We start from the raw sequence: 53,899 nt of genomic DNA, 5'->3' as shown, positions 1-53,899 counted from the left end.
GCTGCGGCGCTACGTACAGGACCGCACCGGGATGGTCGGCGCCGTCGCCCACGACCTGCGCACGCCGCTGACCCGCCTGCGCTTCCGCATCGAGAGCGTCCCCGACGAGCAGCAGCGGGCGAAGATGGAGGCCGACATCGAACAGATGGAGGCGATGATCTCCGCCACCCTGGCCTTCGTCCGCGACGCCGCGCGCCCGTCCGAGCGCACGCGCCTGGAGCTCTGTTCGCTGCTGGAGAGCCTCTGCGACGAAATGGCCGAGACCGGCGCCGACACCGACCTCGTCGAGCGCGGCGACAAAGTCGTGATCGTCGGCGACCCGATGGCGTTGCGCCGGCTGTTTTCAAATCTTCTGGAGAACGCTGTCAAATTTGGGGGTCGCGCTCGCGCAAAGGTGTCCCGCGACGGGGCCTATGCGGTGGTCGACATCGCCGACGACGGCCCCGGCATCCCGCAGTCCGATATCGAGCGGGTTTTCGAGCCTTTTTACCGCCGCGAGCCCTCGCGCAGTCGGCAAACAGGGGGCATCGGCCTCGGTCTGGCGGTCGTCCGATCCATCGCCCGCGGCCACGGCGGGGACGTGATTCTGCTCAATCGCAGCGCCGGCGGGCTCATCGCGCGGGTCCAACTGCCGCTTTAGTCCCAATCCGGCCAAGCTTTTAGCCGACAAAAGCGTGCGATGCGCACGCAACCTCTGCTGCGTTTCGATGGTTAGCCTGACCGCAACCTCCCGCGAGACGCCATGTCCAACCCGACGAACACCCCCGATCCCCCCTCGTTCGGCGGCGCCTCGCTCCAATCAGCCGATCTCGTCGCCCGATTAGGAGAGTGACCATGCCAAACGTAGAATCCGGAAAGCCACGGGCCCGTCGCGGCTTCGCCGCCATGAACCCTGAGCGTCGCCGCGAGATCGCCCGCAAGGGCGGAGCCTCGGTGCCGGGCGAAAAGCGCAGCTTCGCCAAGGACCGCGATCTCGCCGCCTCCGCCGGCCGCAAGGGCGGTGAGGCCAGCCGCGGCGGCGGTCGGTCGCGCGGTCGCGAAGGCTGAATGCGCGTGCGCTGGATCTGAAGTTCGCCCGGTCATCGCCGGATGCGGACTTCAGATCCAAGCCCGCTCGCCGTTTCTCTCAGGCGCTCGGCTCATCACGCCTGCAGCAGCACCACGGCGAAAGCCGGATGGGCGCTCGCCCACCGCCGCTCGAGCCGCCAGCCGGCGGCGTCCGCAAGGCGCGCGAAGCCCTCGAGCGTGAATTTGTAGGAATTCTCGGTGTGCAGGCTCTCGCCTGCAGCGAAGGCGAACCGTCGGCCGCCCACCACCACCTCCTGATCCCGCAGGCTCTCGAGATGCATCTCGATGCGGCTCTCAGCCGGGTTCCAGCGCGCCCGATGGACGAAGCCCTCGAGATCGAAGTCGCCGCCCAGTTCGCGGTTGATCCGCGCCAGCAGATTCTTGTCGAACGCCGCCGTGACGCCGAGCGCGTCGTCGTAGGCCGCGACCAGCTCCCGTTCCGGCTTCACCAGGTCGATGCCGACGAGGAAGCGCGCGCCCTCCCCCAGCAGCCGCCGCGCCCGGGTCAGGAAGCTTCGCGCCTCCTCCGGTGAGAAGTTGCCGATCGTCGAGCCCGGGAAGAAGCCCAGGATCGGCCGCCCGGCGACCTCTTCGGGCAGCCGGATCGCGGTGGTGAAGTCCTCCGCCAACGGCGCCACGGTGAGCTTCGGATAGTCGCGGGCGATCGCGCGCGCCGCAGCGTCCAGCGCCTCGCGGCTGATGTCGATCGGCGCATAGGCCCCGAACTGCGGAGCGGCGTCGAGCAGGATGCGGGTCTTGACGCTGGCGCCGCTGCCGAATTCGACCAGCGCCGTCTCCGGCTCGATCAGCGCGGCGATGTCGCCCGCCACGCCGCGCAGCAGGCCGATCTCGGTGCGGGTCGGATAGTACTCGGCCAGCTCGCAGATCGCCTCGAACAGCCGCGAGCCCTCGGCGTCATAGAAGTATTTCGGCGACAGCGCCTTCTGCGGCAGCGCCAGCCCGGCCAGCACGTCGTCGAGGAAACGGCTCGCCGAGGCGCCGCCGCCGTCCATCGCCAGGCGCACGCCGGAGAACATCCAGCGCTGGTGGGGGTAGAAGAAGTTGCGGTAGCTCGGCCGCACATGGCCGCGCGGGGTGACGCAGGCGCCGCCGCGCAGCACGAACTGGCCGACCATGAACTTGCCGTTGTACTCGCCGACCGCGCCGGCCGCCGGCCGGAAGCCGGGATAGGGCGAATAGGCGCTGCGGGTCCATTCCCAGGCGTCGCCGAACATCTGCCGCAGGCCCTCGCGGGCCGGCGCGGCGGCGGTGTCGAGCCGGCCTGCGCCCAGGAAACGCCCCTCGCGCGGCGCGCCGGCGGCGGCGTTCTCCCATTCCGCCTCGGTCGGCAACCGCGCGCCGACCCAGGCGGCGTAGGCCTCGGCCTCGTAATAGCTGACGTGGCTGACCGGCGCGGCCGGCTCCAGGGCGCGCAGGCCGTGCAGCGTCATGGTCATCCAGCCGGACGGCGCCTCCTCCCAATAGAGCGGCGCGCGCCAGCCTTCGGCCTGCACCCGCGCCCAGCCGTCGGACAGCCACAGCTCAGGACGCTCGTAGCCTCCGTCGGCCATGAAGGCCCGCCACTCGGCGTTCGTCACGAGCCGGTCGGCCAGCCGGTACGGCTCGAGCCAGAGCTTGTGCCGCGGCCCCTCGTTGTCGAACGCGAAGCCTTGGCCGGCGTGGCCTATCTCGACCAGGCCGCCGTCGAAGTCGACGAAGACCAGCTCCGCCGGCGGGCCCCGGTCCGGCGCGCCGCGCGGGGGCGCGTAGGCCGGCTGCAGCGGCGAGCTGGCGAACAGATGCAGGATGTCCATCAGGATCAGCTCTTGGTGCTGCTCCTCGTGCGCCAGGCCCAGCGCCAGCAGCGGCTCCAGATCCGGGTCGGGATGCTCCAGCAGCCGCGCCATGCCGGCGTCGACGTGAGCGCGGTAGGCCAGCACGTCATCCAGCGACGGGCGGGTCAGCAGACCGCGCGCCGGCCGCGGCTGCCGCGCGCCGAGCGTTTCGTAATAAGAATTGAACAGATAGCCGAACCGCGGATCGAACAGCCGGTAGCCGGCCAGCCGCGGGGCCAGCAGGAAGGTCTCGAAGAACCAGCTGGTGTGCGCCAGGTGCCATTTGGTCGGGCTGGCGTCGGGCATCGACTGGGCGAGTTGGTCCTCCGGCGTGAGACTGCGGGTCAGCGCCTCGCTGGCCCGGCGCACCTCGCGATAGCGGGCGAGCCAGTCGGAGGACGACGACGCGCCAAGCGCGGTTCCGCCCGCGGCGGTTTCATGCGGGTGCACCATGTATTGCTCCTGCCGCGCCACCGGCGCGACAAAGCGCTCCGGCCGCCCCACTCAAGGTTCAGCTGATCGACGCCAACGTCCAGGGGTGGCGGGAAGTTCCGGCTCTCGGCCGTCGTTCTGCCCGCTGTGGCCGGAACGGATGCCAGGGGATCGCGTTGATCGGGCGCCGAGAGGTTGAGTGTCACGGGGCCTCACCAGGGCAGACTCGAGGGCGCCATGACCGCGACGTCTAGTTGGCGGGACGAAGTCGTCGCACTGATTCCAGCGCTGCGCGCGTTCGCCTGGTCACTGAGTCACAACGGCTCCGACGCCGATGACCTGGTGCAGGACACGCTGATCAAGGCCTGGACCAATCGCGACAAGTTCGAGATGGGCACCAACCTGCGCGCCTGGCTCTTCACCATCCTGCGGAACACCTACTACACGAACGTGCTGCGCCGCCGTCGCGAGGTGCGCGACGAACAGGGCGAGTACGCCGGAGCGCTGAAGGCCGCTCCGACCCAGGACTGGAGCGTGGCGATGCGTTCGCTGCAGACCGCCCTGCAGCAACTGCCCGACGAGCACCGCGAAGCGCTGATCCTGGTCGGGGCCGCCGGCCTGTCCTACGAAGAGGCGGCGGAGATCTGCGGCTGTGCGCTCGGCACCATCAAGAGCCGCGTGAACCGCGCCCGCGCCCGGTTGCTGAAGATCATGGACGCCGAAGACGCCACCGACGTGATGGCGCTGGAGACCCTGACCGTCGCCGGACGCGCCTAGAGCCCTTCCCACTCGCGATGGATCACGCGAGTGGATGAGACGGGCTCTCACTCCAAGACGACGATCCTGTTACCCCGCTGACTTGCCTCAAGTCAGGCGGAACAGAGTCTAGGCCGCCTTCTTCGCCGCCGCCCGCTCGGCCTCGTCCAGTTGATCGATCACGAAGCGCAGGCTGTCGGGTAAGACACGCGTCTGCACCGCGCTGAACAGGCTGCGCAGGGCGTCGTCGAGCGCCTGCTCCTCGGGACGGGTCGTGCTGCTGCGGGCCATCATTGCTCCCGTGGTCCTTTCGCCTTTGCGCGATCCCAAGGCCGATCGCAAGCGCCGCCGCGACAGGTGCGACCCTGCGGAACGGGTCCGCAGGCCGGCCGTTGGAAAGCTTGAGAAGGAGGCGAGCATGCCCAGGTGGGACGACCCGCGCGGCCGCCACGACGCCGAACGCGGGCGCTGGCGGCGGGACCTGATGCGCGAGCGCGGCGGGCCGCCGGGCCGCGAGCGCCGATCGTTTGGCGACGACAATCCCGATCGCTTCGAGGTCCGCGGCGAGGATCTCTGGCGTCATGACCGGCACGCCGGCCCCTACGACCAGGACCGAATCGCCTATCGCCGCCGTTACGAGGACGCCGGCAGCGCCGGCTACGATCGGCCGGGGCGCTCACGCGAGGACGAAACCAGCGCGGTCCATGGCGGCGAGCCTTACGCCTACGCCGGCCAGGAGTACGGCCAGGAGGGCTTCCACGCCGATGGCGCCCCGAACTGGGGCGCAGGGTTGGACGGGGAACGCCGCGCCAACTTCGACTTCGACGATCCCGGCGTCGGCCAGAGCCAGGCCGGCTACGGCTCGAGCGCCCAGACCCAGGTCGATCCGGAGTTCGACCCCGACTACCTGCACTGGCGCGACGCGCAGCTGCGCGCCCACGACCGCGACTACCAGAACTGGCGTGACGAGCAGCAGCGGCAGTACGACGAGCAGTACCGCCAGTTCCGCAGCGAACGTCAGCGCAACTTCGGCCGCGCCTTTCACGAATGGCGCTCCCAGCGCGGCGAGCCGCCGGCCGGCGGCCAGGAGGGCGAAGACCGCTGAACTGCGCGGGCGTCAGGCCGCGTCCAGATCCTGCATGCGACCGCAGCTGTCCTGCACCCAGATGCGCACCGCGCGCCCTTGCGCGCGCGCCTTGCGGGCAAGGCGAAGCGCCGCATCCTCCGCGTCGACGCGGTAGGCGAAGCGGCCCCATCGTCCGTGTTGCGCCAGGATCCGCCAGCCGTCCGAGAAGTGAACGACGGCGAGGCAAAGCGGGCCGGAGGCAGACATTTCTCGCAGACCTTGCAGGTGCGCCCCTGCGGCGCGGCGGCAGCGAAACACCGAACATTTCATCGGGTTCCGAGACTTAGCGAATGTAAATCCGACCCGGGCTCCGGGGTCGGCCGGCAGTCACCCTAGGGTCGTTACGGAGGTGCTCGGACGGGCAAAGCGGGTAGCTTCGCCGGGCGTCGCCCACTGGAGAACGCCATGGCGGATCTGAGCCCCCTCCTGCTCGCCAGGATCCAGTTCGGCTTCACGATCGCGTTCCACATCATCTTCCCGGCCTTCACCATCGGTCTGGCCAGCTACCTGGCGGTGCTCGAAGGCGCGTGGCTGGCGACCCGGCGCGAGGCGTTCCGCAACCTCTACCTGTTCTGGATGAAGGTCTTCGCCCTGGCCTTCGGCATGGGCGTCGTCTCCGGCGTGGTGATGAGCTACCAGCTGGGCACCAACTGGAGCGTCTTCTCCGACCGCACCGGCAGCGTGCTGGGTCCGCTGCTCGGCTACGAGGTGCTCACCGCCTTCTTCCTGGAGGCCTCCTTCCTCGGCATCATGCTGTTCGGCTGGCGCAAGGTCGGCCCGACGCTGCACTTCGTGGCCACCCTGTTCGTGGCGGTCGGCACCCTGTTCTCGGCCTTCTGGATCCTGTCGGCGAACTCCTGGATGCAGACGCCGCAGGGCTACGCGATCGAGGACGGCCGCTTCATCGCGGTCGACTGGTTCGAGGTCATCTTCAATCCCTCCTTCCCCTCGCGCCTCGCGCACATGGTGACCGCGGCCTACCTGACCACCGCCATGGTCGTGCTGGGCGCGTCGGCGCTGCAGGCGTTGCGCGGCAATGACGGCGCGGAGTCGCGGATCATGCGGCGGATGGCGATTGGCCTGATCGCGGTGCTCGCGCCGCTGCAACTGCTGATCGGCCACGAGAGCGGCGCCGTCGCGCACGAGCACCAGCCGACCAAGGTCGCGGCGATGGAGGGCTGGTGGGAGACCGGCCGCCAATCGACGATCCTGCTGGGCTGGCCGAACGACGCCGCCGAGAAAACCTACGTGTGGCTCGAAACGCCCAAGGGCTGGGGCAGCTGGATCGTCGCCGGGGACGCGAAGGCCGAGCTCAAGGGCATGAAGGCCTGGCCGCGCGAAGAACGGCCGCCGACGCTGATCCCGTTCTGGGGGTTCCGGGTGATGGTCGGCATGGGCCTGCTGATGATCGCCGTCGGCCTGTGGGGCGCGGGCCTCTGGGCGCTGCGCCGGCTCGACCAGAACCGGCTGTTTCACCGCATCGCCCTGCTCTCCGGGCCCGCCGGCTTCGTCGCGGTGCTGGCCGGCTGGATGACCACCGAGGTCGGCCGCCAGCCCTATGTGGTGTTCGGCCTGCTGCGCACGGCCGACGCGGTGTCGCCGGTGCCCGCCGCGCCGGTCGCCGGCTCGCTGCTGGTCTTCATGGTCACCTACGCCATCGTGTTCAGCGCCGGCGCTGTCTACATCGGCCGGCTGCTGCTGCAAGGGCCCGGCCCGCACGAGGTCCCGCCCGAAGCGCCGGAACCGCCCGGCAATCCGCTCGCCATGGCCAACGAACCCGCCCCTGGCGCGCATACCGGAGCCAGGGAGCCGCGCCGATGAACCTCGACCTGCCGCTGATCTGGGGCGTGGTGATCGCCGTCGCCGTCCTGATGTACGTCCTGCTCGACGGCTTCGACCTGGGCGTCGGCGCGCTGTTCCCGTTCGCCAGCGACGAAGAGCGCGACGTGATGACCGCCTCCATCGCCCCGGTGTGGGACGGCAACGAGACCTGGCTGGTGCTCGGCGGCGGCGGGCTCTTCGCCGCCTTCCCGCTGGCCTATTCGATCCTGATGCCGGCCTTCTACATGCCGATCATCCTGATGCTGGCGGCGTTGATCTTCCGCGGCGTGGCGTTCGAGTTCCGCGCCCACGGCCGCCGCCGCGGCCGCAGCTTCTGGACCTGGGCCTTCTCGATCGGCTCGATCGTCGCGACCATCGCCCAGGGCTTCGTGCTGGGCGCCTTCGTGCAGGGGGTGACGGTCAGCGGGCGCAGCTTCGCCGGCGGGCCGCTCGACTGGCTGACGCCGTTTTCCGTCCTGACCTCGGCCTCGCTGACCCTCGGCTACATGCTGCTCGGCGCGACCTGGCTGATCGGCAAGACCGAAGGCGATCTCCACGACAAGACCCGGCGTTGGGCGCGCTGGCTGGCGGTCGCGGTGGCCATCGCCATGGCGCTGGTCAGCCTCGCCACCCTGTCGGCCAGCCCGGAGGTGACCGCGCGCTGGGGGGTGTCGATAGCCGCGGTGGATTGGGGCCGGCTGCTGCCGCTCACCCCCGCCCCGCTGCTGGGCGCCGCGGGCCTGGCCCTGGTGGTCTTCGCCGCCGGCCGCGCCCGGTCGCGGTTCGCCGCCTATCTCGGCGCGGCGGCGGCCTTCCTGTCGGGCTACGCCGGCCTCGCCATCTCGATTGCGCCCTACGCCGTGCCCTATGAGGTGACGCTATGGCAGGCCGCGGCGCATGATAACGCTCTGGCGCTGCTGCTGGTCGGCGTGGTGATCCTGCTGCCGATGATCCTGAGCTACACTGCCTACGTCTATTGGGTGTTCCGTGGCAAAGCTTCCGCCGATCACAGCTACTGAGGTCCCGCTCCCGCTCTGGCGGCGGCTGGCCTGGTTCGCCGGCCTGTGGCTCGCCGGCCTTTGCGTGACCGCCGCCGTCGCCTACGGCCTGCGCGCCCTGCTCTTCGGTTGACGTCCCGATGAGCGCCGGCAGGAATCCTCCCATGACGCCCACGCCGCCCCGACCCTGGCGCCCGCTGCTCGCCGTCGTCCTGGCCCCTCTGCTGCTGGCCGCGGCGTCGAATCCGCCGACGCCGACGGCGGCGCCCTGCTTCGAACCGCAGCTGGAGCGGCTCGCGGACGGCTACGCCCGGACCACCCTCGACGTGATGACCTACAACATCGAAGGGCTCGCCTTTCCGGCGCGGATGAACCGCGGCCCGCGGCTGGCCGCCATCGGCAAGCAGCTTGCCGCCCTGCGCCAGACCGGTGACGCGCCCGACATCGTCCTGTTCCAGGAGGTGTTCAGCGACGCGGCGCGGAATGCGGTGACGATCGCCGGCTACCCGCACACCATTCACGGCCCGGGCCGCGGCCACAAGCGCGCCCTGCCGGCCGCCAAGGCTGTGCGCGTGGGCGCCGGCCGGCGCTCGTTCAAGCGGGGCGAGATCGGCCTCAAGTTCACCAGCGGCGGCCTGGCCATCGCCAGCCGCTACCCGATCGAGATGCACAAGTCCGAGCCGTTCGCCTCGAAGAGCTGCGCCGGCTTCGACTGCCTGGCCAACAAGGGTGCGCTGTTCGCCCGGGTGATGCTGCCCGGCGTGCCGGATCCGATCGACATCTTCGACACCCACATGAACTCGCGCACAGCGTCGGGCGCGCCGCCGCGACGGACGCTGCCGATCCACCACGCTCAGGCGGGCGAGCTGGCCAGCTTCATCGACGCGGTGAACAACGTCGGAAACCCGACACTGCTGGGCGGCGATTTCAACATGCGCCGCTCCGAGGCGCGGTTCGACTTCCTCGAGCCGTTGCTGCCGCTGACCCTGGTCCGGCGGTTCTGCCAGACGCTGGGCTCCGGCTGCGACGTGCGCATGTCCTCCGACGGCGACGCCCCGTGGATGGACACCCAGGACCTGCAATTCTTCCGCTCGGGCACTCGGGTGCAGGTGCGGCCGATCCGCATCGAGGCGCTGTTCGACGGATCGACAGACAGCCCGCAGCTGTCGGACCACGATGCCGTGCGCGTCGTCTACGAGCTGACCTGGCCGTCGCCCGACACCACCCAAGCCAAGCTGTGCGGCAAGCGCGAGGAACCTCAGCAGTCGGCCCAGCGGGCCTCCGCCACCCACTCGAGCCTCTGAATCCAACGAACCTTTGATCGCGCGAGCCCGTGAAAGCGCCGCGCCTCGCCGACCAAGCACTTGCTTGCTTTCGATCCGCGATTTAGCGTTCGTCACCGCGGCGCAAGCGAGAACGCCGCGAATTCAGAACACGGGAGGAAGTGCGCCATGGCTCTGGGCGAGAATGTCGACGTCAATCGCGAGTTCACCGCCGCGCCGCGCGTGGCCGACGATGTGGTCGACGCCGACGTGCACGTGACGCCGCCGCCGACCTTCTGGGCGGAATACCTCTCGCCGCAGTTCCGTGACCGCGCGCCGAGCGTCGAGAGCGACGGCGAGTTCGACTACATCGTCTTCGAGGGCGAGCGCCGCCAGGTGAACCTGATGCAGTCGCAGGCGGGCCGCGACTTCGATCAGTTCAAGAACGCCGGCAAGCTTTCCGACATGCGGGTCGGCGGCTGGATGCCCCAGCAGCGCCTGGCCGATATGGACCGCGACGGCATCGACAAGGGAGTGATCTTCGGCGGCGGGCCGCTGCAGACCGGCGACCTCGACCTCTACATGGACAGTTTCGACGCCTTCAACCGCTGGCAGTCGGACTTCTGCGCCGACTCCGACGGACGGCTGTTCGGCGCCGCCTTCCTGCCGATGGTCGACGTCCAGCACACCATCTCGATGATGCGGGCGGCGAAGCAGCGCGGCGACGTGGCGGTCAACCTGCCGGCCTTCCCGCAGTCGATCCACAAGTTCACCAAGAAGGATTCGATCTGGCAGGCGATGACCGGCGACGTCACCGGCGAGCGCCAGTATCGCGATCCTGAATTCGATCCGCTGTGGGCCGCGGCGGTCGAACTCGACATGCCGATCACCTTCCACCTCGGCGCGCGGGTCTCGCGCTTCAAGGACAAGACCAACTTCCTGCCCGACGTGGTGATGGGCAAGCCGGCCATGCTCGAGATCCCGGCGATCATGATCTACGGCGGGGTGTTCGACCGCTTCCCCGAGTTGCGCATCGGCCTGATCGAGGCCGGCGTCGGCTGGATCCCCTGGGCCGCCAACTACATGGACCGCACCTGGTTCATGCAGCGCCACTGGACCGAGTGCGCGATCCAGCACGCCCCCAGCCACTACTTCGACCAGAACGTCTACGCCTCCTTCATCTCCGACCCGATCGGAGTGGAGCTGCGCCATCACCCCGGCGGCAAGAACATCATGTGGTCGTCGGACTACCCGCACTCGGAGACCACCTTCCCGCACTCGCACGAGGTGATCGCCGACAACTTCAAGGGCGTGCCGGAGGCCGAGCGGGACTGGATCATCTCCGGCTGCGCCAAGAAGTTCTACGGGCTCAGCTAGGCCATGAGCGAAGCGACGAAGACCCCGGCGACGGCGGCTCCGCCGCGCCGGGTGGTGACCGGCCTCGACGCGGACGGTCGCTCCTGCGTCCAGATCGACGGCCCCGCCAAGACGGTGATCTGGTCGACCAAGGAACTGCCCGCCGACAACAGCGGCGACGCCGACACCGGCGGCGGACGCTTCCGCTTCCCGACCAGCGGGGCGGACTTCGTCTTCTCGGACTTCCCGCCCCGCGGCGGCGGCGGCTCCTTCATGCACGCCACCGACACCCTCGACTTCCTGGTCGTCGTCTTCGGCGAGGTGACCCTGATCACCGAGACCGGCGAGACCCTGCTGAAGGCCGGCGACGTTTTGGTCGACCGCGGGGTGATGCACGGCTGGCGCAATGACAGCGACCTGCCCTGCCGGATCGTCAACGTCCTGCTGCCGGCCCATCCGGTCGGCCCGGGCGCGACGGTCGCCGGCGAACTCGATCACTGAGGGAGCTTCGGCCATGACCCGCGTGATGGACGGCGTGCGTGTGCTGGAGGTGGCCCAGTACACCTTCGTGCCGGCGGCCGGCGCCGTGCTCGCCGACTGGGGCGCCGACGTCATCAAGATCGAGCCGCCCGGCCGCGGCGACACCCAGCGCGGCTTCCTGCGGGTCGGCTCGATCCCGGTGAACCCGCAGCGCAACACGGTGATGGAGCACCCCAACCGCGGCAAGCGCAGCGTCTGCGTCGACCTGACCACGCCGGAAGGCCGTGAGCTGATCTACGAGATCGCCAAGACCTGCGACGTCTTCCTCACCAACTACCTTCCCGCCCAGCGGCAGAAGCTGAAGGTCGATCTCGAGCACATCCGCGCGGCCAATCCGAACATCGTCTATGCCCGCGGCAGCGCGCATGGCGACAAGGGCCCGCAGCGCGAGGCCGGCGGCTTCGACAGCACCGCCTTCTGGACCCGCGGCGGGGTCGGGGTGGCGATGACGCCGGAAGAGCTCGACGGCCCGCTGATGCAGGGACTGCCCGGCTTCGGCGACACCATCGGCGGGATGAACATCGCCGGCGGCATCGCCGCGGCCCTGTTCCACCGCGAGCGCACCGGCAAGGCGCTGGAGCTCGACGTCTCGCTGCTGTCGACCGCCTGGTGGGCGGCGGCCTCCGGCCTGGCGCTCGGCCTGGAGACCGGCCAGATCACCCACGCGCCGATGCCGCGTTCGGGCGCCAGCCCGGGCAACCCGTTCATGGGCGTGTTCCGCACCGCCGACGGCCGCTCGATCAACCTCTGCATCCTGACGCCCGGCCCCTACATCCGCGACACCTTCGAGCACCTCGGCCTGGCCGAGCTGGCCGACGATCCGCGGTTCGCCACCGTCGAGGCGCTGCTGGCCAACGCCCAGGCCGCCGGCGAGCAGGTCGCCAAGGCCTTCGCCGGCGAGTCGATGGACTACTGGCGCGGCCGGCTCGGCACCATGCGCGGCCAGTGGGCGGCCTTCCAAAGCGTGCTCGACCTGGCCACCGACGAGCAGGCGCTGGCCAACGACATGCTGATCGAGGTCGAGGCCGTCGACGGCGGCCCGCCGATCCGCCTGGCCCGCAACCCGGTGCAGTTCGAGCATGCGCCGGTGACCACCAGCCGCGCGCCGCAGCCCTCCGAGCACACCGAACAGTTCCTGCTGGAACTGGGCCTCGACTGGGCGCGCATGGACCAGCTGAAGACCCTGGGCGCCATCGGCTGACCCGCCGCCTACGGAGACCGCCATGAAGCTTTCCGACTACGCCGACCGGTACAGCAACATCCGGTTCGACCGGTCGGACGGGGTGCTGGAGGTCACGCTGCACACCCGCGGCGGCGAGGCGCTGTGGGGCGCCAGCGCGCGCAGCCTGCACAACGAGCTCGGCCACGCCTTCGTCGACATCGCCCGCGACCGCGAGACGAAGGTCGTGCTGCTGACCGGCACCGGATCGTCCTTCATCGCGGCGATGGACCCGGAGGATCGCGCGCCGGAAGCCGGCCTCGCGGAGATGTGGGACCGGATCTACCCCGAGGGCGTGGCCCTGCTGGAAAGCCTGCTGGCCATCCCGGTGCCGGTGATCGCCGCGGTCAACGGGCCGGCGCTGATCCACGCCGAGATCGCCGTGCTGAGCGACATCGTGCTGGCGGCCGAGCACGCCGAGTTCGCCGACCTGGCGCACGGCCTGACCGGCGTCGTGCCGGGCGACGGCGTGCAGACCGTCTGGCCGATGCTGCTGGGGCCGAACCGCGGCCGCTACTTCCTGCTGACCGCCCAGCGGCTCAGCGCCCAGGAGGCGCTGCGGCTGGGCGTGGTCGGCGAGGTGCTGCCGGCCGACCAGCTGCTGCCGCGGGCGCGGGAGCATGCCCGTCGGCTCGCCGCCCTGCCCCACCGGATGCTGCGCCACACCCGCACCGTGCTGGTCCGCGACCTGCGCCGGCGGCTGCGCGACGAGATCGACCTCGGCCTGGCGGTCGAGGCGCTGGCGACGCTCTGAGAGACCTGGCTGAGAGGGACCGCGATGTTCAAGACGATCTGGATGATGAAGCGCAAACCCGGCCTCAGCCGCGAGGCCTTCGTCACCGACTACGAGACGGTCCACAAGGTGCTCGGCGAGACGGTGCTGAAGCCGATCGCCCGCCGCTACGTGCGACGCTACTTCACCCGCATCGACGACGCCGCGGCCGAGCCGGTGTTCGACGTGATGACCGAAGTCACCTTCGACGACCGCGCCGCCTACGAGCAGGCGATGGTCGGCCTGCGCAGCGAGGAGATGCTCGCCGACTTCATGCGGATCTTCGATCCGAACTCGGTGGTGCAGTACGCGGTCGAGGAGCGCGAGTCGGCGCTCTAGACGCTCATTGCGGAAAATCCCCGGGCGGCGGACGGCTCGTCCACCGCCCGAGGGCCACGCGCTATTTCATCGCGACCTGCAACTCGTGGACCTTGTCGAGGTGGGCCTGGACCCTGGGGACCGCCTTCGCAGCCGCGGGCTTGATATCCGCGCTTTCGCCGCCCTCGGCGTAGCCCTTCAGCAGGTCGAGCTCCGCCTGCTGGGCGGCCTGCTGCTGTTGGAGGTAGAGCTTGTCGAAGTCCGCGGGGCTGGCCGCATTCAGGGCGGCGATCATGCCCTTGCCGCGTGCGCCGAGCTCGGTCGGCGGCTTCACCTTGGTGGCCACGAACAGGTGCTTCATCTGATTGGTCATCGCCGGGTGGTCGGTGACCATCGACTTGCCGAACTCCTTCACCGCCGGTGACTGGCCCTTTTCCTCGGCGATCTTGCCGGCCTGGACCTGATACAGGTCCGTGAGCGTGACCCCGGTGATCAGCGCCTCAGTGCTGTTGGGGGTGGTGGCCGCGGCGGGGGTCGGCTCGATGGGGCCGGCGGCCGCGGCTGGGGCGGCGTTCACCGGCGCGGCGGCGTTGCCGGGCGCGACGACTTCCGGGGCGGCCGCGGTTTCCGGCGCGGCAGCCTCTGGGGTCGCCGCCTTCTTCTCGCAGGCGGCGAGCGACAGCGCGGCCGCAGCCGCGAGCAACATGACGTGTTTCATCGTCCCAGCTCCCAAGATTTCCCCGAGAACAACAACGCCGCCGTCCTCGCGGCTATCGGGCAAGACCCGCAGGAACAGCGAAGTTTGATCCTAGGCGTTTGGGGTGGGGCGCTTGGTAGAGGGAGCAGAACTGGCGGACCGGCGGAGCAGTGACGCCGGCCTAGTTGACTCCCGCCGGGGCGTGATGCGCCGTCGCACGCTGTCGCCGACCGTGGGCGAGGCTAGCCCTTCGACGCCTTTCCGGCCTTTCGGCGACCGCAGCGGGTTCGGGACCGCCTTCTGGCCATCAGCCGGCTGGCTTACGGAGCCTTTGTTCCCGTACCTGTGCTCATCATGGCTGAGCACTTCTTGTGCATCTCGGCCATTTCTTCCTTGGTCAGGGGCTTGCCGTTCGGCCACATGGCCACGCCGCTTTTGTCGCGGCTGTGTTCGTGGACGGACTTGTTACTCATGTCCTTGCCCATGACCGACTTGCACATCTCGTGCATCGACTTCTCGTCCATCCCTTCCATCGAATGCGCATGCGCCGATTGACCTCCTGCGCCCACGGGGGGCGAGGCAGGTTGAGCAGCCCACGCGGAGGCGGTCGCGAGCGCGGCAACGAGCGTTGCAGTTGCGAATATGGCGTTCATGCGCGAAGGCTCCGTTGGTTGCTGGTCCCGCGATGTTCCGCGAAGCTGAAGACGTTGTAGGTGGCGGCGATAAGCGCGCCCGTGACTGCGCCGAACGCGACCGACCAGCAAAGGCCGATGCCAAGCGCCGCCAGGGAGGCGACTGGAGCCAGGGTGAAGATTGAGATGTACATGTGGGAGCCACCGGTAAATCCGGCAGCGGCGGCGGCCCAGCAGACCGCGTAAAGGACCGCGAGGACTGCGGCGCCTGTTAGTGCACACCGCAGAGCGCTCAAGTGAGATGCAGAAGCGTCCGGCATTGGAGCCTCCCGTGTATGCAACCTCGCCATTCTCGCCTGTCCGGGCCGCATGCCCCATGACATAGGTCAACCAGCGCTCAGGGTCTGGAGTTGCCGCGTAGCGTGGGGCTCGGTTCAGAGCTTGACGGCGCGAAAGCGCAGGGCGTCGGCAATCACACTGAAAGACGAGAGCGCCATCGCCGCCGCCGCGATCTGGGGCGACAATACGAGCTTCAAGGCGGGATAGAGGCCCCCCGCCGCAACCGGCACGCCCGCCACGTTGTAGAGAAGGCGAACACTAGGTTCTGGCGGATATTGCGCCTCACCGCCCGCGCCAGCCGCTCGCCCGCACCAGACCCGTCAGGTCGCCTTTCGGCAGGGGGCAAGGCCCACGGGAAGCGCAGCGTACCTCGGTTGGCGGTCTAGTTGGTGGGCAAGAGCACCCACCTTTAAAAAAGCCAACAAAATCGAAGAAAAATGGCGGTGACGGAGGGATTCGAACCCTCGATACCCTTTCGAGTATGACGATTTAGCAAACCGTTGCCTTCAGCCACTCGGCCACGTCACCAGCACTTCCGACCGAGGTGGCTTGCCCCGGCCAGCTCGTCGCCCGGGTCGGGCGTCGAGGGACGCCCCTCATAGCCGAACCGCGCGCCCGCGGGCAACGGGTCGTTTGCGGGAAAATCCGCGAAGCTGGGGACGACCGTTCGGCTGGGCCCAGCTTCGAGGCTCAAGCCGTCAGCCGTGCGACAGCCACTCGCGGGCCTGACGCTGCGCTTCGGCGACTTCGTCGGAGCACATCTCGCCGGCCAGCTCCTTGCGGTAGACCTTGGCTTCGAGCGAGCCGCGCATGGCGGCCAGGTTGAACAGCATGTGCGCCGAGACATAGTCCAGCGGCGCGCCGCCCTGCCCCGTCGAATAGAGCAGGCCGAGGCGGAACAGCTCGTCACCCGAAGCGTGGGAGGTGGGAAGCGGCAGGCCTTCGTTGGCGACTTCCAGGCGGGGCAACATGATCCTTGATCCCTGTGGCGACGGGTGAGGCTCCGTTCTGGAGCTGTCGACACCCGTCTTCAGGCCTGCAGGAAAGCCGATCCCACCTGAACACATGGTTAAAGCGCAGATGTCTGCGCTTCATCATGAATCACCGCGCAAGCAAACGGCCCGCCTGCTGGCGCGAGATCTTGTCCGCCGGCTCAGCGCTGGTTGAAGAGCACCCGGCGCTGGGCGTCGGCTTCCTTTCCGGGTGTGGCTAGGTTCAGGGTGCGCACCGTTTCGGCGTGGGCCATCGCCCGCTGCACCGCCGGGCGCGCCTCGATGCGCTCCCACCAGGCCTTCACGTGCGCGAACTCCTCGAGGACGATTCCCTGGCCGGGCCAGGAGGAGATCCACGGCCAGATCGCCATGTCGGCGATCGACAGGGCCCCGGCGACGAAGTCGCGGCCCGTCAGCCGGCGGTCCAGCACGCCGTACAGGCGGTGCACCTCGTTGGTGTAGCGATGGGCGCCGTAGGCCACCTGCCGCTGGTCGGCGGTCATCGTCGGGGCATAGCCGCGGAAGTGGTGCGCCTGGCCGGCCATCGGCCCGAGGCCCGCCACCTGCCAGAACAGCCATTCCTCGACCGCCACCCGCTCGCGCGCGTCCGCGCCGTAGAACTGGCCGCTCTTGCGGCCGAGGTACTGCAGGATGGCCCCGGATTCGAACACTGAGATCGGCTGGCCGTCCGGGCCGTCGGGATCGACGATCGCCGGCATGCGGTTGTTCGGGCTGATCGCCAGGAATTCGGGGCGGAACTGCTCGCCCGCGCCGATGTTCACCGGCCGGATCTCGTAGGGCAGCCCCATCTCCTCGAGGGCGATGGTGACCTTGTGCCCGTTCGGCGTGGGCCAGTAGTGCAACTCGATCGGCTGGGCCATGCCCGTCATTCCTCGTGCTGTCGACGACAGGTGTTAGATGGCGCGCAAGGGGCGCACGGCAACCGTTCCGGCTGAGCTTTATTCGGGCAGCTCTTGCGTGCGCGCAGCGTTCAGCCTCAGTTCACGCGACCGGGACCATCTTGGGCGCCATCGAAGGCCCGCAATCTGGGGTAAGTCGGGGTAAATGAAGCGCCTGTTCCGCATCGCCGTCGCCGCCGTCCTGGCCAGCTCGCTGTTTGCGAGCGGCGAGGCGCTGGCCGGCGACAAGGGCCGTGGCGGCCACGGGCAGGACCGCGGACGCGGCGAACGCAGCGAGCGCCCGCCCCGCGGCGAGCGCGAGTGGCGCGGAGATCGCGGGGATCGCGGCGATCGCGGGGACCGTCACGAGCGCAGCGACCGGGGCGACCAGCGCCGCGACCGCGGGGATCGCGATGATCGCGGCGACTATCGCCGAGACCGCGACGGTCGCGACGAGCGCCGCTGGGACGGCGGCGGGCGCGACGCCTACACCCCGCCCGGCTATGCGCGCCGCCAGCCGCCGCAGGGTTACGGCGTGCGCCGCGGCGGCCAGGTCCCGCCGGAGTACCGCGACCGCGAGGTGTCCGACTACGGCCGCCACCGGCTGCGCCCGCCGCCGCCGGGCTACGGCTGGGTGCGCATGGGCAACCGCTACGCCCTGGTGTCGCGCTCGACCGGGCAAATCTTCGACGTGATCGGGGACTAGCCGGCAAAACACCCGGTCATCCCCGCGAAAGCGGGGACCCAGTTTTTTTAGGCCGAGGCCACGGCCCCAGCACTGAACAACAAAAACGCCTGGATCCCCGCTTTCGCGGGGACGAGCGGGTGGGGCGGATGCCTGACGAGCGTCCCCGAGCACCCCGCAGGCGACTTGGGCTGGGTGGCCCGGACGAGCCGGGCCATGACGTGGGTTTTGCCTACTCCAGGCCCAGCTTGCTCTTCAGCAGCTGGTTGATGACCCCCGGGTTGGCCTTGCCCTGGGTGGCCTTCATCACCTGGCCGACGAACCAGCCGAGCGCCTGGGGCTTTTCCTTCACAGCCGAGGCCTGACCCGGGTTCGCCGCGATCAGGTCGTCGATGATCTTCTCCAGCGCGCCGGTGTCGGAGACCTGCTTCAGGCCCTGCTTCTCGACGATCTCGCTCGGACCGCCCTCGCCCGCCCACATGCGCTCGAAGACGTCCTTGGCGATCTTCGAGGAGATCACGCCCTCTTCGATCAACTGCACCAGCTCGGCGATCACGCTCGGCCCGAACGGGCTCTCTGTGATGTCCAGGTTGGCGGCGGTCAGCTTGGCGGCCAGGTCGTTGGTGACCCAGTTCGCCGTCAGCTTGGCGTCACGGCCCTTGGCGGCGGCCTCGTAGAAGTCCGCCCGCGCTTGCTCGGTGATCAGCACGCCGGCGTCATAGGCCGACAGGCCGTACTGCGACTGCAGCCGCGCCTTCTTGGCATCCGGCAGCTCCGGCAGACCGGCTTCGATCGCCTTGACCCAGGCCGGATCGAGCTCCAGCGGCAGCAGGTCCGGATCGGGGAAGTAGCGGTAGTCGTGCGCCTCTTCCTTCGACCGCATCGAGCGGGTCTCGCCCCTGTTCGGGTCGAACAGGCGGGTCTCCTGGTCGATCTTGCCGCCGTCCTCGAGGATCTCGATCTGCCGGCGCGCCTCGTACTCGATCGCCTGCTGGATGTAGCGGTACGAGTTGACGTTCTTGATCTCGCAGCGCGTGCCAAGGTGGCTGAAGCTGCCGGTCTCGCGGAACTTCTCATAGTCGCCAGGGCGGCAGACCGAGACGTTGACGTCGGCGCGCAGGTTGCCCTTCTCCATGTCGCCGTCGCAGGTGCCGAGGTAAACGAGGATCGTCCGCAACTTCTTCACATAGGCCGCGGCCTCTTCCGACGAGCGCATGTCGGGCTTCGAGACGATCTCCATCAGCGCCGTGCCGGACCGGTTCAGGTCGATGTAGGTGGCGTTCGGATCCTGGTCGTGCAGGCTCTTGCCGGCGTCCTGCTCCAGGTGCAGCCGCTCGATGCGCACGACGAAGGTCGTGCCGTCGTCGCGTTCGACCAGCACCTCGCCCTCGCCGACGATCGGGTCCTTGAACTGGCTGATCTGATAGCCCTGCGGCAGGTCCGGATAGAAGTAGTTCTTCCGGTCGAAGCGGGACCACAGGTTGATCTGCGCCTTCAGGCCCAGCCCGGTCTTCACCGCCTGCTCGACGCAGCGCTTGTTGATCACCGGCAGCATGCCCGGCATCGCCGCGTCGACCAGGGCGACCTGCTCGTTCGGGCCCGCGCCGAAGCCCACCGCCGCGCCGGAGAACAGCTTGGCGTTCGAGGCCACCTGGGCGTGGATCTCCAGCCCGAGGACGATTTCCCAATCGCCCGTGCGGCCCTTGATCACCTTGGATTTCTCAGCCGTTTCGCTCATCGGCTTACCACCACTTCTGCGGCCGGCCGCGGAAATCCGCCGCCTTTTCGATCGCGCCGCCTAGAGAAAATAGGGTGCCCTCGTCGAGAGGGCGACCGATCAGTTGCAGGCCGAGCGGCAGGCCGGCGGCGTCCAGCCCCGCCGGCAGGCTCATCCCCGGCAGGCCGGCCAGGTTGGTCGTCACGGTGAAGATGTCGTTCAAGTACATCGCCACCGGATCGTCGGCGTTCTCGCCGAGCTGGAAGGCGGCCGACGGCGCGGTCGGCGTCAGCAGCGCGTCGACCTTCTCGAACGCCTGGTCGAAGTCGTCGGCGATGCGCCGGCGGACCTTCAGCGCCTTCAGGTAGTAGGCGTCGTAATAGCCGGCCGAGAGCACGTAGGTGCCGACCAGGATCCGCCGCTTCACCTCGGTCCCGAAGCCTTCGGCGCGGGTGTTCTCGTAGGTCTCGGTCAGGTTCGCGCCGTCGACGCGCAGGCCGTAGCGCATGCCGTCATAGCGGGCGAGGTTCGACGAGGCCTCGGCCGGGGCGATGATGTAGTAGGCCGGCAGGGCGTACTTGGTGTGCGGCAACGAAACCTCGACGATCTCGCAGCCCGCCTCCTTCAGCCAGTCGATGCCCTTTTGCCAGAGCGCCTCGATCTCGCCCGGCATGCCGTCGACCCGGTATTCCTTCGGCACGCCGATCCGCAGGCCCTTCACCGACTTGCCGACGAAGGTCGGGAAGTCCGGAACCTCGATCGGCAGGCTGGTGGAGTCCTTCGGGTCGTGGCCGGCCATCGACTTCAGCAGGATCGCCGTGTCCTCGACCGTGCGGGCCATCGGCCCGGCCTGGTCCAGCGAGGAGGCGAAGGCGACCACGCCCCAGCGCGAGCAGCGGCCGTAGGTCGGCTTGATGCCGACGGTGCCGGTGAAGGCCGCCGGCTGGCGGATCGAGCCGCCGGTGTCGGTGGCGGTGGCGCCCAGGCAGAGGCCGGCGGCGACCGCCGCGGCCGAGCCGCCCGACGAGCCGCCCGGAGTCAGGTCGGCGTTGGAGCCCGCGCGGCGCCACGGGTTGATCACCGGACCGTAGGCCGAGGTCTCGTTCGACGAGCCCATGGCGAACTCGTCCATGTTGAGCTTGCCCAGCATCACCCCGCCGTCGCGCCACAGGTTGGCGGTGACGGTCGACTCATAGGTCGGCCGGAAGTTGCCGAGGATCTTGGACGCCGCGGTCGAGGACACGCCCTCGGTGCAGAACAGGTCCTTGATGCCCAGCGGCGCGCCGTCCAGCGGCCCGGCCTCGCCGCGGGCGCGGCGTGCGTCGGAGGCCTTGGCCATCTCGAGCGCCTTCTCCGGCGTCTCGACGACATAGGCGTTGAGCGCGCGGGCGGCTTCCACCGCGGTCACGTGGGCCTGGGTCAGCTCGGTCGAGGAGAAGGACTTGGCGGCGAGCCCGTCGAGGGCCGCCTTCAGCGTCAGCGAGGTGAGCTCGGACATCTATTCCACCACCTTCGGGACGACGAAGAAGTTGTTCACGGTCTTCGGCGCATTGCCGAGCACCTTGGCGGGATCGCCGCCGTCGGTGACCACGTCCTCGCGCATCGGCAGCGGCGTGTGCACGGCCGAGGTCATCGGCTCGACGCCGTCGGTGTCAACCTCGTTCAGCTGCTCGATCCAGTCGAGGATCCCGGACAGTTCCCTGGCCAGCGGCTCGAGCCGGTCTTCCGGTTCGGCGATCCGCGCGAGCCTGGCGACCTTGCGAACAGTCGCCGCATCGATGGACATGCCATCCCCTCCATAGTTTCGCGGGTGGGTTAGCCGCGGGCGGGGCGACTAGCAAGCGCCGCGGCGAGGGCATTGAAGATGCTCCCCCTCAGGGGGAGCTCCCGCGAAGCGGGTGAGGGGGTTGAAGTCCGCGGACTCCGCGGCTGAAACCCCCTCCGGCCCTCCGGGCCACCTCCCCCTGAGGGGAGGATCTTGAGGTGCTACGCCGGCTCCGCCTGGGCCGCCTGCCCTTCCGCCAGCCAGGCCGCGCAGGCGGGCCCGAGTTCCGCCGCAGCGCGGCGCTCGTAGGCGGCGATGTCGTCGGCGCTCAGCACGTCGCGCCAGCGGCCGTTGACGCCCTTGTGGATGAAGCACTGGGCGCCGCCCTCGAAGATCGCCCCCGACAGCGGGCTGACGTTCTCCGCGTGCGCCTTCATCCAGTCGAAGCCGCAGTGCTCGACCAGCGTCGGCCAGCGGTCCTCGGGGACGTCGCACTCCAGGAAGGCGGCGAGCTTGCGCATCTCGCCCTCCAGATCGCGCTTCAGGTCGTTGAAATGGATCAGCCGGACATTGGGCACGTCGCGGGCCGCCCACCAGGTGGCGATGTTCTCCCAGAACCGCCAAATCGGAAACCCGTCCTGCTCCAGCCAGGTCTGGAAGTAGCGGCGGATGTCGGGATCGGGCTTGTCGATCGGCGGCCCGACGCGGCCTGGCGTGTCGTTCAGCAGGTCGTACCAGAGCTGGTTGGCGCTGGCGTGGTGGTTGTAGAAGCTCCACACCACGTCGCGCCCGTCGCGGCCGATGTAGACGTACTTGGCCTTCGGCGAGAAGGTCAGCGCGTCAAGCGGCAGGTGGGTCTTGATCACCCGCCGGTGCTGCTGGGCCTCCAGCCGCTCCATGGTGTCCGGCGGCATGATCCGCAGGTCGAGCCAGGGCGAGATCTTGGCGATCTCCACGTCCGGGTCGCCCTGGAAAATCAGCTGGCCGACGATGTGCTGGGTCCATGTGGTCCCGGACTTGGCGTAGGTGGCCACGATCACGTCGTCGTCGCGGAAGGCGAAGCGATCCCAGATCGTGGAGTCCATGTGGTGGTTGTGAAGGTCGCGGGTCTTCTTCGGCCACGCGATGCTGGCGTCCGACATCTGAGGCCTCCCAAGCAAGCTTGGCCGCTCTCTAACGGCGGTCCTGGCGCAAACCAATAACGAAGTTCTTCCAGCTGTTCTGCAAAGAACGACAGGGCCGCGCGCCGCGCCCGCTCCGTCCGCTCGCGACCGTGCTAAGAGGCGCCCATGGCCGTCCTCGATCTCAGTGAATTTTCCGCCGCCCTCCCCGCCTACGCCCCCGTCGTCGGGCTGGACCTCGGCGAGCGCACCATCGGCGTCGCCGTCTCCGACACCACCCGCACGGTGGCCAGCCCGATGGAGACGATCCGCAAGACCAAGTTCACCGACGACGCCAAGCGGCTGTTCAAGCTGATGGAGAGCCGTGGCGCGGTGGCGATCGTCATCGGCCTGCCGGTCAACATGGACGGTACCGAAGGGACCCGCTGCCAGTCGAATCGCGCCTTCGCCCGCAACCTGCTGCGGCTGCGCGACCTGCCGATCGTCTTCTGGGACGAGCGGATGTCGACCATGGCGGTCAACCGCATGCTGATCGAGGAGATGGATGTCACCCGCGCCCGCCGCGCCGAGGTGGTCGACAAGGCCGCCGCCGCCTGGATCCTGCAGGGCGTGCTGGAGCGGCTGCGGGGGCTTTAGTGCGCGCCGGAGGCTGAGGCCGCTTCGGATTTCAGGCCCGCCTCCTCGAACAGCTTCGACATCTTCTTTTCGTCGAACTTCGCGCCGAAGCCCTCCATTTCTTTCATCACGCTAGCGTCGCCCATCAGGCCGCGCACCGCCACCTGCCCCAGAACTCCGAAGCTCGTCTCGATGGCGGAGGCGCCCTCATATTTGAGCGCCTCGATCGTCTGCCCTTTGCAGTCGACGAGCAGCAGCCGCTGCATCAGCTCTGCAGTCTGCTGGTTCGCGGCATCCCGCTGCTGGGCCGACACATTCGAATAGCTTCCGACCACCGGGCTGGCGGAGAAGACCGAAAAGATCCAACGCATGAAGGCTTCTTGATCCTGGCGGGTCGTCGCTCGGACCAGGCATCGCGACATGTCGTCGGTGTAGATTCCCGCAGAAGCCGGTGCTGGTAGCGCCGCAGACATAAGAACCGCCGCCACCGCGCCAGAAATAGCTCGCCGCATACAGCCCCCCAGTTGATTCGAGGCCATCGTACCTCGCGGCCCGATCGAGGCCACCTGAGAGGGGCGCGGTCCGGGCTTGGCGAGTGGGGCGGGCTAGCCTAATAGGCGGCTTTAATGAGCACATCGGCGCCCGGCCTGAACGAGGTCCTTGGCAGGACCTTCCCCTTCCCCAAGCGTCACTTCATTTCCGTATTGGATTTGAACGAGGTGGAGGTGGCCAACCTCCTCGACCTCGCCGACGGCTTTGTCGCCCTCAACCGCCAGAAATCGAAGAAGCTCGACCTGCTCAAGGGTCGCACGCTGATGAACCTGTTCTTCGAGAACTCGACGCGGACCCAGAGCTCGTTCGAGCTGGCCGGCAAGCGGCTGGGCGCGGACGTGGTCAACATGAGCCCGCGCTCGTCGTCGATCTCCAAGGGCGAGACGCTGATCGACACGGCGGTGACGCTGAACGCCATGCAGCCGGACCTCCTGGTGGTGCGCCACGCCTCTTCCGGCGCGGCCGCGCTGCTGTCGCAGAAGGTCACCTGCTCGGTGATCAACGCCGGTGACGGCCAGCACGAACACCCGACCCAGGCGTTGCTCGACGCGCTGTCGATGCGCCGGGCCTTCGGCTACATCGCCGGCCTGAAGGTGGCGATCTGCGGCGACGTGCTGCACAGCCGGGTGGCGCGCTCCAACGTCGGCCTGCTGCAGATGCTCGGCGCGCACGTGCGCCTGGTCGGCCCGCCGACCCTGATGCCGGCCCAGGCCGAGCGCTGGGGCGTCGAGGTGTTCCACGACATGCGCAAGGGCGTCGCCGGCTGCGACGTGGTGATGATGCTGCGGCTGCAGCTCGAGCGCATGGACGGGGTGATGGCACCCTCGCAGCGCGAGTATTTCCGCTTCTACGGGCTGGACCGCGAAAAGCTGGCCCACGCCGCGCCGCACGTCCGCGTCATGCACCCGGGCCCGATGAACCGCGGCGTCGAGATCGACTCCGACGTCGCCGACGACCTCGCGGTCAGCCTGATCCAGGATCAGGTCGAAATGGGCGTCGCCGCGCGCATGGCGGTGCTGGCCTCCCTCGCCGCCCGGCTGGACAACAACTGATGGCGACCCGCCCCACCGCATTCCTAGGCGCCCGCCTGCTCGACCCCGCCAGCGGCTATGACGGCCCCGGCGCGGTCATCGTCACCGACGGCGTGATCGCCGACGTGGTGAAGGGCGCCGACCCCGGCGCGCTGTCGGCCGACTTCGAGCTGATCGACGCCGGCGGCAAGGCGCTGCTGCCCGGCCTGGTCGACATCCGGGTGAAGACCGGCGAGCCGGGCGCCGAGCCCAAGGAGACGCTGAAATCCGCCGGCCTCGCGGCCGCGGCGGGCGGCGTCACCTCGATCGTCGTCCAGCCCGACACCAACCCGGTCGCCGACGACCCGGCGGTGGTCGACTTCATCCTGCGGCGGGCACGCGACATCGAGCTGGTCCACGTCTATCCGGCCGGCGCGGCGACCAAGGGCGCCTTGGGCGAGCGGATGGCCGAGATCGGCCTGATGCATGACGCCGGCTGCGTCTACATCACAGACGCCGACCGGCCGATCACCAACTCCAAGGTGCTGCAGCGGGTGCTGGCCTACGCCAAGGCGTTCGGCGTGCTGGTCGCCCACCGGCCGGCCGACCCGTGGCTGTCCGCCGGCGCGGCGGCGACCTCCGGCGAGTTCGCCGGGCGCATGGGCCTGCCCAGCGTGCCGGCGATCGCCGAGAAGATCATGCTGGAGCGCGACCTGGCGCTGGTCGAGGTGACCGGCGCACGGCTGATCGTCGACCAGATCACCACCGCCGCGGCGCTGGAGAGCCTGAAGCGGGCCCAGGACAAGGGCCTTCCGGTGGTCGCCACCACCTCGATCAATCACCTGTCGTTCAACGAGGTGGACATCGGCGACTACCGCACCTTCTGCAAGCTCGACCCGCCGCTGCGCGCCGAGGACGACCGGCAGGCGTTGATCGACGCGGTGGCCTCCGGCCAGATCGGCGTCGTCGTCTCGGCCCACGCGCCGGCCCCGGCCGAGGACAAGCGCCTGCCCTACAACGAGGCGGCGCCGGGCGCGATCGGCCTGCAGACCCTGCTGCCGGCCCTGCTCGCCTTCCACCACGAGGGCCGCATCCCGCTGCTCGACCTGATCCGCACGGTGACCTACGCCCCGGCCGAACTGCTCGGCTTGCCGGCCGGCCGCCTGGCCAAGGCCGCCCCCGCCGACCTGGTGCTCTGCGACCTGAACGCGCCGCTGGTGATCGACGCCGACAAGCTGCTGTCCAAGTCGAAGAACTCGCCGTTCGACGGCCGCCGTCTGCAGGGCAAGGTGCTGCACACCCTGGTCGACGGCCGGACGGTGTACCGGGCCTAGACGTTCCGCTTTCGTTCTTGCGGCCAGCGCACCTGCGGCTTAGGCTCGGAACGCGATTGGCGCTGGCGCCAAACGCCCCCTCCGTCTCGCGCCTGCGGCGCGATCCACCTCCCCCGCTGCGCGGTGGAGGATCTGGGCGCCGAGATGCTCCACCGCTTTAGCGGGGGAGCTGTCGGCGAAGCCGACTGAGGGGGCGTTCGGCGTCTGCCATAGCCCTGAGCGTGCAGGAGGCCTGAATGACCTGGCGAGGCGGTTGCAAGTGCGGCGCGGTGGCCTTCGAGGCTGCGGGCGACCCGCAGAAGCTGATGGAGTGCAACTGCTCCATCTGCCGGCCGAAGGGCTACCTCCACTGGTTCGTGCCGGAGCAGGACTTCAAGCTCGAACGCGGCGAGGCCGCGCTGGGCTCGTTCAAGTTCAACAAGCACCTGCTCGACCACCGGTTCTGCCAGACCTGCGGCGTCGCGCCGTTCGTGCAGGGGCCCGGCACGGTGGCGGTCAACGCCCGCTGCCTGGAGGGCTTCGACCTCGCCTCGGTACCGATCGAGCCGTTCGACGGCGCGGCGCTCTAGGTGACGCTCGGGGCGGCGCAGGCTAACCAAGGGCGCTGAACGGGGGAAAGCGCCATGGCTGTCGACATCAATCCGGTCCTGATCGGCGCCGCCGTCGGCGGCGGCTACCTGCTGGGGTCGATCCCCTTCGGGGTGATCATCATGCGCGCGGCCGGCGCGGGCGATCCGCGCGCCATCGGCTCGGGCAACATCGGCGCGACCAACGTGCTGCGCAGCGGCCGCAAGGGCCTGGCGTTCGCCACCCTGCTCTGCGACGGCGGCAAGGGCGCGCTGGCGGTGCTGATCGCCTGGCTCGCCACCCGCCACGCCAGCCTCGAGACCCAGGCGGTGCTCACCGCCCTGGCCGGCGGCGCGGCCTTCCTCGGCCACCTGTTCCCGGTCTGGCTGGGCTTCAAGGGCGGCAAGGGGGTGGCGACCTTCTTCGGCACCCTGCTGGCCGCGGCCTGGCCGGTCGGGCTGGCGGCCGCGGCGACCTGGCTCGTCGCCGCCTTCCTGTTCCGCATCTCCTCGCTGGCCGCGCTGGTCGCCGCCCTGCTCGCCCCGCTCTACGCCCTGCTGCTGGGCCGCCCGGTGATCGCCGCCCTGGCCGCCTTCATGGCGGTGCTGATCTACATCCGCCACGCCGCCAACATCGGCCGCCTGTTGAAGGGCGAGGAACCGCGGATCGGCGGCAAGAAGGGATCCTCAGGCGCGTGACCCACAAGCTCGACGCGCGCCAGCGGCGCGACTGGCTGACGCTGGCGCGGACCGAGAACGTCGGGCCGGTCGCCTTCGAGCAACTGGTCGACCGCTTCGGCTCGGCGGCCGAGGCGCTGGAGGCGATCCCTGAGCTCGCGCGCCGCGGCGGGCGCGCCCTGCGGCTGCCCAGCGCCGCCGAGATCGACCAGGAGCTGGCCGGCGGCGAGGCGCTCGGCGCGCGGCTGATCGCCGCCTGCGAACCCGACTTCCCCCAGGCGCTGGCCGCGCTGGATCCGCCGCCGCCGCTGATCTGGGCGCGCGGCCGGCCGGAGCTGCTCGACCGCCCGTCGGTCGCCGTGGTCGGCCCGGGTGGCCTCGGCCGCCGGCCAGCGCTTCGCCCGCGGGCTCGCCGCCGAGCTCGGCCGCGCCGGCCTGGTGGTGGTCTCCGGCATGGCCCGCGGCGTCGACGGCGCGGCGCACGACGGCGCCCTGGCCACCGGCACGGTGGCGGTGCTGGGCGGCGGCGTCGACGACGTCTATCCGCCGGACCACGCCGGCCTCTACGCCCGCATGGTCGAGGGCGGCTGCATCGTCTCCGAGAGCCCGCCCGGCAAGACCGCGACCGCCCGCGACTTCCCGCGGCGCAACCGGATCATCTCCGGCCTGTCGCGCGCCGTGGTGGTGGTCGAGGCCGAGCTGCGCTCAGGCTCGCTGATCACCGCGCGGCTGGCCGCCGAACAGGGCCGCGAGGTGCTGGCGGTGCCGGGCTCGCCGCTCGACCCGCGGTCGCGGGGCACCAACGACCTGATCCGCCAGGGCGCGGCGATCTGCGAGGGCGTCGACGACGTGCTGCGGGCGTTGGAAGGCCTCGGCGGCCTGCGCGAGCGCGAGCGCCGGACCGCGCTCGGCCCGCCGGCGGAACCCGACGCCGACCTGATCGAAAAGGTCGCCGCCCTGCTCTCGCCGACCCCGGTTTCGCGCGACGAAATCGTCCGCGCCGCGGCCGCGCCGGGACCGGCCGTCTATGCCGCTCTGGTGGAATTATCCCTCGCCGGACGTGCCGAGCTCTTGCCGGGAGGGCTGGTGTCCAACCAATGAGCCCCTTAAGGGGCTCTCACAATTGCGCTGCGCAGGCCCGTTGACATGGGCGAGGCGCCACCCCCACCTTCCCGCCACTCAGAGCCGGGCGACCCGCCCGCGGAACGACAGAGAATAGATGAACGTCGTCGTCGTCGAGAGCCCCGCCAAGGCCAAGACCATCAACAAGTACCTGGGCTCGGGCTACAAGGTGCTGGCCTCTTACGGCCACGTGCGCGATCTGCCGGCCAAGGACGGCTCGGTGCGGCCGGACGAGGACTTCGCCATGTCCTGGGACGTCGACGCCAAGGCCGCCAAGCGGCTGGCGGAGATCGCCGACGCGGCCAAGGGCGCGGACACCATCATCCTCGCCACCGACCCGGATCGCGAGGGCGAGGCCATCTCCTGGCACGTGCTGGAGGTGCTGCAGAAGAAGCGCGCGCTGAAGGACGCCAAGGTCCAGCGGGTGGTCTTCAACGCCATCACCAAGTCCGCCGTGACCGAGGCGATGCGGCACCCGCGCGATCTCGACATGGAGTTGGTCGACGCCTACCTGGCGCGCCGCGCGCTGGACTATCTGGTCGGCTTCACCCTCTCGCCGGTGCTGTGGCGCAAGCTGCCGGGCGCCCGCTCGGCCGGCCGCGTGCAGTCGGTGGCCTTGCGGCTGGTCGTCGATCGCGAGATCGAGATCGAGCGCTTCAAGACCCAGGAATACTGGACCGTCGAGGCGAACGTCTCCGCCGGCGGCGATCCGTTCCTGACCCGCCTCGTCAAGCACGAGGGCAAGAAGCTCACCAAGTTCGATCTGCCGAACGAAACCTCGGCCTTCGCCGCGCGCGACGCGGTCAAGGCCGCGAGCTTCAAGATCCATGCGGTCGAGAAGAAGCCGGGCAAGCGCTCGCCGCCCCCGCCCTTCACCACCTCGACCCTGCAGCAGGAAGCCTCCCGAAAGCTCGGCTTCGACGCCAAGCGCACCATGCAGGCGGCGCAGAAGCTGTACGAGGGCATCGACATCGGCGGCGAGACCGTCGGCCTGATCACCTATATGCGGACCGACGGCGTGCAGACCGCGCCTGAGGCGCTGGACGAGGCCCGCCAGGTGATCGGCGGGATCTACGGCCGCGAATACGTGCCGGAGAAGGCGCGGATCTACTCCACCAAGGCGAAGAACGCCCAGGAGGCCCACGAGGCGATCCGCCCGACCAGCCTGGCGCGCAATCCCGGAAAGCTGCGCCTCGACGGCGACCTCGGCCGGCTCTACGAGCTGATCTGGAAGCGGATGATCGCCTCGCAGATGGAGTCCGCCCGGATCGAACGGACCACCATCGATCTCGACAGCGCCGACGGAAAGACCGGCCTGCGCGCCACCGGCCAGGTGGTGCTGTTCGACGGCTATCTGGCGGTCTACGAGGAGGGCCGCGACGACGACGCCGACGAGGAAGGCGGCCGCCTGCCGCAGGTGAAGGAAGGCGCCGACGCCAAGGTCGCCGACGCCCGCGCCGACCAGCACTTCACCGAGCCGCCGCCGCGCTACTCGGAAGCCAGCCTGGTGAAAAAGATGGAGGAGCTCGGCATCGGCCGGCCCTCGACCTACGCCTCGGTGCTCTCGGTGCTGCGCGACCGCGCCTATGTGCGGATGGAGAAGAACCGCTTCATCCCCGAGGACAAGGGCCGCCTGGTCACGGTCTTCCTCGAGGAGTTCTTCCGCAAGTACGTCGAGTACGACTTCACCGCCGACCTCGAGGAGAAGCTCGACCTGGTCTCGGCCGGCGAGCTCGACTGGAAGGTGCTGCTGCGCGAGTTCTGGACCGACTTCCACGCCAAGACCCAGGAAATCGGCAACCTGCGCACCCGCGAGGTGCTGGACAACCTCGACAGCGCGCTGGCGCCCTTCCTCTATCCGCCGAAGGCCGACGGCGCCGATCCGCGCGTCTGCCCGACCTGCGGCGCCGGCCAGCTCAGCCTGAAGACCAGCCGTTTCGGCCCGTTCGTCGGCTGCTCCAACTATCCGGAGTGCCGCTACACCCGCCCGATCGGCCAGGCCGAGGGCGAGAACGGCGGCGAGAACGGCGACCGCGAGCTCGGGACCGATCCCGAGAGCGGCGACACCGTCTACCTCAAGGCCGGCCGCTTCGGCCCCTACGTGCAGCTCGGCGAGGGCGAGAAGCCCAAGCGCTCCAGCCTGCCCAAGGGCTGGTCGGCCGCGGCGATGGACCTGGAAAAGGGCCTGCGGCTGCTGCGTCTCCCCCGGGAGGTCGGGCTGCATCCCGAGGACAGCCAGCCGATCCTGGCCGGCATCGGCCGCTACGGCCCGTTCGTCCAGCACAGCGGCACCTACGCCAACCTGCCGTCGGTCGACGAGGTGTTCGAGGTCGGCCTCAACCGGGCCGTCGCCCTGCTCGCCGAGAAGCGGGCCGGCGGCGCGGGCCGGCGCGGCGAGGCGGCGGCGCTGAAGGAGCTGGGGAACCACCCGGTCGACGGCCAGCCCATCCGCGTGCTGTCGGGCCGCTACGGCCCCTACATCAAGCACGGCGCGACCAACGCCAACGTCCCGCGCGGCTCCGACCCGCAGGCGCTGACGCTCGAAGAGGCGGTGACGCTGATCGCCGAGCGCGAAGCCAAGGGTGGCGGGGCGAAGAAGAAGCCGGCCCGCGCGACCAAGGCCAAGGCCGAGGGCGGCGCCGCCAAGAAGACGACCGCCAAAAAAGCTCCGGCCAAGAAGCCGGCGGCGAAGAAGACCGCCAAGAAGGCGGAAGCCGAAGAGGCGTAAGGCCCGGCCGAACAACGGGGCGCGAATGCGCCCCGTTGTTCCACTTTCGTTCACACGCCAAAGCGCGACCATGGTTCTGCCAGTTCGCGAATTCTCCGCCGCGGGCTACCGCTCGCTGCAGCGGATCCATTACCCGATGTCGCGCCTCGACGTGTTCGTGGACGCCAACGGCGTCGGCAAGTCCACTCTCTACCGCGGGCTCGAGCTGCTCCAGGCGGCGGCGGCCAACACCTTGGGCGACGAGCTGGCGCGCGAGGGACTGGACCTGGCGATTTGGGCGGGGCCGCGCAAGAAGGGGCCCGCGGCTGATCAAGCTGGCCGCCAGCTTCGCCGAACCGAAGCGGCTGGACGCCGCTTACCGATATGAGGTCGAGGTCGGCTTCCCGCCGAACCCGCCTCCGCTGGGCGCACCCTTCCCGCTCGCGCCCGAGATCAAATCCGAGACTCTGACCTTCATCGACGGTCGCCGCTCGGTGCGGCTGATGGAGCGCGAAGGGGTCCGCGTGATGGCGCGCGACGAGGACGGCCGCCGCGTCGAGATCGACATTGATCTTCTCGACTCGGAGACCGCGCTCGGTCGACTGGAGGATCCTTCGCGCTATCCAACGCTGGATCTTGTCCGGCGCACCCTGCTGGAGTGGCGCCTCTACCATGGCCTCAGGACCGACACGGACTCACCGCTCCGCAGACCCTGCGTCGGCGCCCCCCCCGACGCTGGCGTCTGATGGCTCAAACCTGGCGGCGGTCTTCGCCACCCTGGCGCACATCCGCCAGGACACCGCCGACCTCGTCGAAATGGTCGACCGCGCCTTCCCAGGCGCGGCGTTGAACATAGACAAGCCTGGGCGGTCGGCGGAGTTCTCGATGAGCTCCCCGGAGTTCCCGCAGCGGACGTTCAGTCCGCCGAGTTCTCCGACGGCACCTTGCGCTTCCTGGGGCTGGCCGGCGCGCTGATGGCCTACCGCCTGCCGCCTGCCGCCGTTCATCGCGCTCAACGAGCCGGAGTCCAGCCTGCCCCCCGACCTGATGGAGCCGCTGGCGGAAATGGTCCGCAACGCGGCGGACCGCACCCAGGTCTGGCTGGTCACCCACTCCGAGCGGTTGGCCGAGGCGATCCGAAAGTCCGGCGACGGCGAAGTGCGCACTGTGTTGAAGCAGAACGGCGCGACGACCATCGCGGGGCTGACCCTGCTGAGGACGTTCCGCGAGGAGGACGAGGACTGAAGCTATACGGCGCAGCGACGCCGGCCGGAGGTCAGGTCCCGAAGCGGACCCGCAGACGGGCGCCATACATGCGCGGCTCGCCTAAAATGAGCGACTCGAAGCCCGCCGAAGCCCAGGTCCCGCCGATCGCGACGGGGTACTTCTCCTTGGTCACATTGGTCACGAACAGGCCCAGATCGATCGGCCGGCCGAACATATCGTTCCAGTTGAGGTTCAGGTTCAGCAGGTCGGTGGCTGGCAAGATCCCCAGGGGCGAGTTGGCGTTGGCGATCTGCTTGTCGACGTGGGTGTAGGTTGCGCTCAACGACAGGTCGCCGAAGCGCTCGTCCAGCGGCGCCTGATAGGTCGTCGTCAGCGTAAGCTTGTTCTTCGGCGCGTAGGTCAGCTCGCCGCCGACCACGGCGTTCGGAAGGATCGCCGAATAGATGTTGGTCGGGAAGCTAGGACTTCAGCTTGGTGTCCAGGTATGCGTAGCCGAAGCTTACGGTCAGGTCGTCGAGCAGCGTCACCGCGCCGTCGACCTCCAGGCCCGCGATGCGCGACTTGCCCGAATTGACGATCACGGCGGCGCCCGCGAACGGCGGGATCGCGACCGCGCCGGCCATCAGCTGCTGGTCCTTCAGCTCGTTGTAGAAGGCGGCGATGTTGAAGTTCCCGCGCACGGTCCCGTTGAAGCTGGTCTTGGCGCCGATCTCGTAGGAATCGACCGTCTCCGGCCCCCAGGTTTCGAACCCGACGTTGGACGTGTTCACCGAGCCCTGCCGATAGCCGCGCGCGTACTTCGCATAGACCAGGAAGTCCGGGTTCGGCTTGTAGTCGAGGTCGATCACCCAGGTGGGCTTGGTCGACTTCTCCGTGCGCTCGAGCCTGCAGGCCGACGGCTCCGCCACCTTGGGATCGACCACGGGCGTATTCGGGAAATAGGCGATGTTCGAGCAGGCGAAGGTCGGGTTGTTCGGCGTCGGGAAGCTGGCCCGGACGACCTCGCCGACGCCGGTGGTCTTGTCCGAGGTGATCCGGAAGCCGCCGATCAAGCTGAGCGTATCGGTGAACTTGTAGGTCGACTGCAGGTACACCGCGGCGTTCGTGAACCTGTAGGTCGTCCCGGAAATGTTGAGGCTGCCAAAGGGCCGGCCGCCCGCGAGCGCCGAAAGGACGTCGGCGCACCGGTAATAGGCCGCATCCTCGCAGCTGATCATGATGGTGTTCAGCGTGAAGAGGAGGTCGGCTTTCTGAAGAACGAGATCGCCGGCAAGCTGACGGTCGGATTCACCCCGCTTGCGGGCGGGCCGTCGTTGGCCGGCGCGATCGCCACCTTCCGACAACGCTACCCGGCGATTGAGCTGAAACTTCTCGAACTCCGCCCTCACGAAATCCTCGAAGGCGTCCGCAACGGCTCGCAGGATTTCGGCCTGATCACCCTGTACGGAAAAACCAGCCTTCCGGGCTTCCATACGGAAATCGTCCATGGCCTCGACACGGTCTTGATCAGCGGCGGCCCGCGCCCGGCCGGGCCGCTGGCGATCGCCGACCTCCTTCATCGCGAGTGGCTCGACGCGGATGTCGGCGATCCGGCGACAGGTTACATCTCGACCCTGATGAGCGGCCTTGGCCTTCCGCTCCCCAAGCGGATCCTGCGCTGCTCCTCGATCCACCTCTGCGCCCGCCTCGCCGTCGAGCTTGGCGTGATCTGCGGGGTGACGCGGATCGCGCTTCCGTCCCTCCGGTCGGAGATCGAGGCGGGCGCGCTGACGCCGCTCGACGTGACCGCCGACCTCCCGAGGATGAATGTCGCCCTGGCCTTCCCGGACGAGGAGCTGATGTCGCCCGCCGCCCGCGAACTGGCGCGGCTGCTCCGGGCGAGATTCGGCGGCTCCCGGGCGCCCATCGCTTGAGCTCCGGCGCGGCCTTGCGCGAACCTCCAAGGCGACTCGGCGTTCAAAGCTGCTAAGCAAAGCCATGGCCAAACCACCCCGCTCGCCCAAGCTGACCCGTCCGCCGCAGGGCCTGCCCGATCGGGACACCCTGCTGAAGTACCTGCGCGAGACGGGCGAGGCCGATAAGGCGGCGATCGCCCGCGCCTTCGGCTTGAAGGGCGCGGACCGGCGGGCGCTGCGCGACCTGCTGAAGGAGCTGGAAGGCCAGGGCGCGCTCGGCCGGCGCGGCCGCCGCGGCTTCGCCGAAGCCGGCGCCCTGCCCGAGGTCGGCGTCGTCGACGTCGTCGAGCGCGATCCGGACGGCGACCTGCTGGTCAAGCTGACCAAGGGCCAGGACGCGCCGCTCGTGCTGCTGGCGCCGGACCGCCAGGCCGAGGCCGGCCAGGCCCCCGGGCTGGGCGACCGGCTGCTGGTGCGCTTTGTCCGCGGCGAGGACGGTCAGCTCGAGGCGCGGCTGATCAAGCGGCTGGGCCAGAGCGCCCACCGGGTGCTCGGCGTGGTCCGCAAGGCGCGCCGCGAAGTCCGCGTCGAGCCGGTGGACCGCCGCTCCAAGGACAGCCTGGTGATCCCCGACTACGCCGCTGGCGACCTGCGCGACGGCGACCTGGTGGTCGCCCAGGTCGGCCCGGCCGAGCGCCGCTACGGGCCGCACCGCGGCAAGGTGCTGGAGGTGATCGGCCGCGAGGACGAGCCGCGCGCCGCCTCGCTGATCGCCATCCACGCCCACGGCATCCCGACCGGCTTCAGCCCGGCCGCCGAGGCCGAAGCCGAGGCCGCCGAGCCGCCGACCCTGGCCGGCCGCGAGGACCTGCGCGACGTGCCGCTGATCACCATCGACCCGGCCGACGCGCGCGACCACGACGACGCCGTCTACGCCGAGCCGGACACCGACGCCGGCAACCCCGGCGGCTGGATCGTCTGGGTGGCGATCGCCGACGTCGCCGCCTACGTCCGCTCGGGCACCGCGCTCGACCAGGAGGCGCGCGACAAGGGCAACAGCGTCTACTTCCCCGACCGGGTCGAGCCGATGCTGCCGGAGCGGCTGTCGAACGGCCTCTGCAGCCTGCACGAAGGCGAAAACCGCGCCTGCATGGCGGTGCGGATGGTGTTCGGCGCCGATGGGCGCAAGCGCTCGCACCGCTTCGTTCGCGGGCTAATGCGCTCGGCGGCCAAGCTCTCCTACGAGCAGGCGCAAGCCGCGATCGACGGTGCGCCCGACGACAAGACCGGGCCGATCCTGGAGCCGATCCTGAAGCCGCTGTGGGCCGCCTACCACGCGATGAAGAAGGGCCGCGACGCCCGCTCGCCGGTCGGCATCGAAAGCACCGAGCGCAAGGTGGTGATCGACGCCGAAGGCCAGATCGCCAGCATCACGCCGCGCAGCTCGCTCGAGGCCCACAAGCTGATCGAGGAGATGATGATCCAGGCCAACGTCAGCGCCGCCGAGACGTTGGAAGGCAAGCGCTCGCCGCTGATCTACCGGATCCACGACGCCCCCAGCCCCGAGAAGCTTCAGGCGCTGGGCGACTTCCTGGGCACCTTGGGCATCAGCTGGACCCGCGGCGAGACCGTGCGCACCGAGCGCTTCAACCGGTTGCTGGAGCAGGTCCGCGACACCCCGCACTACGACATCGTCAACGAGGTCGTGCTGCGGACCCAGATGCAGGCCATCTATTCGGACGAGAACATCGGCCACTTCGGCCTCAACCTGCAGCGCTACGCGCACTTCACCTCGCCGATCCGCCGCTACGCCGACCTGATCGTCCACCGGGCGCTGATCCGCGCGCTGGGGCTGGGCGACGACGGCCTGACCGATCGCGACCTCGCCCAGATCAAGAGCACGGCGGAGATGATCACCTTCGCCGAGCGTCGCGCCATGGCCGCCGAGCGTGACGCCATGGACCGCTACATCGCCGCCTTCCTCGCCGACCACGTCGGCGCCGAGTTCGACGGCAAGATCACCGGCGTCACCCGCTTCGGCCTGTTCGTGCGGCTGGCCGAGACCGGGGCCGACGGTCTGGTGCCGGTCTCCACCCTCGGCGGCGAGTATTTCGTCCACGACGACCGCGCGCACGCGCTGGTTGGCGAACGCTCCGGCGCGCGCTGGCCGCTCGGCATGACCGTGCGGGTGCGGCTGGCGGAGGCCACCCCGGTCACTGGCGGCCTGGTGTTCGCCATGCTCAGCGATCCGGCCCCGGCCGACCCCAGCGCGCCGCGCCCGCGGCTCGGGATGCGCGAACGCGGCGATCGCCGGCCGCCGAGCCGGCCCGGCCGGCCGCCCGGCGTCCGTACCGGCCGCCAGCAGAAGATGGGCGGCAAGCGCAAGGGACGGTGAGCCTCACATCGTGATCGCGCGCGCCGATTCGAGCCTTTCCCCGGCGCGCCCGGCCCCCTAGAGAGGCTGCGATGTCCGAAGCTGTTATCGCCGCCACCAAGCCGCAGGGGCCGCCCCTCGCCCACGGGCAGCGGGCCGTGCGCCCGAAGAACGCCGCGACCATGATCCTGATCCGCCGCGACGGCCCGCAGCCGCGCGTGCTGATGGGCCGGCGCAACAACCGCCACACCTTCATGCCGGGCATGTGGGTGTTTCCCGGCGGCCGCGTCGACCGCGCCGACCATCGCGCGCCGACCGCCTCGGATCTGCGTCCGGACGTCGCCCGGGTGTTCGAGGCCCACGGCAGGCCCGGCCGGGCGCTCGCCCTGGCGGCGATCCGCGAGACCTGGGAGGAGGCTGGCCTCTTGATGGCCAAACCCGCCCCTGGGCGTCCCGGAGCCGGTCCCTGGCGGGACTTCCTGGCCCAGGGCGCCCTGCCCGACCTCGCCGCCCTCGACCTGGTCGCCCGCGCCATCACGCCGTCGTCGATCGCCAAGCGGTTCGACACCTGGTTCCTGATGGCCGAGGCCGACCGCCTGCTCAGCCTGGATCGCCAGCCTGACTGCGGCGAGCTCGACGAGATCGCCTGGGTCGACTTCGACGAGGCGCTGACGCTCGAGGTGCCGAACATCACCCGCTTCGTCCTGGGCGAGGCTTCCGCCCGTCTCGCCGACCCCGATCGCCCGCGGCCCTACCTGCGCAAAGGGGCCAGCAACCCGCTGCGCGCGATGCTGTAGACCCGCACCATTGACTTATGGGCGCGGATTCGTATTTTCCGTGCCTCTTTCGAACTCCCCGCCGGCGGCGCGTCCGCTCGGCCCGCCCAAGGACCGTGCCATGGCGAAGCCCGCCTCCATTAAAATCCGCCTGAATTCGACGGCGGACACCGGCTTCTTCTACGTGACCAAGAAGAACGCCCGCACCAAGACCGACAAGATGGTGCTGAAGAAGTACGACCCGATCGTGCGCAAGCACGTCGAGTTCAAGGAAGGCAAGATCAAGTAGGATCGCGCTTTTCAGCGACTTCCACGAAAACGCCCGGCGCATCGCCGGGCGTTTTTGATTCTGCCTCCCTCCCCTTCATGGGGAGGGACAGGCCGCGCCGGGCTGAGCCTTTGCCGGTCAGTATGGCTTGCCGGCGGAAGTGGTAACCCTGCTCACGGAGCGTTCGCAGGCGAGACCACAAGCGGCGCTCCTGAGGCGTCTTGGATTTTCGCAGGTCTCGAGCGCGCGTGGTCGTCATCCACCGCCCCACCCTGGCCGCTTTTGCGGCCTGTCCTCCCCATAAAGGGGAGGGACATGGCACTCACGCCGCGCGGGTGATCACCCGGTTCCGGCCGCCGGCCTTGGCGTCGTACATCGCCGCGTCGCCGCGCTTGAGCAGGCCCTCAGGGGTCAGCTCGCCGGGCAGGCTGGCGGCGACGCCGATCGAGATGGTGACGTCGAGCGCCTGGACGCCGCCGCTCACGCGGAACGGCGAGCCGGCGATGTGCAGGCGCAGGCGTTCGGCGATGCGGTGGGCGTCCTCGATGCGGGTGTCGGGCATGACGACGAGGAACTCCTCGCCGCCGTGGCGCACCGGCAGGTCGACGGCGCGGACGTTGGACGCCAGCCGCACGGCGAACTCGCGCAGCACCTCGTCGCCGACGTCGTGGCCGAAGCCGTCGTTGATCTTCTTGAAGTGGTCGATGTCGACCGCCAGCAGGCACACCGGCTCGCCGCCCTTCGCCGCCCGCTCGACCAGCGCGGTGAGCTGCCCGTCCATGTAACGGCGGTTGTGGAGCCCGGTGAGCTGGTCGGTGACCGCCAGCTCCAGCGACTGGTCGAGGTTGTTGCGCAGGTAGTCGGTGTAGCGCTTGCGGCGGATCTGGGTCTTGGCCCGCGCGCAGAGCTCGCCCGGGTCGACCGGACGGGCCAGAAGGTCGTTGACGCCGATCTCCAGCGCCTTGATCAGCCGCGCCCGCTGGTCGAAGTCGACGATGGCCAGCAGCGGCAGATTGCGGGTCGTCTCGTCGGTGCGGATCTGGGCGGCCAGCCGCAGGCCGTCGAAGCCCTTGGCGGCGGCGTTGACGATCAGCAGGTCGACCGGGCCGCGCGCGGCGATCAGCGCCTGCTCCGGATCGGTCTCGACCACCGGGCGGTGTTCGATCGCCAGCTCGGCGGCGATTCGCTCGGCCTGGCGGGGATTGTCGTCGACCACGAGGATGCGGCCGCCGGAGCCGCCGAGGCGCGAGGCGGCGCCGGCGATCACGCCGATGCGGCGGCCCGAGGCCTCCCGCTCGCGCAGCTCGTCCATCACCGCCTTCAGGCGCGTCAGGCTGCGCACCCGGGCGAACAGCATGACGTCGTCGATCGGCTTGGTCAGGAAGTCGTCGGCGCCCGCCTCGAGGCCGGCGACGCGATCGGAGCGGCCGTCCAGCGCGGTCACCAGCACCACCGGGATGTGCCGGGTCGCCGGGTCTTCCTTCAGCTTGCGGCAGACGGTGAAGCCGTCCATTCCCGGCATCATCACGTCCAGCAGGATGATGTCCGGGGTCTCGGCGGCGGCCACGGCGATGCCCGAGGGGCCGTCGGTGGCGGTCAGAACCTCGTAGTATTCGGCCGACAGGCGCGCCTGCAGCAGCCGGATGTTGGCCTCGAGGTCGTCAATGACCAGGATGCGGGCAGTCATCGGATCAATCCAGCAGCTTGCGGATCGTGTCCAGGAAGTGGGCCACCGAGATCGGCTTGGAGATGTAGGCCTCGCACCCGCCCTCGCGGATGCGCTCCTCGTCGCCCTTCATGGCGAAGGCGGTGACGGCGACGACGGGAATCGGAGCCAGCTCCTCGTCCTCCTTCAGCCACTTGGTCACCTCGAGGCCGGAGATCTCCGGCAACTGGATGTCCATGAGGATGAGGTCGGGCCGATGCTCGCGGGCGAGCGACAGCGCCTGCAGCCCCTCACGGGTCTCCAGGATGTCGTACCCCTGAGCTTCGAGCAGATCATGAAACAGCTTCATGTTCAGCTCGTTATCCTCGACGATGAGGACCTTCTTGGCCATTGCGGACCCAGCGCTGTGATTGGGGGCGCTCGCACGCAACGCACGCCGTCCCCATTTGTGAGGCCTTGATCACACGGCATATCCTTAAACTTCGTTAGTCGCACCTCGGAGCCAATTTGCTCGCCCGACCGGACATCCCCGCCGCCGCACCGAGGCTTCAGTCGCTGGGCCTCTCGCCCGACCGGCCGCTGGTGGTCGTCGACGTGGACGAGGTGCTTGGCCTGTTCATCAAGGGGTTCGCCGAGTTCCTGGCGCGCGAGGGCCTCGACTTCCGCCTCGACCGCTACGCGCTGTTCCAGAACATCTACGCGCCCGGCGCCGCCGAGCCGATCGCCGAGGCGCAGGCCAAGGCCCTGTATCAGAGCTATTTCCGCAGCCACTGCGGTGCGCTGGAGCCGGCGCCCGGGGCGATCGCCGCGTTGGAGAAGCTGCACCGCGCGGCGGAGATCGTGATTCTGTCGAACGCCCCGGCCGAGGCCGAGACGCTGCGCCGCGGCTGGCTGACCCGCCACGGCCTGGCGCATCCGCTGATCCTCAACCGCGGGCCGAAGGGGCCGATGACCGCCGGCCTGGTGCGCCAGAGCCGCGGCCGCTCGGCCTTCATCGACGACATTCTCGAGAATCTCGATTCGGTCGCCGAGCACGCGCCGCAGACCGCCACCTTCCAGCACGTCGCCGACGAGCGCCTGCGCCCACTCGCCCCGCGCTCCGCGCGCCACCGCCGGATCGACGACTGGGCGGAGCTGGGTCTGGCGGTCGAGGAGGCGGTGCGGGGGTAGCGAGAACGCCCCTTCCGTCTCGCGCCTTGCGGCGGCGCGATCCACCTCTCCCGCTGCGCGGTGGAGGATCTGAGCCAAGATGCTCCACCGCTTGCGGGGGGAGCTGTCAGCGAAGCTGACTGAGGGGACGTTCTATCGCCCCGCCACTTCCAGCGCATCCTTGCGGGCGTGCACCACCGCCCAGCGGTCGCGGTAGACCAGCTTCCAGCCGGGCTTGGCGTCCATCTGCTTGGCCAACGGCTCGCGCGGCTGGAGGATGGTCCAGGCAAGGCCGTACTTGGCCGCGGCGCGGTCGAACTCGGCGGCGTCGCCGCGCATCAGCCGGATGTGGCCGCTGAAGAAGTCGTCGCCGTACATGTCGGCGCGACCGTCGATGAACGGCTTCACCCCGCTGAACGCCAGATAGCCGCCGAAGCTGTAGGTGTTCAGCACCGGCTGGGCGCGCAGCGCGACCGGTACGTGCTGCAGCGCGATCTTCGGGGTGGTGACCGCGTCGTTGCGCACCACCGGATCGGCGGCGCGCACGCCGATCATCACCAGCGCGCCGAGCGCGAACACCACCGCCGGGAGCCACGGCATGGCCAGCGGCCGCGGCGCCTGGCGGCCGAAGCTGCGGCCGATCGGCTCGGCGAGCAGCAGCGGACCGATCAGCGCCAGCACCAGCATGTGCCGCTGATGGGTCAGCGCCATGTGGAAGATGAACAGCAGCAGCAGGGTGCGGAAAACCGGCACTTTCACCCCGCGGCTGAGGCAGACCAGCAGGGTGACCAGAATCGCCGCCTGGAACTCGGACATTTTGCGGAAGTCCGGCGGCAGCCATTCGACGATGCCGTTCAGCGTCTTCATCGTCATGATGTGGAACGGATAGGTGATCGCGTGCAGGCCGTTCGGCGTCAGCAGGATCGCCACCAGGCAGGCGGCGGCGAACAGCCCCCAGTCGCGGATCACCGGCCAGGGTTGGCGCCGCTGCTCCCACAGCGCCTCCAGCGCCAGCGGGGCGGCGACCAGCGCGCCGAACACGAAGCTGCCGTGCAGATTGGCCCACAGCACCATCAGGCCGGCCAGCCACAGCGGCGGCGCGCGGCCCTCGGCGCGGGCGTCCAGCAGCCGGCCGGTCCAGTAGATCATGATCGGCAGCGCCAGCAGGTGCGGCCGGGTGAACAGGCCGACCCACATGCAGCCGACGCTGAGCCAGGCGACGACCGCCAGCGCGATCGGCCCCAGCCAGCGCGACAGCCAGCCGAGGAACAGCCCCATGGAGAGCGCCGTCGCCAGGCCGAAGAGCACGACGATCCCGGTCCAGCCCGCCGCCTTGTAGGCCGCGATCATGGCGATCTCGGACAGCCACTCGTGCGGCACCCACGGCTGGCCGCCATGGGTGAAGGAGAAGGGGTCGAAGTTCGGCACCCGGCCGTGGTCGAGCATCCACTGCCCGGCCGCGAGGTGCCAGTAGGTGTCGCCGTCGTTCAGGACCCGCGGGTTGAACAGCAGGATGGCGAACACCGCCAGGCAGGCGCCGGCGATGACGACCTCGCGCAGCCCCCACGACAAGCGCAGGATTCGGGCGGAGTTGGCGGCGGCGGGAATGGAGGCCATGACGGCTGGGCCAATAGCGCCGAATGGGCAGGCCGGAAAGCGGCGCGACGGCGCAGGCGCACCTCCAACCCTGTCATCCCGGCCGGAGCGATAGCGGAGAGCCGGGACCCAGGGGCGATGCGCGCGGCCCCTGGGTCCCGGATCGGCCTTCCAGGCCGTCCGGGATGACGGTGCAGTTTACCCCCTGAGCGCATTTCTGCCCCTCAGCAGAGCGGAACAAATCGGGTATCACCGGACACATGATCCGCATCGGCGTCGATTTCGGCGGCACCAAGATCGAGGCGGCGGCGCTGGACGCCGAGGGCCGCTTCCGAGCCCGCGTGCGCGCGCCCTCCCCGCCGAGCTACGAGGCGGCGCTGCAGACGGTGCGCGACCTGGTCGCCGAGGCCGAGCGGCAGGCCGGGGCGCGCGCGGCGGCGGTCGGCGTCGGCGGGCCGGGCTCGGTGTCGCCAGCCAGCGGCCTGATGCGCAACGCCAACTCCACCCACCTGAACGGCCGGCCGTTCCCGGACGACCTGGCGCGGGTGCTGGCGCGGCCGGTCCGCTACGGCAACGACGCGGACTGTCTGGCGCTGTCCGAGGCGACTGACGGCGCCGGCTGCGGCGCCGGCGTGGTGTTCGGGGTGATCCTCGGCACCGGCTGCGGCGGCGGGGTGGTGGCGCACGGCCGGCTGGTGGCCGGCGCCAACCGTTTCGCCGGCGAATGGGGCCACACGCCCCTGCCCTGGCCGAGCGGCGACGAGCACCCAGGTCCGCGCTGTTGGTGCGGGCGGCTGGGCTGCATGGAGCTGTGGGCGTCAGGCCCCGGCTTCGCCCGCGCCGCCGGCCGCCCGGCCGAGGCGGTGGTCGCCGCCGCCCGCGCCGGCGAGGCCCACGCCGAACGCGAGCTCGAGCGCTACGTCGACCGGCTGGGGCGCGGGCTGGCGGTAGTCTGCGACGTGCTTGACCCCGACGTCATCGTGCTCGGCGGCGGCCTGTCCAACGTCGCCGAGCTTTACGACCGGCTGCCGGCGGCGATCGGCGGCCACGTCTTCTCCGACAGCTTCGCCACCCCGGTGCGGCCGGCGGCGCACGGCGATTCCTCCGGCGTGCGCGGCGCGGCCTGGCTCTGGCCGCTGGAGCCCGGGCGGTGAAGGCCTTCTGCCGCGACTGCTTCTGGCAGGGCGGCCAGGCCACGCCCCGCTGTCCCGCCTGCGGCTCGCCGCGAATCGTCGCCCACGCCGAGCTCGAGCGGCTGGCCATCGCCCACATGGACTGCGACGCCTTCTACGCCTCGGTGGAGAAGCGCGACCGGCCAGAGCTGCGCGACGTCCCGGTGATCGTCGGCGGCGGCAAGCGCGGCGTGGTCACCACCTGCTGCTACATCGCCCGCATCTATGGCGTCCGCTCGGCCATGCCGATGTTCAAGGCGCTGAAGGCCTGTCCGGACGCCGTGGTGGTCAAGCCGGACTTCAGCAAGTACCGCACCGAGAGCCGGCGGATCCTCGGCATGGCGGCCGAGCTGACCCCGCTCATCCAGAACCTGTCGCTCGACGAGGCCTGGCTCGACCTGTCGGGCACCGAGCGGCTGCACGGCGCGCTGCCGGCCCTCACCCTGGCCCGGCTGCAGGCCCGCATCGAGGACGAGACCGGCTTGACCGTCTCGATCGGCCTGTCGGCCAACAAGTTCCTGGCGAAGATCGCCTCCGACCTCGACAAGCCACGCGGCTTTTCGGTGATCGGCGGCGTCGAGGCGCAGAGCTTCCTGGCGCCGAAGCCGGTGGCGATCCTGCCCGGCGTCGGCCCAGCGATGGCCGCGGCGCTGGAGAAGGCCGGCTTCCGCACGGTTGGCGCGCTGGCCCGCGCCGAGGTCCGCGACCTCGCCGACCGCTGGGGGGCGCACGGCCTGCGGCTGTCGGAGCTGGCCCGCGGCAAGGACGCCCGCCCGGTCGATCCCGATCAGGAGCGCAAGGGCATCAGCGCCGAGACCACCTTCGAGCACGACCTGACCGCGCTGGCGGCGCTGGAGGACAAGCTCGCGCCGCTCTGCGACAAGGTGGCGCGTCAGGCGCGCGCCGCGGGCGTGGCGGGCCGCACGGTCACCCTGAAATTGCGCACCACCGACTTCCGCATCGTCACCCGGCGGCGGACGCTGGCGGTGCCGACCCAGACCGCCAAGGCGCTGTTCGCCACCGGCCGCGAACTGCTCGCCCGGGAGGCCGGAAGCCGGCCGTGGCGGCTGATCGGCATCGGCCTCGCCGAGTTGGTGGACGCCGAATCAGCGACCGACGACTTCTTCGCCGGCGACGAGCGGCGAGCCCGCGCGAGCGAGCGGACGCTCGACGCCCTGCGACAACGCTACGGGGCCGACGCCGTCACCTCAGGTCGGATTTTGCGTGCAAAAGCGGCGCCCAAGGGGGAATGATGGGCGTTCCGCGGCAAGCGCCGTCGCGGACGGGGCGCCAGCCGTTGTGAGCGCATTCGTGATGGGTCCACCCTTCCAAATGGAAATGTTTGCCATATCTAATTGCGTGAGGATGGCGGGCGAGCCCCGTCAGGAGGTTCTGGCCATGGCCGAACGCAAGCAGGGTGATAACGACACCGGCGCCCGTTCGTCCGTGATCACCCAGACGAAGCCCAAGACGCAGAAGCCCTCAATGTATCGAGTGCTTCTACTGAACGACGATTACACGCCAATGGAATTCGTCGTCTACGTTCTTGAGCAGTTCTTCAATAAGTCGCGCGAAGATGCGACTCGGATCATGCTCCATGTTCACCAGCACGGTGTGGGCGTGTGCGGCGTGTTCACCTACGAAGTGGCGGAAACAAAAGTGGCCCAGGTCGTTGATACTGCACGGCGGCATCAACACCCGCTCCAGTGCACCATGGAAAAGGATTAGAGGCACTTGCCTTCATTCTCGCGCCAGCTCGAAGAGTCGCTTCATCGCGCCGTCGCCTACGCGAACCAGCGGAAGCACGAATACGCCACCCTTGAGCACTTGCTGCTCTCGTTGGTTGACGACGAGGACGCCGCCGGTGTGATGCGCGCGTGCGACGTGGACCTCGGTTCACTGCGCACCACTCTAACCAATTATGTGGACAACGAGCTGCGCTCGCTCGTGGTGGACGACGGGGAGGACGCCAAGCCTACCGCCGGCTTCCAACGGGTCATCCAGCGCGCGGTGATCCACGTGCAATCCTCCGGCCGCGAAGAGGTCACCGGCGCCAATGTGCTGGTCGCGATCTTCTCGGAGCGCGAGAGCCACGCCGCCTACTTCCTGCAAGAGCAGGACATGACGCGGTACGATGCGGTGAACTACATCGCCCACGGCATCGCCAAAAAGGCCGGCGCGTCGGAAAGCAAGCCGGTGAAGGGGTCGTCGGACGACGAGGAGAAGCCCTCCGTGAAGACCGGCGGCGAGGCGCTCGAGGCCTACTGCATCAACCTCAACGACAAGGCCCGCCAGGGTAAGGTCGATCCGCTGATCGGCCGTGCGGCCGAGGTCGAGCGCGCCATCCAGGTGCTCTGCCGGCGGACCAAGAACAACCCGCTGCTGGTCGGCGACCCCGGCGTCGGCAAGACCGCCATCGCCGAGGGTCTGGCGCGCAAGATCGTCAACAAGCAGGTCCCGGAGGTGCTCTCCGGCTCGACCATCTTCTCGCTCGACATGGGCGCGCTGCTGGCCGGCACCCGCTATCGCGGCGACTTCGAAGAGCGCGTGAAGCAGGTGGTGAAGGAGCTGGAGAACCACCCCGACGCCATCCTGTTCATCGACGAGATCCACACGGTGATCGGCGCCGGGGCGACCAGCGGCGGGGCGATGGACGCCTCCAACCTGCTGAAGCCGGCGCTGGCCTCGGGCACTCTGCGGTGCATGGGCTCGACGACCTACAAGGAGTTCCGCCAGCACTTCGAGAAGGACCGCGCGCTGGTGCGGCGCTTCCAGAAGATCGACGTGAACGAGCCGACCATTGAGGACACCATCAAGATCCTCAAGGGCCTGAAGACCTACTACGAGGAGTTCCACAAGCTCCGCTACACCAACGACGCCCTGAAGGCGGCGGTGGAGCTGTCGGCCAAGTACATCACCGACCGCAAGCTGCCGGACAAGGCCATCGACATCATCGACGAAGCCGGCGCCAGCCAGATGCTGCTGCCCGAGGCCAAGCGGAAGAAGACCATCGGGCTGAAGGAGGTCGAGGCCGTCGTCGCCAAGATCGCCCGCATCCCGCCGAAGTCGGTCTCCAAGTCGGACACCGAGGCGCTGAAGCAGCTGGAAAACGACCTGAAGCGCGCGGTCTACGGCCAGGACGAAGCGATCGAGAGCCTGTCCTCGGCCATGAAGATGGCCCGGGCCGGCCTGCGCGACGCCAACAAGCCGATCGGTTGCTACCTCTTCTCGGGGCCCACCGGCACCGGCAAGACGGAGACCGCCCGGCAGCTGGCCTCGACGCTCGGCATCGAACTGCTGCGCTTCGACATGAGCGAGTACATGGAGCGCCACACCGTGAGCCGCCTGATCGGCGCGCCTCCCGGTTATGTCGGCTTCGACCAAGGCGGTCTGCTGACCGATGCGGTCGACCAGCACCCGCACGCCGTCGTTCTGCTCGACGAAATCGAGAAGGCGCACCCGGACGTCTACAACATCCTCCTGCAGGTGATGGACCACGGGCAGCTGACCGACTCGAACGGCAAGAAGATCGACTTCCGCAACGTGGTCCTGATCATGACCACCAACGCGGGGGCCTCCGACGCCCAGCGCAACTCGATCGGCTTCGGCCGCGGCAAGGCCGAGGACGAGGTGGACGAGGCGCTGAAGCGGACCTTCACGCCGGAGTTCCGCAACCGTCTCGACGCGGTGGTGCAGTTCCACGCCCTGACCCAGGAGATCATCCGCCAGGTCGTGCAGAAGTTCGTCATGCAGCTGGAAGCCCAGCTGGCGGACCGGCACGTCACCATCGAGACCGATGAGGAGGCCACCGACTGGCTGGCCAAGAACGGCTTCGACGAACTCTATGGCGCGCGCCCCCTGGCCCGGGTCATCCAGGAGAGCATCAAGAAGCCGCTGGCCGACGAGATCCTCTTCGGCCGACTGGTCAAGGGCGGCCACGTCCGCGTGGTGCTCAAGGACGGCAAGCTGGCGTTCGAAATCGAGGGCGGCGAACGCGAACGCGGCGCCCCGGTCATCGAAAAGCCCTCCGAGGATGCGACTCCGGAGCTGGCCGACTAAGGCGTCGGCTTCAGGACAGGGAAAGGCCCCGGACCTCAGGTCCGGGGCCTTTTTCGTGGCGGAGTGAAGATGCTCCCCCTCAGGGGGAGCTGTCGCGAAGCGACTGAGGGGGTTTCCGCTCAGAAGTCGGCGGCTTCACCCCCTCCGGCCCTCCGGACCACCTCCCCCTGAGGGGGAGGATCAACCCTTCGCCAGGGCCGCCAGATCCTCGGCCAGCGCCGCGCCGGAGCGCACCGGGTCGCGGCCGTCCCAGCGGCGGGCCAGCGCCTCCATCCCCTGGAAGGCCGCCAGCGTCGACGGCGGCGGCTGGATCAGCTCCAGGTGCAGACCGCCGGGGATGAACTCCTCCAGGTAGACGAACTTCAGGCCGGTCGGCATCTGGCCGGACTGCAGCACGCGGTCCTGCAGGCCGCGCCCGACCAGCAGCCCGTCGAGGTCATCGACCAGGCAGGCGTAGTGGTTGAGCTTCCCGGCGTCGGTCGCCAGCGCGCGAGAGTAGAGGCTGTCAGCGTCGCTGAGCGGCTGGATCAGCTCGATCTGCATGTCGGCCCAGTAGCCGAAGGCGATGCGCAGGCTGAGCGGGGTCGGGACCCCGCGATAGACGTAGCCGTCGAGCGCATGGTCCATCACATAGAACGGCCCCGCCCCGGTGCGCTCGGCCCAGACCCGGGCGGCGGCCTCGGCGTCCGGGACCACATAGCCCTGCTGCACGATGCGGCCGAAATCGGCGGTCATCTGGCGCCTCCCTGTCGGCGACGTCTGGCGCGTCGCCTTGAGGGATCATCCGCCTGCCGAAGCCGCTTGGCCAGCGGCGTGAAGATGCTCCCCCTCAGGGGGAGATCTCCCCTAGCTAATCTTCGCGGCGATCTGCGCGGCCAGCGCCTTCAGCTCGTCCATGTCGCCCATCTGGCCGCCGGCGTGCCGACCGAGCGGGCCGTCGCCGGCCCAGCGCGGGATGATGTGGAAGTGCAGGTGGAAGACGGTCTGGCCGGTCGGCGCGCCGTTCAGCTGGAACACCATCACCCCGTCCGGATTGAACGCCGCGCGCACCGCGCGCGCGACCCGCTGCACGCCGAGGATCAGGTTGGAGAGCTTCTCCGGCTCTTCCTCCAGCAGGTTGCGGGCCTCGCTGTGCTTGGGGATCACCAGGGTGTGGCCCTTGCCTTGCGGGAAGGCGTCCATGAAGGCGTAGACGTGGTCGTCCTCGAACACCCGGGCCGACGGAATCTCGCCGCGCAGGATCTTGGCGAAGATGTTGTCGTGGTCGTAGGTCCCGTCCAGGCTCATGGCGCGCCTCCTGATGCTCAGGGCTCGGTGGTAGCAAATGGGGGCTAAGGGGCAAAGCCGGCCGTCGCCTACAGCCTAGGTTTTAGGCGCCGGCTGCGCCGCAACGCTCAATTGCAGATCATCTTGGGCGTGTGCACAGCGACCTGCGGGGGCCGGTTTGCGCCGCCGCGGCAAAAGCCTTTCTCGTGCGGCGAAGGCGATGCATCCGCCCGGCGAGGGCCGGATGCGCGGGACCGCGAGGAAGCGGCTCCGTCCGAGGCCGACGCGATTGCAGCAACGGCGCTGCCCCTGCCCGATCCCTGCCGCCGAAGTCCGCGCAGGATGACGGCCGCACGACGCCCGCGACGCCGCCCCCACCTCCGCCGAGGTCAGAAGAGGCTCGAGTTTTCAATGGCATATCTCGCACCGACAGAATTCGTCACCAAGATGATCGACGCTGGCGAAGCCAAGATCTTCATGTCGACCCGCGACACGGTGATCCGCGCCTACATGGCCGGCGCGATCCTGGCGATCGCCGCGGTCTTCGCCGTCACCGTCACCGTCCAGACCGGCAGCGGCATCCTGGGCGCGGTGCTGTTCCCGGTCGGCTTCTGCATGCTCTACCTGCTGGGCTTCGACCTGCTGACCGGCGTCTTCACGCTCGCCCCGCTGGCGCTGATCGACAAGCGGCCGGGCGTCACCCTCGGCGGCGTGCTGCGCAACTGGGGCCTGGTCTTCCTCGGCAACTTCGCCGGTGCGCTGACCGTCGCCCTGATGATGGCGATCTGTTTCACCTACGGCTTCAGCCAGGCGCCCGACGCGGTCGGCCAGAAGATCGGCCACATCGGCGAAGGCCGCACGCTCGGCTACGCCGCACACGGCGCGGCCGGCATGCTCACCCTGTTCATCCGCGGGGTGCTCTGCAACTGGATGGTCTCGACCGGCGTGGTCGGCGCGATGATGTCGACCTCGGTCTCCGGCAAGGTGATCGCGATGTGGATGCCGGTGATGCTGTTCTTCGCCATGGCCTTCGAGCACTCGGTAGTGAACATGTTCCTGTTCCCCTCGGGCCTGATGCTCGGCGGCAACTTCTCGATCATGGACTACCTGATCTGGAACGAGATCCCGACCGTGCTCGGGAACCTGGTCGGCGGCCTCGCCTTCGTCGGCCTGACGCTCTACTCCACCCATGTTCGCACCGGCGCCTCGCGCGCCAAGGTTGGCGCGGCGCAGATCGCGGGCGAATAAGAGCCTCGGCGCGGCGCACGAAGGGCCTCCTTCGCGCGCCGCAGCCGGAGCGGGGGTGAATGGCGCGCGCACTGACGATCTCGCTCGGCCAGTATTCGGCGCGCGGGCGCAAGGCCACCAACCAGGACTTCCACGGGGCCATCGTCCCCGTGGGCTCGGCCCTCAGCCTCAAGGGCGTCGCGGTGGCGCTGGCCGACGGCATCAGCACCAGCGCGTTCAGCCACATCGCCGCCGAGATGGCGGTGAAGAGCTTCCTGACCGACTACTATGACGCCTCCGACGCCTGGACGGTCAGGACCTGCGCCGAACGGGTGCTGGTCGCGACCAACGCCTGGCTGCACGGCCAGGGCCGCGCGACGCGGCACGAAGGCGATCTCGACCGCGGCTATGTCTGCACCTTCAGCGCCCTGGTCCTGAAGGCCCGCAGCGCGCACCTCTTCCACGTCGGCGACGCGCGCATCTACCGACGGGCTGGGGACAGCCTCGAGCCGCTGACCGAGGACCACCGCGTCGTCATCGCCGGCGAGCGCTATCTCGGCCGCGCCCTCGGCATGGCCCCGGTCGTGGCGATCGACTACCGGACGACCACGCTGGCGGAGGGCGACCTGTTCGTTCTCTGCACCGACGGCCTGCACGAGCAGCTCAGCCCCCGCGAGATCCTCGGCTGCATCCAGGCGGCGGGGAGCGACCTCGACGCGGCGGCTCGCGATCTGGCCGAGGCGGCGCGGGCGCGCGGCGGCGCCGACGACGTCACGGTGCAGGTCGTCCGCATCGACGCCCTGCCCGATCCGGACGCCGACGACGTGCTGGAGAGCGCCGAGTTGCTGGCGCCGCCGCCGCCGCTCGAGCCGGCCATGGAGTTCGACGGCTACCGGCTGCTGCGCCGGCTCCACGAAACGCCGCGCAGCCACATCTTCCTGGCGGCCGACATCGCCTCCGGCGAACAGGTGGCGTTGAAGGTCCCGGCCTCGGACCTGCGCGGCGACCCGGTGCTGTTGCGGCAGTTCGCCATGGAGGAGTGGATCGCGCGCCGGGTCAGCAGCCCGCACCTGCTGAAGGCCGCCGCGGCCCAGCGCCCGCGTAGCGCCCTCTACGTGGTCACCGAGCATGTCGCCGGGATCACCCTGCGCCAATGGATGCACGACCATCCGAAGCCGGAGCTCGAGGCGGTGCGCGCCATCGTCGAGCAGTTGGCGCAGGGCCTGCGGGCGCTGCACCGCAAGCAGATGGTGCATCGCGACCTGCGGCCCGAGAACGTGATGATCACGCCCGACGGGACGGTGAAGATCATCGACTTCGGCTCGGCGCGCGTGTCCGGCGTCGTGGAGGCGCAGGTCGGCGCCGCCGCCGACGAGGCGCTGCTCGGCGCCCTGCAGTACACCGCCCCGGAGTGTCTGGTCGGCGAGGCGGCGAGCTGGCGCGCCGACCTCTTTTCGCTCGGCGTGATCGCCTACGAGATGCTCACCGGGCGGCTGCCCTACGGCGCGCGCGCGGCGCGGGTGCGCACCCGCGCGCAGCAGCGCGCGCTCGACTACGCCGCGGCCAGCGACAGCCGGCGGCCGCTGCCCGCGTGGGTGGACGGCGCCCTGCGCGCCGCCGTGCACCCCGATCCGTCGCGACGCTACGAAGCGCTGTCGGAGTTCGTCGCCGACCTCCGGACCCCGAACCAGCGGCACGCGCCGAGCGGCTTCCGGCCGCTCGCCGAACGCGACCCGCTGCGGTTCTGGCAGATCGTGTCCCTGGCCCTCGCCGCCTTGGTGCTGGTGCTGGCCGCACGCCTCGCAAGCTGAGCGGCGCTGACATGACAACGCCCGCCGGCTTTCGCTGGCGGGCGTTTTCGCTGTCCGACGAGCTTAGTGCGTCGTCGGCGTGTTCGAGGTGGTCGCGCCGCCGTCGGCGTTGCCGGCCCGCTGCTCGATCTGGTCGGCCTTCTTGTTCAGCGCGCTCTCCTGCGCCTCGTTCGGCGTGGCGGCGGCCTGCTGTTCGAGCGCGTCGGCCTGGACCTCGGCCTGCTTGTCGGCCTTGCTCTCGCAAGCGGCCAGCGTAAGCGCCGAGCAGGCGGCGGCGGCGATAATCAGAAGACGCATTACTAACCTCCTAGGTCTGTCCCGGGGGAGTAAGCGCGCGAGGGCGGGAAAAGGCGCCACGACGGAGCAAATTTTGGTGATGCTCCGTCGCGAGCCCTAATGGCTGCGAACAGCGGGCTCAGCGCACCACGCCGCAGACCAGACGCGCGCCGCCGCCGCCGAGCGTCGGCGTGTCGGAGTAGGTGTCGCCGCCGGCGTGGATCATCAGCGCGTGACCCTGGAAGTCGGCGACCGTTCCCAGCCGATGCGCCATCAGGGTCGCGCGCGCCGTGCCGTCGGCGGCGACGTCGATCCGCGGCAGGTCGCCGAGGTGCCCGGCGCCTTCCGGACCGAGGTGCTTCTCGGTCTTCGCCGGATCGAGGTGCGGCCCCGCAGCCCCCGCCGGGGTGATCTTGCCGTCCGCCGCCTTCGCCGGATCGCAGGACGGATTGGCGTGCAGGTGGAAGCCGTGCTGGCCCGGCGGCAGCCCTTGCAGGTCCAGCGCGATCGAGACGCCATGGCCGGCGTCGCTGAGCGTGATCTTGCCGACCGAGGCGCCCTGCCCCTGCTCCGTCGCCAGCGCCATCGGCACGGTGACGCTCGCCGCCAGCGCCGGTGCGGCGGTCAGGGCCGCGCCGGCCAGGCCAAGCGCCACGGCGAATGCCGCACGGCGCGAAGAGCTCGGTAGAGTCATCTCAGTCTCCTCAAGGGGTCGGTCACATTGCGCTGGATGGGGCGCAGCTTGGCAATGGCGAAACGCGCCGCCGGTTCCCGGGCAGCCTTACGTCGCCTCGCGGCGGAACGGCGAGTATTCCTCGGCCAGCCATTCGATGTCGGCCTCGACGCTGGCGCGCTCGCGCGCGACGAACGCCTCGACCGGCGCGCGCAGCGCCGGATCGGCGATGTAGTGGGTCGAATAGACGGCGCTCGGCAGATAGCCGCGGGCGATCTTGTGCTCGCCCTGCGCGCCCGCCTCGACGCGCTCCAGCCCGCGCTCGATCGCCCACTCGATGGCCTGGTAGTAGCAGAGCTCGAAATGCAGAAAGGGCACGTCCTCGACGCAGCCCCAGTTGCGCCCGTACAGGCAGTCGTCGCCGATCAGGTTGAGCGCGCCGGCGATCCAGCGGCCGTGCCGCCGCGCCATCACCAGCAGCACCCGGTCGGCCATCCGCTCGCCGAGCAGCGAGAAGAACCGCCGCGTCAGATACGGCCGCCCCCACTTGCGCGAGCCGGTGTCCATGTAGAAGCCGAAAAAGGCGTTCCAGTGCTCCTCGGTCAGCTCCGCGCCGGTCAGCCGCAGGATCTCCAGATCCGCCTGGGCGTCGCGCCGCTCGCGACGGATGGTCTTGCGCCGGCCGGACGACAGCGCGCCGAGGAAGTCGTCGAAGCTCGCGTAGCCGCGGTTGTGCCAGTGGTACTGCTGGCCCTCGCGCTGGGCGAGGCCCTCCTCGCCCATCCACCGCCACTCGTCCGCGGTCGGGAAGTTCACGTGCAGCGAGGAGGCGCCGAACTCGCGGCACACCGCCAGCGCCCCGCCGAGCAGCATCCCCCGCGCCTGCGCCACGTCAACATCCGGCCGCACCAGCAGCCGCGCACCGGTCGCCGGCGTGAACGGCGCGGCGCTCAGCAGCTTCGGATAGTAGCGCCCGCCGGCCCGCTCGTAGGCGTCGGCCCAGGCATGGTCGAAGATGTACTCCCCCTGGCTATGGGACTTCAGATAGAGCGGCATGACCGCCGCGACCCGGCCGGCCTCGTCCTCGACCGCGAGGTGCTGCGGCCCCCAGCCGGTGCGCTCGACCGCGCAGTCGGCCGCCTCCAGGCTGTCCAGGAAATCGAAGCGGATGAAGGGATTGCCGGCGTAGGCCGGATTGCCCGCGCAGGCGTCCCACGCCTCGCGGCCGATCTCGGCGATGCGCCGGTGGACCGTGACCGCCGGCTTCAGGCTCACGGACGAAAGCCTTCGAAGATGAGGTTGTCGCAGGCGTCGCTCACCGCGGCCCACTGGCCGGGTTCGCGCACCGTCCAGGCGACCACCGGCAGGCCCTCGGCGCGCCGCTGCGCCGCCGCCGCGCTCGGCAGCATATCGAGGCCGAGCGCCAGGAAGTGCGGCTGGGCGATCGCGACATGCTCCAGGCGCGCGAAGGCGGCGCGGACCTCCGCGCTCATGCCCTCGGCGTCGCGATAGGAATAGCTGTCGAGGCCG

Annotated in this window: 58 protein-coding genes, 1 tRNA gene and 2 pseudogenes (2 of these 61 running past the window's edge); 34 read left to right on the top strand and 27 right to left on the bottom strand. The window is 69.6% G+C overall.

All coding sequences use genetic code 11. The features are described 5' to 3' along the window. Both ACSQ14_RS07640 and ACSQ14_RS07635 read left to right on the top strand, forming a co-directional pair. Nucleotides 1-640 carry the 3' portion of an ATP-binding protein gene (locus ACSQ14_RS07640; RefSeq protein ID WP_436011307.1) on the top strand. Its footprint begins 710 nt before the window's first position, so the window shows 640 of its 1,350 coding nt (coding positions 711-1,350); its start codon lies off the left edge, out of view; the stop codon is at nt 638-640. Nucleotides 641-834: 194 nt separating this feature from the next. Further along, the gene (locus ACSQ14_RS07635) at nt 835-1,047 is read left to right on the top strand and encodes a general stress protein (RefSeq protein WP_436011305.1); all 213 of its coding nucleotides are present in this window, start codon (nt 835-837) and stop codon (nt 1,045-1,047) included. A gap of 95 nt (nt 1,048-1,142) precedes the next feature. Here the strand turns inward: ACSQ14_RS07635 and egtB are convergent, their stop codons facing one another. Next, nucleotides 1,143-3,356 carry an ergothioneine biosynthesis protein EgtB gene (gene egtB, locus ACSQ14_RS07630; RefSeq protein ID WP_436011303.1) on the bottom strand — a complete coding sequence of 738 codons (2,214 nt, stop codon included), beginning with the start codon at nt 3,354-3,356 and terminating at the stop codon, nt 1,143-1,145. A 216-nt stretch (nt 3,357-3,572) separates the two neighbouring features. Between egtB and ACSQ14_RS07625 the strand changes: the two genes are divergently transcribed. Beyond that, nucleotides 3,573-4,112, top strand: a complete 540-nt coding sequence (locus tag ACSQ14_RS07625) for a sigma-70 family RNA polymerase sigma factor (RefSeq protein ID WP_436011301.1) — start codon at nt 3,573-3,575, stop codon at nt 4,110-4,112. A 108-nt stretch (nt 4,113-4,220) separates the two neighbouring features. On the opposite strand, the gene ACSQ14_RS07620 is transcribed toward ACSQ14_RS07625, so the two are convergent. Further along, nucleotides 4,221-4,382, bottom strand: coding sequence for a hypothetical protein (locus tag ACSQ14_RS07620; protein WP_436011299.1), 162 nt, complete (start codon nt 4,380-4,382; stop codon nt 4,221-4,223). Nucleotides 4,383-4,509: 127 nt separating this feature from the next. Here ACSQ14_RS07620 and ACSQ14_RS07615 point away from each other — a divergent pair, with 127 nt between their 5' ends. Then, complete coding sequence (locus ACSQ14_RS07615) at nt 4,510-5,196, top strand: hypothetical protein (RefSeq protein ID WP_436011297.1); 687 nt, start codon at nt 4,510-4,512, stop codon at nt 5,194-5,196. Nucleotides 5,197-5,208: 12 nt separating this feature from the next. On the opposite strand, the gene ACSQ14_RS07610 is transcribed toward ACSQ14_RS07615, so the two are convergent. Then, nucleotides 5,209-5,487: a hypothetical protein gene (locus ACSQ14_RS07610; protein WP_436011295.1), complete on the bottom strand. Its 279-nt coding sequence runs from the start codon at nt 5,485-5,487 to the stop codon at nt 5,209-5,211. Nucleotides 5,488-5,622: 135 nt separating this feature from the next. Between ACSQ14_RS07610 and ACSQ14_RS07605 the strand changes: the two genes are divergently transcribed. The 8 genes from ACSQ14_RS07605 (at nt 5,623) to ACSQ14_RS07570 (ending at nt 13,524) form a co-directional block, all read left to right on the top strand. After that, nucleotides 5,623-7,038, top strand: a complete 1,416-nt coding sequence (locus ACSQ14_RS07605) for a cytochrome ubiquinol oxidase subunit I (RefSeq protein ID WP_436011293.1) — start codon at nt 5,623-5,625, stop codon at nt 7,036-7,038. Next, a complete protein-coding gene (gene cydB / locus ACSQ14_RS07600; RefSeq protein ID WP_436011291.1) occupies nt 7,035-8,057 on the top strand; it encodes a cytochrome d ubiquinol oxidase subunit II in 1,023 nt (340 codons plus the stop codon). The genes ACSQ14_RS07605 and cydB overlap by 4 nt, the downstream gene beginning before the upstream one ends. Before the next feature lie 143 nt (nt 8,058-8,200). Continuing rightward, the gene (locus ACSQ14_RS07595; protein WP_436011289.1) at nt 8,201-9,340 is read left to right on the top strand and encodes an endonuclease/exonuclease/phosphatase family protein; all 1,140 of its coding nucleotides are present in this window, start codon (nt 8,201-8,203) and stop codon (nt 9,338-9,340) included. A 147-nt stretch (nt 9,341-9,487) separates the two neighbouring features. Next, nucleotides 9,488-10,675, top strand: a complete 1,188-nt coding sequence (locus ACSQ14_RS07590) for an amidohydrolase family protein (protein ID WP_436011287.1) — start codon at nt 9,488-9,490, stop codon at nt 10,673-10,675. Nucleotides 10,676-10,678: 3 nt separating this feature from the next. Further along, entirely contained in the window at nt 10,679-11,155 is a 477-nt protein-coding gene (locus ACSQ14_RS07585; RefSeq protein WP_436011285.1) for a cupin domain-containing protein, read from the top strand. A gap of 13 nt (nt 11,156-11,168) precedes the next feature. Beyond that, on the top strand, nt 11,169-12,395 hold the full coding sequence (locus ACSQ14_RS07580; RefSeq protein WP_436011283.1) for a CaiB/BaiF CoA transferase family protein: 1,227 nt from the start codon (nt 11,169-11,171) through the stop codon (nt 12,393-12,395). Between the two features lie 22 nt (nt 12,396-12,417). Continuing rightward, entirely contained in the window at nt 12,418-13,167 is a 750-nt protein-coding gene (locus tag ACSQ14_RS07575; RefSeq protein ID WP_436011281.1) for an enoyl-CoA hydratase/isomerase family protein, read from the top strand. A gap of 24 nt (nt 13,168-13,191) precedes the next feature. Then, complete coding sequence (locus ACSQ14_RS07570; RefSeq protein ID WP_436011279.1) at nt 13,192-13,524, top strand: EthD domain-containing protein; 333 nt, start codon at nt 13,192-13,194, stop codon at nt 13,522-13,524. Between the two features lie 61 nt (nt 13,525-13,585). Here the strand turns inward: ACSQ14_RS07570 and ACSQ14_RS07565 are convergent, their stop codons facing one another. From ACSQ14_RS07565 to ACSQ14_RS07535, 7 genes and pseudogenes are all read right to left on the bottom strand, one after another. Then, complete coding sequence (locus ACSQ14_RS07565) at nt 13,586-14,221, bottom strand: DUF4142 domain-containing protein (protein WP_436011277.1); 636 nt, start codon at nt 14,219-14,221, stop codon at nt 13,586-13,588. A gap of 299 nt (nt 14,222-14,520) precedes the next feature. Beyond that, complete coding sequence (locus ACSQ14_RS07560) at nt 14,521-14,853, bottom strand: hypothetical protein (RefSeq protein WP_436011275.1); 333 nt, start codon at nt 14,851-14,853, stop codon at nt 14,521-14,523. Continuing rightward, on the bottom strand, nt 14,850-15,152 hold the full coding sequence (locus tag ACSQ14_RS07555; protein ID WP_436011273.1) for a hypothetical protein: 303 nt from the start codon (nt 15,150-15,152) through the stop codon (nt 14,850-14,852). The genes ACSQ14_RS07560 and ACSQ14_RS07555 overlap by 4 nt, the downstream gene beginning before the upstream one ends. A 114-nt stretch (nt 15,153-15,266) precedes the next feature. Further along, nucleotides 15,267-15,510 (bottom strand): annotated as a pseudogene (locus ACSQ14_RS07550) (haloacid dehalogenase); the annotation flags it as partial. 99 nt (nt 15,511-15,609) lie between these two features. Continuing rightward, nucleotides 15,610-15,699 (bottom strand) — tRNA-Ser (locus tag ACSQ14_RS07545). 170 nt (nt 15,700-15,869) lie between these two features. After that, nucleotides 15,870-16,142: a sel1 repeat family protein gene (locus ACSQ14_RS07540; protein WP_436011271.1), complete on the bottom strand. Its 273-nt coding sequence runs from the start codon at nt 16,140-16,142 to the stop codon at nt 15,870-15,872. A gap of 182 nt (nt 16,143-16,324) precedes the next feature. Next, nucleotides 16,325-17,044, bottom strand: coding sequence for a glutathione S-transferase N-terminal domain-containing protein (locus tag ACSQ14_RS07535; RefSeq protein WP_436011269.1), 720 nt, complete (start codon nt 17,042-17,044; stop codon nt 16,325-16,327). Nucleotides 17,045-17,228: 184 nt separating this feature from the next. Between ACSQ14_RS07535 and ACSQ14_RS07530 the strand changes: the two genes are divergently transcribed. Next, nucleotides 17,229-17,768, top strand: coding sequence for an RcnB family protein (locus ACSQ14_RS07530; RefSeq protein WP_436011267.1), 540 nt, complete (start codon nt 17,229-17,231; stop codon nt 17,766-17,768). 211 nt (nt 17,769-17,979) lie between these two features. On the opposite strand, the gene gatB is transcribed toward ACSQ14_RS07530, so the two are convergent. The 4 genes from gatB to ACSQ14_RS07510 all read right to left on the bottom strand — a co-directional run bounded on the left by gatB (nt 17,980) and on the right by ACSQ14_RS07510 (nt 22,371). Next, nucleotides 17,980-19,485 carry an Asp-tRNA(Asn)/Glu-tRNA(Gln) amidotransferase subunit GatB gene (gene gatB / locus ACSQ14_RS07525; RefSeq protein ID WP_436011265.1) on the bottom strand — a complete coding sequence of 502 codons (1,506 nt, stop codon included), beginning with the start codon at nt 19,483-19,485 and terminating at the stop codon, nt 17,980-17,982. Between the two features lie 4 nt (nt 19,486-19,489). After that, complete coding sequence (gene gatA, locus ACSQ14_RS07520) at nt 19,490-20,962, bottom strand: Asp-tRNA(Asn)/Glu-tRNA(Gln) amidotransferase subunit GatA (protein ID WP_436011263.1); 1,473 nt, start codon at nt 20,960-20,962, stop codon at nt 19,490-19,492. Further along, nucleotides 20,963-21,250, bottom strand: a complete 288-nt coding sequence (gene gatC, locus ACSQ14_RS07515) for an Asp-tRNA(Asn)/Glu-tRNA(Gln) amidotransferase subunit GatC (protein ID WP_436011261.1) — start codon at nt 21,248-21,250, stop codon at nt 20,963-20,965. Nucleotides 21,251-21,450: 200 nt separating this feature from the next. Continuing rightward, the gene (locus tag ACSQ14_RS07510) at nt 21,451-22,371 is read right to left on the bottom strand and encodes a sulfotransferase domain-containing protein (protein WP_436011259.1); all 921 of its coding nucleotides are present in this window, start codon (nt 22,369-22,371) and stop codon (nt 21,451-21,453) included. A gap of 147 nt (nt 22,372-22,518) precedes the next feature. On the opposite strand from ACSQ14_RS07510, the gene ruvX reads away from it, so the two are divergent. Next, nucleotides 22,519-22,986 (top strand): Holliday junction resolvase RuvX, encoded by a 468-nt coding sequence (gene ruvX / locus ACSQ14_RS07505; RefSeq protein ID WP_436011257.1) that lies wholly within the window; start codon nt 22,519-22,521, stop codon nt 22,984-22,986. Here ruvX and ACSQ14_RS07500 read toward each other — a convergent pair. Continuing rightward, nucleotides 22,983-23,504 (bottom strand): hypothetical protein, encoded by a 522-nt coding sequence (locus ACSQ14_RS07500; protein WP_436011255.1) that lies wholly within the window; start codon nt 23,502-23,504, stop codon nt 22,983-22,985. The genes ruvX and ACSQ14_RS07500 overlap by 4 nt on opposite strands. Before the next feature lie 87 nt (nt 23,505-23,591). On the opposite strand from ACSQ14_RS07500, the gene ACSQ14_RS07495 reads away from it, so the two are divergent. From ACSQ14_RS07495 to ACSQ14_RS07455, 9 genes and pseudogenes are all read left to right on the top strand, one after another. After that, on the top strand, nt 23,592-24,569 hold the full coding sequence (locus tag ACSQ14_RS07495) for an aspartate carbamoyltransferase catalytic subunit (protein WP_436011253.1): 978 nt from the start codon (nt 23,592-23,594) through the stop codon (nt 24,567-24,569). Beyond that, nucleotides 24,569-25,861 carry a dihydroorotase gene (gene pyrC / locus ACSQ14_RS07490; RefSeq protein WP_436011251.1) on the top strand — a complete coding sequence of 431 codons (1,293 nt, stop codon included), beginning with the start codon at nt 24,569-24,571 and terminating at the stop codon, nt 25,859-25,861. Before ACSQ14_RS07495 ends, pyrC begins: the two co-directional genes overlap by 1 nt. Before the next feature lie 236 nt (nt 25,862-26,097). Next, on the top strand, nt 26,098-26,430 hold the full coding sequence (locus tag ACSQ14_RS07485) for a GFA family protein (protein WP_436011249.1): 333 nt from the start codon (nt 26,098-26,100) through the stop codon (nt 26,428-26,430). 54 nt (nt 26,431-26,484) lie between these two features. Continuing rightward, entirely contained in the window at nt 26,485-27,126 is a 642-nt protein-coding gene (gene plsY, locus ACSQ14_RS07480; RefSeq protein WP_436011247.1) for a glycerol-3-phosphate 1-O-acyltransferase PlsY, read from the top strand. Continuing rightward, nucleotides 27,123-28,206 (top strand): annotated as a pseudogene (gene dprA / locus ACSQ14_RS07475) (DNA-processing protein DprA). The gene plsY and the pseudogene dprA overlap by 4 nt, the downstream one beginning before the upstream one ends. Before the next feature lie 118 nt (nt 28,207-28,324). Continuing rightward, a complete protein-coding gene (gene topA, locus ACSQ14_RS07470) occupies nt 28,325-30,955 on the top strand; it encodes a type I DNA topoisomerase (protein WP_436011245.1) in 2,631 nt (876 codons plus the stop codon). Between the two features lie 25 nt (nt 30,956-30,980). Next, nucleotides 30,981-31,322, top strand: coding sequence for a hypothetical protein (locus ACSQ14_RS07465; RefSeq protein WP_436011243.1), 342 nt, complete (start codon nt 30,981-30,983; stop codon nt 31,320-31,322). A 115-nt stretch (nt 31,323-31,437) separates the two neighbouring features. Continuing rightward, nucleotides 31,438-31,680 carry a hypothetical protein gene (locus tag ACSQ14_RS07460; protein ID WP_436011241.1) on the top strand — a complete coding sequence of 81 codons (243 nt, stop codon included), beginning with the start codon at nt 31,438-31,440 and terminating at the stop codon, nt 31,678-31,680. A gap of 247 nt (nt 31,681-31,927) precedes the next feature. Beyond that, a complete protein-coding gene (locus ACSQ14_RS07455) occupies nt 31,928-32,179 on the top strand; it encodes an AAA family ATPase (RefSeq protein WP_436015381.1) in 252 nt (83 codons plus the stop codon). 31 nt (nt 32,180-32,210) lie between these two features. On the opposite strand, the gene ACSQ14_RS07450 is transcribed toward ACSQ14_RS07455, so the two are convergent. Next, on the bottom strand, nt 32,211-32,579 hold the full coding sequence (locus ACSQ14_RS07450; protein WP_436011239.1) for a hypothetical protein: 369 nt from the start codon (nt 32,577-32,579) through the stop codon (nt 32,211-32,213). Between the two features lie 40 nt (nt 32,580-32,619). Further along, nucleotides 32,620-33,378: a TonB-dependent receptor domain-containing protein gene (locus ACSQ14_RS07445; protein WP_436015379.1), complete on the bottom strand. Its 759-nt coding sequence runs from the start codon at nt 33,376-33,378 to the stop codon at nt 32,620-32,622. Here ACSQ14_RS07445 and ACSQ14_RS07440 point away from each other — a divergent pair. From ACSQ14_RS07440 to rpmG, 4 genes are all read left to right on the top strand, one after another. After that, the gene (locus tag ACSQ14_RS07440) at nt 33,352-34,074 is read left to right on the top strand and encodes a substrate-binding domain-containing protein (RefSeq protein ID WP_436015377.1); all 723 of its coding nucleotides are present in this window, start codon (nt 33,352-33,354) and stop codon (nt 34,072-34,074) included. The genes ACSQ14_RS07445 and ACSQ14_RS07440 overlap by 27 nt on opposite strands. Before the next feature lie 64 nt (nt 34,075-34,138). After that, on the top strand, nt 34,139-36,451 hold the full coding sequence (gene rnr, locus ACSQ14_RS07435) for a ribonuclease R (RefSeq protein ID WP_436011237.1): 2,313 nt from the start codon (nt 34,139-34,141) through the stop codon (nt 36,449-36,451). Nucleotides 36,452-36,522: 71 nt separating this feature from the next. Beyond that, a complete protein-coding gene (locus tag ACSQ14_RS07430; RefSeq protein WP_436011235.1) occupies nt 36,523-37,227 on the top strand; it encodes an NUDIX hydrolase in 705 nt (234 codons plus the stop codon). 100 nt (nt 37,228-37,327) lie between these two features. Further along, nucleotides 37,328-37,495: a 50S ribosomal protein L33 gene (gene rpmG / locus ACSQ14_RS07425; RefSeq protein ID WP_012521869.1), complete on the top strand. Its 168-nt coding sequence runs from the start codon at nt 37,328-37,330 to the stop codon at nt 37,493-37,495. Here rpmG and ACSQ14_RS07420 read toward each other — a convergent pair. The 3 genes from ACSQ14_RS07420 to ACSQ14_RS07410 form a co-directional block, all read right to left on the bottom strand. Then, nucleotides 37,488-37,733 (bottom strand): DUF559 domain-containing protein, encoded by a 246-nt coding sequence (locus tag ACSQ14_RS07420; RefSeq protein ID WP_436011232.1) that lies wholly within the window; start codon nt 37,731-37,733, stop codon nt 37,488-37,490. The two genes, rpmG and ACSQ14_RS07420, sit on opposite strands and share 8 nt — an antisense overlap. A gap of 63 nt (nt 37,734-37,796) precedes the next feature. Further along, nucleotides 37,797-39,161, bottom strand: a complete 1,365-nt coding sequence (locus tag ACSQ14_RS07415) for a PleD family two-component system response regulator (RefSeq protein WP_436011230.1) — start codon at nt 39,159-39,161, stop codon at nt 37,797-37,799. 4 nt (nt 39,162-39,165) lie between these two features. Then, on the bottom strand, nt 39,166-39,531 hold the full coding sequence (locus ACSQ14_RS07410) for a response regulator (protein WP_436011228.1): 366 nt from the start codon (nt 39,529-39,531) through the stop codon (nt 39,166-39,168). A gap of 116 nt (nt 39,532-39,647) precedes the next feature. Between ACSQ14_RS07410 and ACSQ14_RS07405 the strand changes: the two genes are divergently transcribed. Continuing rightward, nucleotides 39,648-40,310 carry a hypothetical protein gene (locus ACSQ14_RS07405; protein WP_436011226.1) on the top strand — a complete coding sequence of 221 codons (663 nt, stop codon included), beginning with the start codon at nt 39,648-39,650 and terminating at the stop codon, nt 40,308-40,310. Between the two features lie 132 nt (nt 40,311-40,442). Here ACSQ14_RS07405 and ACSQ14_RS07400 read toward each other — a convergent pair whose 3' ends face one another. Further along, nucleotides 40,443-41,906, bottom strand: a complete 1,464-nt coding sequence (locus ACSQ14_RS07400; RefSeq protein WP_436011224.1) for a hypothetical protein — start codon at nt 41,904-41,906, stop codon at nt 40,443-40,445. A 239-nt stretch (nt 41,907-42,145) separates the two neighbouring features. Here ACSQ14_RS07400 and ACSQ14_RS07395 point away from each other — a divergent pair, with 239 nt between their 5' ends. From ACSQ14_RS07395 to clpA, 4 genes are all read left to right on the top strand, one after another. Next, nucleotides 42,146-43,039 (top strand): ROK family protein, encoded by an 894-nt coding sequence (locus tag ACSQ14_RS07395; protein WP_436011222.1) that lies wholly within the window; start codon nt 42,146-42,148, stop codon nt 43,037-43,039. After that, nucleotides 43,036-44,310 (top strand): DNA polymerase IV, encoded by a 1,275-nt coding sequence (locus tag ACSQ14_RS07390; RefSeq protein WP_436011220.1) that lies wholly within the window; start codon nt 43,036-43,038, stop codon nt 44,308-44,310. The genes ACSQ14_RS07395 and ACSQ14_RS07390 overlap by 4 nt, the downstream gene beginning before the upstream one ends. Nucleotides 44,311-44,455: 145 nt before the next feature. Beyond that, nucleotides 44,456-44,785, top strand: coding sequence for an ATP-dependent Clp protease adapter ClpS (gene clpS / locus ACSQ14_RS07385; protein ID WP_436011218.1), 330 nt, complete (start codon nt 44,456-44,458; stop codon nt 44,783-44,785). Nucleotides 44,786-44,791: 6 nt separating this feature from the next. After that, nucleotides 44,792-47,116, top strand: coding sequence for an ATP-dependent Clp protease ATP-binding subunit ClpA (clpA, locus tag ACSQ14_RS07380; protein WP_436011216.1), 2,325 nt, complete (start codon nt 44,792-44,794; stop codon nt 47,114-47,116). A 180-nt stretch (nt 47,117-47,296) separates the two neighbouring features. Here the strand turns inward: clpA and ACSQ14_RS07375 are convergent, their stop codons facing one another. Beyond that, entirely contained in the window at nt 47,297-47,851 is a 555-nt protein-coding gene (locus ACSQ14_RS07375) for a VOC family protein (RefSeq protein WP_436011214.1), read from the bottom strand. A gap of 111 nt (nt 47,852-47,962) precedes the next feature. Then, nucleotides 47,963-48,403, bottom strand: a complete 441-nt coding sequence (locus ACSQ14_RS07370; protein ID WP_436011212.1) for an HIT family protein — start codon at nt 48,401-48,403, stop codon at nt 47,963-47,965. A 390-nt stretch (nt 48,404-48,793) separates the two neighbouring features. On the opposite strand from ACSQ14_RS07370, the gene ACSQ14_RS07365 reads away from it, so the two are divergent. Together ACSQ14_RS07365 and ACSQ14_RS07360 are read left to right on the top strand one after the other, a co-directional pair. Further along, the gene (locus tag ACSQ14_RS07365) at nt 48,794-49,630 is read left to right on the top strand and encodes a formate/nitrite transporter family protein (RefSeq protein ID WP_436011210.1); all 837 of its coding nucleotides are present in this window, start codon (nt 48,794-48,796) and stop codon (nt 49,628-49,630) included. A 59-nt stretch (nt 49,631-49,689) separates the two neighbouring features. Beyond that, on the top strand, nt 49,690-51,420 hold the full coding sequence (locus ACSQ14_RS07360) for a protein kinase domain-containing protein (RefSeq protein WP_436011208.1): 1,731 nt from the start codon (nt 49,690-49,692) through the stop codon (nt 51,418-51,420). 63 nt (nt 51,421-51,483) lie between these two features. Here ACSQ14_RS07360 and ACSQ14_RS07355 read toward each other — a convergent pair whose 3' ends face one another. The 4 genes from ACSQ14_RS07355 to ACSQ14_RS07340 all read right to left on the bottom strand — a co-directional run. Continuing rightward, on the bottom strand, nt 51,484-51,717 hold the full coding sequence (locus ACSQ14_RS07355) for a hypothetical protein (protein ID WP_436011206.1): 234 nt from the start codon (nt 51,715-51,717) through the stop codon (nt 51,484-51,486). A 118-nt stretch (nt 51,718-51,835) separates the two neighbouring features. Continuing rightward, nucleotides 51,836-52,390 (bottom strand): superoxide dismutase [Cu-Zn] SodC, encoded by a 555-nt coding sequence (gene sodC / locus ACSQ14_RS07350; protein ID WP_436011204.1) that lies wholly within the window; start codon nt 52,388-52,390, stop codon nt 51,836-51,838. A gap of 87 nt (nt 52,391-52,477) precedes the next feature. Then, nucleotides 52,478-53,644 carry a GNAT family N-acetyltransferase gene (locus ACSQ14_RS07345; protein ID WP_436011202.1) on the bottom strand — a complete coding sequence of 389 codons (1,167 nt, stop codon included), beginning with the start codon at nt 53,642-53,644 and terminating at the stop codon, nt 52,478-52,480. Further along, nucleotides 53,641-53,899, bottom strand: the 3' portion of a protein-coding gene (locus tag ACSQ14_RS07340) for a glycerophosphodiester phosphodiesterase family protein (protein WP_436011200.1). The gene runs 488 nt beyond the window's last position; the window shows 259 of its 747 coding nt (coding positions 489-747); the start codon falls outside the window, past its right edge — the gene reads right to left on this strand; its stop codon occupies nt 53,641-53,643. Before ACSQ14_RS07340 ends, ACSQ14_RS07345 begins: the two co-directional genes overlap by 4 nt.

Source organism: Phenylobacterium sp. LjRoot219 (assembly GCF_964252995.1).
In the GTDB taxonomy this organism is placed as follows: domain Bacteria; phylum Pseudomonadota; class Alphaproteobacteria; order Caulobacterales; family Caulobacteraceae; genus Phenylobacterium.
This window is presented reverse-complemented; position numbering and strand designations above follow the sequence as displayed.

Coding starts and splice junctions, on each gene's coding strand:
- ACSQ14_RS07635 (WP_436011305.1), top strand. CDS start 835: ATGCCAAACGTAGAATCCGGAAAGCCACGGGCCCGTCGCGGCTTCGCC.
- egtB (WP_436011303.1), bottom strand. CDS start 3,356: ATGGTGCACCCGCATGAAACCGCCGCGGGCGGAACCGCGCTTGGCGCG.
- ACSQ14_RS07625 (WP_436011301.1), top strand. CDS start 3,573: ATGACCGCGACGTCTAGTTGGCGGGACGAAGTCGTCGCACTGATTCCA.
- ACSQ14_RS07620 (WP_436011299.1), bottom strand. CDS start 4,382: ATGGCCCGCAGCAGCACGACCCGTCCCGAGGAGCAGGCGCTCGACGAC.
- ACSQ14_RS07615 (WP_436011297.1), top strand. CDS start 4,510: ATGCCCAGGTGGGACGACCCGCGCGGCCGCCACGACGCCGAACGCGGG.
- ACSQ14_RS07610 (WP_436011295.1), bottom strand. CDS start 5,487: ATGAAATGTTCGGTGTTTCGCTGCCGCCGCGCCGCAGGGGCGCACCTG.
- ACSQ14_RS07605 (WP_436011293.1), top strand. CDS start 5,623: ATGGCGGATCTGAGCCCCCTCCTGCTCGCCAGGATCCAGTTCGGCTTC.
- cydB (WP_436011291.1), top strand. CDS start 7,035: ATGAACCTCGACCTGCCGCTGATCTGGGGCGTGGTGATCGCCGTCGCC.
- ACSQ14_RS07595 (WP_436011289.1), top strand. CDS start 8,201: ATGACGCCCACGCCGCCCCGACCCTGGCGCCCGCTGCTCGCCGTCGTC.
- ACSQ14_RS07590 (WP_436011287.1), top strand. CDS start 9,488: ATGGCTCTGGGCGAGAATGTCGACGTCAATCGCGAGTTCACCGCCGCG.
- ACSQ14_RS07585 (WP_436011285.1), top strand. CDS start 10,679: ATGAGCGAAGCGACGAAGACCCCGGCGACGGCGGCTCCGCCGCGCCGG.
- ACSQ14_RS07580 (WP_436011283.1), top strand. CDS start 11,169: ATGACCCGCGTGATGGACGGCGTGCGTGTGCTGGAGGTGGCCCAGTAC.
- ACSQ14_RS07575 (WP_436011281.1), top strand. CDS start 12,418: ATGAAGCTTTCCGACTACGCCGACCGGTACAGCAACATCCGGTTCGAC.
- ACSQ14_RS07570 (WP_436011279.1), top strand. CDS start 13,192: ATGTTCAAGACGATCTGGATGATGAAGCGCAAACCCGGCCTCAGCCGC.
- ACSQ14_RS07565 (WP_436011277.1), bottom strand. CDS start 14,221: ATGAAACACGTCATGTTGCTCGCGGCTGCGGCCGCGCTGTCGCTCGCC.
- ACSQ14_RS07560 (WP_436011275.1), bottom strand. CDS start 14,853: ATGAACGCCATATTCGCAACTGCAACGCTCGTTGCCGCGCTCGCGACC.
- ACSQ14_RS07555 (WP_436011273.1), bottom strand. CDS start 15,152: ATGCCGGACGCTTCTGCATCTCACTTGAGCGCTCTGCGGTGTGCACTA.
- ACSQ14_RS07540 (WP_436011271.1), bottom strand. CDS start 16,142: ATGTTGCCCCGCCTGGAAGTCGCCAACGAAGGCCTGCCGCTTCCCACC.
- ACSQ14_RS07535 (WP_436011269.1), bottom strand. CDS start 17,044: ATGGCCCAGCCGATCGAGTTGCACTACTGGCCCACGCCGAACGGGCAC.
- ACSQ14_RS07530 (WP_436011267.1), top strand. CDS start 17,229: ATGAAGCGCCTGTTCCGCATCGCCGTCGCCGCCGTCCTGGCCAGCTCG.
- gatB (WP_436011265.1), bottom strand. CDS start 19,485: ATGAGCGAAACGGCTGAGAAATCCAAGGTGATCAAGGGCCGCACGGGC.
- gatA (WP_436011263.1), bottom strand. CDS start 20,962: ATGTCCGAGCTCACCTCGCTGACGCTGAAGGCGGCCCTCGACGGGCTC.
- gatC (WP_436011261.1), bottom strand. CDS start 21,250: ATGTCCATCGATGCGGCGACTGTTCGCAAGGTCGCCAGGCTCGCGCGG.
- ACSQ14_RS07510 (WP_436011259.1), bottom strand. CDS start 22,371: ATGTCGGACGCCAGCATCGCGTGGCCGAAGAAGACCCGCGACCTTCAC.
- ruvX (WP_436011257.1), top strand. CDS start 22,519: ATGGCCGTCCTCGATCTCAGTGAATTTTCCGCCGCCCTCCCCGCCTAC.
- ACSQ14_RS07500 (WP_436011255.1), bottom strand. CDS start 23,504: ATGGCCTCGAATCAACTGGGGGGCTGTATGCGGCGAGCTATTTCTGGC.
- ACSQ14_RS07495 (WP_436011253.1), top strand. CDS start 23,592: ATGAGCACATCGGCGCCCGGCCTGAACGAGGTCCTTGGCAGGACCTTC.
- pyrC (WP_436011251.1), top strand. CDS start 24,569: ATGGCGACCCGCCCCACCGCATTCCTAGGCGCCCGCCTGCTCGACCCC.
- ACSQ14_RS07485 (WP_436011249.1), top strand. CDS start 26,098: ATGACCTGGCGAGGCGGTTGCAAGTGCGGCGCGGTGGCCTTCGAGGCT.
- plsY (WP_436011247.1), top strand. CDS start 26,485: ATGGCTGTCGACATCAATCCGGTCCTGATCGGCGCCGCCGTCGGCGGC.
- topA (WP_436011245.1), top strand. CDS start 28,325: ATGAACGTCGTCGTCGTCGAGAGCCCCGCCAAGGCCAAGACCATCAAC.
- ACSQ14_RS07465 (WP_436011243.1), top strand. CDS start 30,981: ATGCGCCCCGTTGTTCCACTTTCGTTCACACGCCAAAGCGCGACCATG.
- ACSQ14_RS07460 (WP_436011241.1), top strand. CDS start 31,438: ATGGAGCGCGAAGGGGTCCGCGTGATGGCGCGCGACGAGGACGGCCGC.
- ACSQ14_RS07445 (WP_436015379.1), bottom strand. CDS start 33,378: ATGATCAGCTGCGAGGATGCGGCCTATTACCGGTGCGCCGACGTCCTT.
- rnr (WP_436011237.1), top strand. CDS start 34,139: ATGGCCAAACCACCCCGCTCGCCCAAGCTGACCCGTCCGCCGCAGGGC.
- ACSQ14_RS07430 (WP_436011235.1), top strand. CDS start 36,523: ATGTCCGAAGCTGTTATCGCCGCCACCAAGCCGCAGGGGCCGCCCCTC.
- rpmG (WP_012521869.1), top strand. CDS start 37,328: ATGGCGAAGCCCGCCTCCATTAAAATCCGCCTGAATTCGACGGCGGAC.
- ACSQ14_RS07420 (WP_436011232.1), bottom strand. CDS start 37,733: ATGACGACCACGCGCGCTCGAGACCTGCGAAAATCCAAGACGCCTCAG.
- ACSQ14_RS07415 (WP_436011230.1), bottom strand. CDS start 39,161: ATGACTGCCCGCATCCTGGTCATTGACGACCTCGAGGCCAACATCCGG.
- ACSQ14_RS07410 (WP_436011228.1), bottom strand. CDS start 39,531: ATGGCCAAGAAGGTCCTCATCGTCGAGGATAACGAGCTGAACATGAAG.
- ACSQ14_RS07400 (WP_436011224.1), bottom strand. CDS start 41,906: ATGGCCTCCATTCCCGCCGCCGCCAACTCCGCCCGAATCCTGCGCTTG.
- ACSQ14_RS07395 (WP_436011222.1), top strand. CDS start 42,146: ATGATCCGCATCGGCGTCGATTTCGGCGGCACCAAGATCGAGGCGGCG.
- clpS (WP_436011218.1), top strand. CDS start 44,456: ATGGCCGAACGCAAGCAGGGTGATAACGACACCGGCGCCCGTTCGTCC.
- ACSQ14_RS07375 (WP_436011214.1), bottom strand. CDS start 47,851: ATGACCGCCGATTTCGGCCGCATCGTGCAGCAGGGCTATGTGGTCCCG.
- ACSQ14_RS07370 (WP_436011212.1), bottom strand. CDS start 48,403: ATGAGCCTGGACGGGACCTACGACCACGACAACATCTTCGCCAAGATC.
- ACSQ14_RS07365 (WP_436011210.1), top strand. CDS start 48,794: ATGGCATATCTCGCACCGACAGAATTCGTCACCAAGATGATCGACGCT.
- ACSQ14_RS07360 (WP_436011208.1), top strand. CDS start 49,690: ATGGCGCGCGCACTGACGATCTCGCTCGGCCAGTATTCGGCGCGCGGG.
- ACSQ14_RS07355 (WP_436011206.1), bottom strand. CDS start 51,717: ATGCGTCTTCTGATTATCGCCGCCGCCGCCTGCTCGGCGCTTACGCTG.
- sodC (WP_436011204.1), bottom strand. CDS start 52,390: ATGACTCTACCGAGCTCTTCGCGCCGTGCGGCATTCGCCGTGGCGCTT.